The sequence below is a fragment of the Kitasatospora sp. NPDC056181 genome, assembly GCF_042266225.1.
GTDB lineage: Bacteria > Actinomycetota > Actinomycetes > Streptomycetales > Streptomycetaceae > Kitasatospora.
Map to the genome: position 1 here is coordinate 72,302 of NZ_JBHJUK010000006.1, position 56,753 is coordinate 129,054.

General features: G+C 72.3%; 47 protein-coding genes and 3 pseudogenes (1 of these 50 cut by a window edge). 24 read left to right on the plus strand and 26 right to left on the minus strand.

All coding sequences use genetic code 11. The annotated features are described in order from the left end of the window. Positions 1 to 1,766 carry the 3' portion of a flavin monoamine oxidase family protein gene (locus ACFC1F_RS04695; RefSeq protein ID WP_376155651.1) on the plus strand. Its footprint begins 343 nt before the window's first position, so 1,766 of the gene's 2,109 nt are visible here — the last part of the coding sequence; its start codon lies off the left edge, out of view; the stop codon is at positions 1,764 to 1,766. Next, positions 1,763 to 3,595 carry an alpha-keto acid decarboxylase family protein gene (locus tag ACFC1F_RS04700; protein ID WP_376155653.1) on the plus strand — a complete coding sequence of 611 codons (1,833 nt, stop codon included), beginning with the start codon at positions 1,763 to 1,765 and terminating at the stop codon, positions 3,593 to 3,595. Before ACFC1F_RS04695 ends, ACFC1F_RS04700 begins: the two co-directional genes overlap by 4 nt. An 87-nt stretch (positions 3,596 to 3,682) precedes the next feature. Here the strand turns inward: ACFC1F_RS04700 and ACFC1F_RS04705 are convergent, their stop codons facing one another. Continuing rightward, positions 3,683 to 4,864, minus strand: a complete 1,182-nt coding sequence (locus ACFC1F_RS04705) for an alpha/beta hydrolase family protein (RefSeq protein WP_376155654.1) — start codon at positions 4,862 to 4,864, stop codon at positions 3,683 to 3,685. 309 nt (positions 4,865 to 5,173) lie between these two features. Then, on the minus strand, positions 5,174 to 5,686 hold the full coding sequence (locus ACFC1F_RS04710) for a hypothetical protein (RefSeq protein WP_376155656.1): 513 nt from the start codon (positions 5,684 to 5,686) through the stop codon (positions 5,174 to 5,176). A 461-nt stretch (positions 5,687 to 6,147) separates the two neighbouring features. On the opposite strand from ACFC1F_RS04710, the gene ACFC1F_RS04715 reads away from it, so the two are divergent. Continuing rightward, complete coding sequence (locus ACFC1F_RS04715; RefSeq protein WP_209414928.1) at positions 6,148 to 7,059, plus strand: CAP domain-containing protein; 912 nt, start codon at positions 6,148 to 6,150, stop codon at positions 7,057 to 7,059. 181 nt (positions 7,060 to 7,240) lie between these two features. Here the strand turns inward: ACFC1F_RS04715 and ACFC1F_RS04720 are convergent, their stop codons facing one another. After that, positions 7,241 to 8,812: an MFS transporter gene (locus tag ACFC1F_RS04720; RefSeq protein ID WP_376155658.1), complete on the minus strand. Its 1,572-nt coding sequence runs from the start codon at positions 8,810 to 8,812 to the stop codon at positions 7,241 to 7,243. A gap of 538 nt (positions 8,813 to 9,350) precedes the next feature. On the opposite strand from ACFC1F_RS04720, the gene ACFC1F_RS04725 reads away from it, so the two are divergent. Continuing rightward, positions 9,351 to 10,085: a DUF899 domain-containing protein gene (locus ACFC1F_RS04725; protein WP_376155660.1), complete on the plus strand. Its 735-nt coding sequence runs from the start codon at positions 9,351 to 9,353 to the stop codon at positions 10,083 to 10,085. Between the two features lie 179 nt (positions 10,086 to 10,264). Here ACFC1F_RS04725 and ACFC1F_RS04730 read toward each other — a convergent pair whose 3' ends face one another. From ACFC1F_RS04730 to ACFC1F_RS04740, 3 genes and pseudogenes are all read right to left on the minus strand, one after another. After that, on the minus strand, positions 10,265 to 11,110 hold the full coding sequence (locus ACFC1F_RS04730) for an alpha/beta fold hydrolase (protein ID WP_376155662.1): 846 nt from the start codon (positions 11,108 to 11,110) through the stop codon (positions 10,265 to 10,267). Positions 11,111 to 11,359: 249 nt separating this feature from the next. Next, the gene (locus tag ACFC1F_RS04735; RefSeq protein ID WP_376155664.1) at positions 11,360 to 12,346 is read right to left on the minus strand and encodes an NAD-dependent epimerase/dehydratase family protein; all 987 of its coding nucleotides are present in this window, start codon (positions 12,344 to 12,346) and stop codon (positions 11,360 to 11,362) included. A 299-nt stretch (positions 12,347 to 12,645) separates the two neighbouring features. Beyond that, positions 12,646 to 12,753, minus strand: a pseudogene (locus ACFC1F_RS04740) (family 1 glycosylhydrolase); the annotation flags it as partial. Positions 12,754 to 13,086: 333 nt separating this feature from the next. On the opposite strand from ACFC1F_RS04740, the gene ACFC1F_RS04745 reads away from it, so the two are divergent. The 4 genes from ACFC1F_RS04745 to ACFC1F_RS04760 all read left to right on the plus strand — a co-directional run bounded on the left by ACFC1F_RS04745 (position 13,087) and on the right by ACFC1F_RS04760 (position 18,472). Further along, positions 13,087 to 14,430 carry a BTAD domain-containing putative transcriptional regulator gene (locus ACFC1F_RS04745; protein ID WP_376155665.1) on the plus strand — a complete coding sequence of 448 codons (1,344 nt, stop codon included), beginning with the start codon at positions 13,087 to 13,089 and terminating at the stop codon, positions 14,428 to 14,430. A 133-nt stretch (positions 14,431 to 14,563) separates the two neighbouring features. After that, a complete protein-coding gene (locus tag ACFC1F_RS04750; protein ID WP_376155667.1) occupies positions 14,564 to 14,839 on the plus strand; it encodes a hypothetical protein in 276 nt (91 codons plus the stop codon). 12 nt (positions 14,840 to 14,851) lie between these two features. Then, entirely contained in the window at positions 14,852 to 18,010 is a 3,159-nt protein-coding gene (locus ACFC1F_RS04755; protein ID WP_376155669.1) for a BTAD domain-containing putative transcriptional regulator, read from the plus strand. Between the two features lie 57 nt (positions 18,011 to 18,067). Beyond that, positions 18,068 to 18,472: a hypothetical protein gene (locus ACFC1F_RS04760; protein WP_376155670.1), complete on the plus strand. Its 405-nt coding sequence runs from the start codon at positions 18,068 to 18,070 to the stop codon at positions 18,470 to 18,472. A 95-nt stretch (positions 18,473 to 18,567) separates the two neighbouring features. On the opposite strand, the gene ACFC1F_RS04765 is transcribed toward ACFC1F_RS04760, so the two are convergent. From ACFC1F_RS04765 to ACFC1F_RS04780, 4 genes are all read right to left on the minus strand, one after another. After that, entirely contained in the window at positions 18,568 to 19,227 is a 660-nt protein-coding gene (locus ACFC1F_RS04765; RefSeq protein ID WP_376155672.1) for a response regulator, read from the minus strand. Further along, complete coding sequence (locus ACFC1F_RS04770; protein ID WP_376155742.1) at positions 19,224 to 20,447, minus strand: sensor histidine kinase; 1,224 nt, start codon at positions 20,445 to 20,447, stop codon at positions 19,224 to 19,226. The genes ACFC1F_RS04765 and ACFC1F_RS04770 overlap by 4 nt, the downstream gene beginning before the upstream one ends. Continuing rightward, positions 20,447 to 21,280: a lysostaphin resistance A-like protein gene (locus tag ACFC1F_RS04775; protein ID WP_376155673.1), complete on the minus strand. Its 834-nt coding sequence runs from the start codon at positions 21,278 to 21,280 to the stop codon at positions 20,447 to 20,449. The genes ACFC1F_RS04770 and ACFC1F_RS04775 overlap by 1 nt, the downstream gene beginning before the upstream one ends. A 243-nt stretch (positions 21,281 to 21,523) precedes the next feature. Continuing rightward, complete coding sequence (locus ACFC1F_RS04780; protein WP_376155675.1) at positions 21,524 to 22,504, minus strand: GlxA family transcriptional regulator; 981 nt, start codon at positions 22,502 to 22,504, stop codon at positions 21,524 to 21,526. 126 nt (positions 22,505 to 22,630) lie between these two features. Between ACFC1F_RS04780 and ACFC1F_RS04785 the strand changes: the two genes are divergently transcribed. Genes ACFC1F_RS04785 through ACFC1F_RS04795 form a run of 3 tightly spaced genes read left to right on the plus strand, consistent with a single transcriptional unit; the run spans position 22,631 to position 24,447 of the window. Next, entirely contained in the window at positions 22,631 to 23,596 is a 966-nt protein-coding gene (locus ACFC1F_RS04785; RefSeq protein ID WP_376155744.1) for an NADP-dependent oxidoreductase, read from the plus strand. A 30-nt stretch (positions 23,597 to 23,626) separates the two neighbouring features. Continuing rightward, positions 23,627 to 23,947 (plus strand): NIPSNAP family protein, encoded by a 321-nt coding sequence (locus ACFC1F_RS04790; protein WP_376155677.1) that lies wholly within the window; start codon positions 23,627 to 23,629, stop codon positions 23,945 to 23,947. Positions 23,948 to 24,000: 53 nt separating this feature from the next. After that, positions 24,001 to 24,447, plus strand: coding sequence for a heme-binding protein (locus ACFC1F_RS04795; RefSeq protein WP_376155679.1), 447 nt, complete (start codon positions 24,001 to 24,003; stop codon positions 24,445 to 24,447). Positions 24,448 to 24,579: 132 nt separating this feature from the next. On the opposite strand, the gene ACFC1F_RS04800 is transcribed toward ACFC1F_RS04795, so the two are convergent. The 3 genes from ACFC1F_RS04800 to ACFC1F_RS04810 form a co-directional block, all read right to left on the minus strand. After that, entirely contained in the window at positions 24,580 to 25,767 is a 1,188-nt protein-coding gene (locus tag ACFC1F_RS04800; RefSeq protein WP_376155681.1) for an XdhC family protein, read from the minus strand. Further along, on the minus strand, positions 25,760 to 26,479 hold the full coding sequence (locus ACFC1F_RS04805) for an SRPBCC family protein (protein WP_376155682.1): 720 nt from the start codon (positions 26,477 to 26,479) through the stop codon (positions 25,760 to 25,762). Before ACFC1F_RS04805 ends, ACFC1F_RS04800 begins: the two co-directional genes overlap by 8 nt. Before the next feature lie 109 nt (positions 26,480 to 26,588). Further along, complete coding sequence (locus ACFC1F_RS04810; RefSeq protein ID WP_376155683.1) at positions 26,589 to 27,596, minus strand: LysR family transcriptional regulator; 1,008 nt, start codon at positions 27,594 to 27,596, stop codon at positions 26,589 to 26,591. A 173-nt stretch (positions 27,597 to 27,769) separates the two neighbouring features. On the opposite strand from ACFC1F_RS04810, the gene ACFC1F_RS04815 reads away from it, so the two are divergent. From ACFC1F_RS04815 to ACFC1F_RS04850, 8 genes are all read left to right on the plus strand, one after another. After that, positions 27,770 to 28,651: a xanthine dehydrogenase family protein subunit M gene (locus ACFC1F_RS04815; protein ID WP_209414921.1), complete on the plus strand. Its 882-nt coding sequence runs from the start codon at positions 27,770 to 27,772 to the stop codon at positions 28,649 to 28,651. Positions 28,652 to 28,713: 62 nt separating this feature from the next. After that, positions 28,714 to 29,217, plus strand: coding sequence for a (2Fe-2S)-binding protein (locus tag ACFC1F_RS04820; protein ID WP_209414920.1), 504 nt, complete (start codon positions 28,714 to 28,716; stop codon positions 29,215 to 29,217). Beyond that, complete coding sequence (locus tag ACFC1F_RS04825) at positions 29,214 to 31,589, plus strand: aerobic carbon-monoxide dehydrogenase large subunit (RefSeq protein WP_376155686.1); 2,376 nt, start codon at positions 29,214 to 29,216, stop codon at positions 31,587 to 31,589. Before ACFC1F_RS04820 ends, ACFC1F_RS04825 begins: the two co-directional genes overlap by 4 nt. Before the next feature lie 73 nt (positions 31,590 to 31,662). Continuing rightward, the gene (locus tag ACFC1F_RS04830; RefSeq protein ID WP_376155688.1) at positions 31,663 to 32,601 is read left to right on the plus strand and encodes an XdhC family protein; all 939 of its coding nucleotides are present in this window, start codon (positions 31,663 to 31,665) and stop codon (positions 32,599 to 32,601) included. Further along, entirely contained in the window at positions 32,598 to 33,533 is a 936-nt protein-coding gene (locus ACFC1F_RS04835) for an AAA family ATPase (RefSeq protein ID WP_376155689.1), read from the plus strand. The genes ACFC1F_RS04830 and ACFC1F_RS04835 overlap by 4 nt, the downstream gene beginning before the upstream one ends. A 5-nt stretch (positions 33,534 to 33,538) precedes the next feature. Continuing rightward, positions 33,539 to 34,792, plus strand: a complete 1,254-nt coding sequence (locus ACFC1F_RS04840; protein WP_376155691.1) for a VWA domain-containing protein — start codon at positions 33,539 to 33,541, stop codon at positions 34,790 to 34,792. A gap of 113 nt (positions 34,793 to 34,905) precedes the next feature. Further along, complete coding sequence (locus ACFC1F_RS04845; RefSeq protein WP_376155693.1) at positions 34,906 to 35,202, plus strand: hypothetical protein; 297 nt, start codon at positions 34,906 to 34,908, stop codon at positions 35,200 to 35,202. Positions 35,203 to 35,371: 169 nt separating this feature from the next. Then, positions 35,372 to 35,767 carry a nuclear transport factor 2 family protein gene (locus tag ACFC1F_RS04850; protein WP_376155695.1) on the plus strand — a complete coding sequence of 132 codons (396 nt, stop codon included), beginning with the start codon at positions 35,372 to 35,374 and terminating at the stop codon, positions 35,765 to 35,767. Between the two features lie 138 nt (positions 35,768 to 35,905). On the opposite strand, the pseudogene ACFC1F_RS04855 reads toward ACFC1F_RS04850, so the two are convergent. Together ACFC1F_RS04855 and ACFC1F_RS04860 are read right to left on the minus strand one after the other, a co-directional pair. Then, positions 35,906 to 36,034: pseudogene (locus ACFC1F_RS04855) on the minus strand (family 1 glycosylhydrolase); the annotation flags it as partial. 194 nt (positions 36,035 to 36,228) lie between these two features. Beyond that, positions 36,229 to 36,900 carry a TetR/AcrR family transcriptional regulator gene (locus ACFC1F_RS04860; protein WP_376155696.1) on the minus strand — a complete coding sequence of 224 codons (672 nt, stop codon included), beginning with the start codon at positions 36,898 to 36,900 and terminating at the stop codon, positions 36,229 to 36,231. 141 nt (positions 36,901 to 37,041) lie between these two features. Here ACFC1F_RS04860 and ACFC1F_RS04865 point away from each other — a divergent pair, with 141 nt between their 5' ends. Continuing rightward, positions 37,042 to 39,297 (plus strand): MMPL family transporter, encoded by a 2,256-nt coding sequence (locus ACFC1F_RS04865; protein ID WP_376155698.1) that lies wholly within the window; start codon positions 37,042 to 37,044, stop codon positions 39,295 to 39,297. A gap of 343 nt (positions 39,298 to 39,640) precedes the next feature. Here the strand turns inward: ACFC1F_RS04865 and ACFC1F_RS04870 are convergent, their stop codons facing one another. The 4 genes from ACFC1F_RS04870 to ACFC1F_RS04885 all read right to left on the minus strand — a co-directional run bounded on the left by ACFC1F_RS04870 (position 39,641) and on the right by ACFC1F_RS04885 (position 44,421). Beyond that, positions 39,641 to 42,154 carry an FHA domain-containing protein gene (locus tag ACFC1F_RS04870; RefSeq protein WP_376155700.1) on the minus strand — a complete coding sequence of 838 codons (2,514 nt, stop codon included), beginning with the start codon at positions 42,152 to 42,154 and terminating at the stop codon, positions 39,641 to 39,643. A gap of 473 nt (positions 42,155 to 42,627) precedes the next feature. Further along, entirely contained in the window at positions 42,628 to 43,722 is a 1,095-nt protein-coding gene (locus tag ACFC1F_RS04875) for a winged helix DNA-binding domain-containing protein (protein ID WP_376155702.1), read from the minus strand. Next, the gene (locus ACFC1F_RS04880; RefSeq protein ID WP_376155703.1) at positions 43,719 to 43,889 is read right to left on the minus strand and encodes a hypothetical protein; all 171 of its coding nucleotides are present in this window, start codon (positions 43,887 to 43,889) and stop codon (positions 43,719 to 43,721) included. Before ACFC1F_RS04880 ends, ACFC1F_RS04875 begins: the two co-directional genes overlap by 4 nt. A 109-nt stretch (positions 43,890 to 43,998) precedes the next feature. After that, positions 43,999 to 44,421: a VOC family protein gene (locus ACFC1F_RS04885; protein ID WP_376155705.1), complete on the minus strand. Its 423-nt coding sequence runs from the start codon at positions 44,419 to 44,421 to the stop codon at positions 43,999 to 44,001. Positions 44,422 to 44,558: 137 nt separating this feature from the next. Here ACFC1F_RS04885 and ACFC1F_RS04890 point away from each other — a divergent pair, with 137 nt between their 5' ends. Beyond that, positions 44,559 to 45,554 (plus strand): helix-turn-helix transcriptional regulator, encoded by a 996-nt coding sequence (locus ACFC1F_RS04890; RefSeq protein WP_376155706.1) that lies wholly within the window; start codon positions 44,559 to 44,561, stop codon positions 45,552 to 45,554. 365 nt (positions 45,555 to 45,919) lie between these two features. On the opposite strand, the pseudogene ACFC1F_RS04895 reads toward ACFC1F_RS04890, so the two are convergent. Then, positions 45,920 to 46,048, minus strand: a pseudogene (locus ACFC1F_RS04895) (family 1 glycosylhydrolase); the annotation flags it as partial. Positions 46,049 to 46,269: 221 nt separating this feature from the next. On the opposite strand from ACFC1F_RS04895, the gene ACFC1F_RS04900 reads away from it, so the two are divergent. After that, positions 46,270 to 47,523: a threonine/serine exporter family protein gene (locus tag ACFC1F_RS04900; protein WP_376155708.1), complete on the plus strand. Its 1,254-nt coding sequence runs from the start codon at positions 46,270 to 46,272 to the stop codon at positions 47,521 to 47,523. 216 nt (positions 47,524 to 47,739) lie between these two features. Here the strand turns inward: ACFC1F_RS04900 and ACFC1F_RS04905 are convergent, their stop codons facing one another. Further along, positions 47,740 to 48,333 carry a TetR/AcrR family transcriptional regulator gene (locus ACFC1F_RS04905; protein WP_376155709.1) on the minus strand — a complete coding sequence of 198 codons (594 nt, stop codon included), beginning with the start codon at positions 48,331 to 48,333 and terminating at the stop codon, positions 47,740 to 47,742. Positions 48,334 to 48,443: 110 nt separating this feature from the next. Here ACFC1F_RS04905 and ACFC1F_RS04910 point away from each other — a divergent pair, with 110 nt between their 5' ends. After that, positions 48,444 to 49,655 carry an alpha/beta hydrolase family protein gene (locus ACFC1F_RS04910; RefSeq protein WP_376155711.1) on the plus strand — a complete coding sequence of 404 codons (1,212 nt, stop codon included), beginning with the start codon at positions 48,444 to 48,446 and terminating at the stop codon, positions 49,653 to 49,655. A gap of 163 nt (positions 49,656 to 49,818) precedes the next feature. Here the strand turns inward: ACFC1F_RS04910 and ACFC1F_RS04915 are convergent, their stop codons facing one another. Genes ACFC1F_RS04915 through ACFC1F_RS04925 form a run of 3 tightly spaced genes read right to left on the minus strand, consistent with a single transcriptional unit; the run spans position 49,819 to position 51,174 of the window. Next, the gene (locus ACFC1F_RS04915; RefSeq protein ID WP_376155713.1) at positions 49,819 to 50,295 is read right to left on the minus strand and encodes a hypothetical protein; all 477 of its coding nucleotides are present in this window, start codon (positions 50,293 to 50,295) and stop codon (positions 49,819 to 49,821) included. Continuing rightward, a complete protein-coding gene (locus ACFC1F_RS04920; RefSeq protein ID WP_376155715.1) occupies positions 50,292 to 50,705 on the minus strand; it encodes a nuclear transport factor 2 family protein in 414 nt (137 codons plus the stop codon). The genes ACFC1F_RS04915 and ACFC1F_RS04920 overlap by 4 nt, the downstream gene beginning before the upstream one ends. Beyond that, entirely contained in the window at positions 50,698 to 51,174 is a 477-nt protein-coding gene (locus ACFC1F_RS04925; RefSeq protein WP_376155716.1) for a hypothetical protein, read from the minus strand. Before ACFC1F_RS04925 ends, ACFC1F_RS04920 begins: the two co-directional genes overlap by 8 nt. 137 nt (positions 51,175 to 51,311) lie before the next feature. Here ACFC1F_RS04925 and ACFC1F_RS04930 point away from each other — a divergent pair, with 137 nt between their 5' ends. Beyond that, positions 51,312 to 54,503 carry a BTAD domain-containing putative transcriptional regulator gene (locus ACFC1F_RS04930; RefSeq protein ID WP_376155718.1) on the plus strand — a complete coding sequence of 1,064 codons (3,192 nt, stop codon included), beginning with the start codon at positions 51,312 to 51,314 and terminating at the stop codon, positions 54,501 to 54,503. Between the two features lie 32 nt (positions 54,504 to 54,535). On the opposite strand, the gene ACFC1F_RS04935 is transcribed toward ACFC1F_RS04930, so the two are convergent. Together ACFC1F_RS04935 and ACFC1F_RS04940 are read right to left on the minus strand one after the other, a co-directional pair. Beyond that, positions 54,536 to 54,988: a nitroreductase family deazaflavin-dependent oxidoreductase gene (locus tag ACFC1F_RS04935; RefSeq protein WP_376155720.1), complete on the minus strand. Its 453-nt coding sequence runs from the start codon at positions 54,986 to 54,988 to the stop codon at positions 54,536 to 54,538. A 249-nt stretch (positions 54,989 to 55,237) separates the two neighbouring features. Continuing rightward, complete coding sequence (locus ACFC1F_RS04940) at positions 55,238 to 56,599, minus strand: GH1 family beta-glucosidase (RefSeq protein ID WP_376155722.1); 1,362 nt, start codon at positions 56,597 to 56,599, stop codon at positions 55,238 to 55,240. Positions 56,600 to 56,753 lie beyond the last annotated feature (154 nt).

The following is a 56,753-nucleotide window of genomic DNA, read 5'->3' on the forward strand; positions in this document are numbered from 1 at the left end:
ACGCGGAGGCCGGGGCCATGCGGCTGCCCAGCTTCCACCCGCTCACGCTGGCACTGGTCGACAGCCTCGGCCTGGGCCGGCAGCTGTTCTTCAACGTCGACGTCGACCCGGACACCGGCAACCAGAACGCGCCCGTCCCGCCGGTGGTCTACGAGTCCTTCGAGCCCGGCAGGGTCTGGAAGTACGGCACCGACAGCCCCGACTTCCGCGAACCGGCCAAGCGCTTCAACTCCTGGATCCGCACCAACCGGATCCAGGCCCGCCGCAAGGAGTACGCCGCCGACCCGAGCTGCGTCAACGAGGGCTTCCACCTCACCGGCGACGAGGTGCGGATCACCGCGACCGACATGGTCAACCAGGCCCTGGAGCCGGTCCGCGACTACTACTCGGTGATCAGGGACGGCAAGCGGGTGAACAAGCCGTTCGCCGAGTGGCTGGACGGCTGGGCCCGGGTGATCCGCGACTTCGACGGCTACTCGATGGGCCGATTCCTCCGCGAGTACGCGGGCTTCAGCGACGAGGCCATCGAGGCGATCGGCACGATCGAGAACATGACCTCGCGGCTGCACCTGGCCTTCTTCCACACCTTCCTGGGCCGCAGCGACATCAACCCCACCGCCACCTACTGGGAGATCGCGGGCGGCAGTTCGAAGCTGCCCGAGGCGCTCGCCGAGGAGCTCCGGGAGGAGCTGCGGATGGGCCGGCGGATGATCCGGATGGAGTACTGGGACCCGCGTCGGGACGGCGGGGGCGCCCGCAACGTCGGCCCGATCGGGCCGCAGGTCGCCGTCGAGACCGTCCCCGAGGACGACCCGGAGGCCGAACCCACCGTCTGGAAGGGCGACTTCGCGATCGTCACGGTCCCGTTCTCCGCCCTGCGGTTCGTCCAGGTGACGCCGCCGTTCTCCTACAAGAAGCGCCGGGCGATCATCGAGACCCACTACGACCAGGCCACCAAGGTGCTGCTGGAGTTCTCCCGCCGGTGGTGGGAGTTCACCGAGGCGGACTGGAAGGTCGAACTCGACTCCATCGCACCCGGCCTGTACGAGTACTACCAGCGGGCGGGCGAGGACGACGCCGAGGCGGCCGTGGCCGCCGCCCACAACGGCCACCGGCCACCGCGCAACCTGCCGGAGGTGCTCCTCGGCGCGCACGCGAGCGTGGACGAGCGCCGGATCAGCCCGGCCCAGCGGGACGTCTACCAGCACACCCCGCTGCTCCGGGCGAGCGTGCGCCCCACCACCAACTGCTTCGGCGGGGGCTCGACCACCGACAACCCGAACCGCTTCATGTACTACCCCTCGCACCCGGTGCCCGGCGCCGAGGGCGGCGGCGTGGTGCTGGCCAGCTACAGCTGGTCCGACGACGCGGTGCGCTGGGACTCCATGGAGGACGACGAGCGGTACGTCTACGCGCTGCGCAACCTCCAGTCGGTGCACGGCCGGCGGATCGAGGTGTTCTACACCGGCTACGGGAAGACCCAGAGCTGGCTGCGCGACCCGTACGCCTTCGGTGAGGCGGCGGTGTACACCCCGCACCAGATGACCAGCTTCCACCTCGACGTGGTCAAGCCGGAGGGCCCGGTGCACTTCGCCGGCGAACACGTCTCGCTCAAGCACGCCTGGATCGAGGGCGCGGTGGAAACCGCCGTCCGGGCGGCCATCGCCGTGCACGAGGCCTCACCGCCGCCGCCCCCGGCGCAACCGGAGATCCGGCCCGAGGTCCAGGTCCGGCCGGAGAGCCGACAGGGGGCGATGCGCGGATGAGCGGCGCCGACGAGTGGACGGTGGCCCGCTACCTGGCCACCAGGCTGGAGCAGTTGGGCATCCGGTACCTGTTCGGGGTGCCGGGGGACTTCCTCGGCCCGTTCCTGACGATCATGCAGGCCACCACCGGCGTGCGCTGGATCGGCACCCCGACCGAGATGGGCGCCGGCTACGCCGCGGACGCCTACGCCCGGGTCCGGGTCGCCGACGCCGACCCGGACGCACGCGAACAGGGCGTCGCAGCGGTCGCGGTGACCTACGGGGTGGGTGCGTTCAGCCTGCTCAACACCGTCGGCGGCGCCTACGTCGAGGACGTGCCGCTGATCGCGATCAACGCGGCGCCGTCCTACGAGCAGTGGCTCAACCAACAGGCGGTCGGCCTGCTCACCTCGCACATGAGCCCGCGCCGCGAGAGCAACCTGGACGTCTACCGGCAGGTCACGGTGGACGCACAGGTGCTCTCGAACCCAGGACTCGCCCCCTCACAGATCGACGGCGCGATCACCGCGTGCCTGACCGAACGCAAGCCGGTCTACCTGGAGGTGATGGAGGACCTCTGGCACGCGCCGTGCGAACCCCCACGGGGCGAACTCCATGCCCACGAGCGGCCGTTCACCAAACGGAACGACGAGATGCTGGAGAAGGCCGTCACGGCGGCGGTGGAGCTGATCAGGAAGTTCGGCACACCGATCGTCTGGGCCGGCGAGGAACTGGTCCGCCGGCGGCTGGAGAACGAGCTCCTGGAGTTCGTGCAGACCACCCGGATGCAGTTCTGCACCACCGTCGGCGCGAAGTCCGTGGTCTCCGAGCGGCACCCGCTGTTCGCCGGCGTCTACAACGGCAGGGCGAGCCTGCCGGAGATCCGGACGGCCTTCAAGAACGCGGGCTGCCGGATCGGCCTGGGGACCTGGTCCACGTCCAAGAACCTCGGCGGCGACCAGTCGATCGGCGACGACTGGATCGTGGCGGCACGCGACGGCGTCAGCGTCGGCGCCGGGTACTTCCCCGATGTCCAACTCGGCCGGTTCATCACGGCGTTGCGCAAGGCCCTGGCGGGACAGACCTTCCAGGCCGACCACTTCGCCCTCGCCCACGCGGCCGGCCTGGACGTCCCGGCCAGCACGGCCGACTTCCTGGACGGGCTGAGCACCGCCCGGTACCCGGCGGAACTGACCTACGACAGCTTCTTCCAGCACGTCAACCACTTCCTGGAGCACCAGGCCACCGGCGGGGACCCCCAGGCCCCCTCGCCGTTCACGGTGGTCTCGGACGCGGCGTTCGCGCTGCTCGGCTCGATGAACCTGCGGATCACCGAGCGGGCCGGCTTCCTGGCGCAGAACAGCTGGCTGTCCATCGGCTACTCCGTCGGCGCGGCCACCGGCGTGGCCCTTGGCCGGCAGCAACCGATGAAGCGCCCGCTCGTGTTCGTCGGGGACGGCTCGTTCCAGGAGATCTGCCAGGAGCTGTCCACCCAGGTACGGCACCACCTGCGGCCGGTGGTCTTCGTCCTGGACAACGAGGGCTTCTACGGCATCGAGCAGATGCTGGTCAGCCCCTGCTACTACAAGGAGAAGCCGTCCAACGGGGCCGACTTCTACAACGTGCTGCACCCGTGGCGCTACGAGAAGCTGGCCGAGGTCTTCGGCACGGACAAGGACCGGATGCACGGCTACGAGCTCACCACCCACGCCGAGCTCGGCTCACTCCTGCTGGACATCGCCGATCCCGGCAACGACCTCAACCACGCCCCGATCCTGGCCCGCGTCCGGCTCAGCCGGCACGACTACCCGAAGGCGCTCCAGTACAAGATCGACGAGAAGTGCCCGTAGCCGCCCGACCCCACCGGCCCCCGTCCCCGACGGGGGCCGGTTCGCGCCGGGGGCCCGATACGAGCAGGCCTCGCTGCCGGCGCCTGGCTAGTACCGGAAGAGTACTTCCGGATTGTTCGGCGAGGGGCCGTCCAGCAGCGGACTGTGGATCCCCTTCAGCGTCTGGCCGAAGAACGCCGTCACGTACTCGCGGGTGATCACCACCCCGCGTTCCGGGGAGAGGGGCGGCGTCGGGAACCCGGCCTGCTCGTGAAGCAGGTCCAGGTCGCTGAAGCTGAAGTGGTCGGCGCCGGCGACCGTCAGCCACTTCTTGTAGCCGCCGAGGGCGGCCCAGGGGCGCTCCCAATCGGTGTTGGCGGTCGTACCCAGCATGAGGAACGGCCGGTTGATCTGGCCGGGCGTCGGGTCCGGGTGGAAGGAGCCGTCCATGTTCACTCCGGCCCGTACTCGCGGGTCGGCGATCATCGTGGCGGCGGCCGCCGCTCCGCCGAGGGAGTGTCCGGCCATGCCGATCTCGTGCTTGTCGATGAGGTGTGCCAGGCGCCACGCGGTATTGCCATGCGTCAACTGGTCGATCACGAAGGACACGTCCAGCGCGCGGCTGGCGGCGACGGAGTCGAAGTCGAGCGTTTCCGGGTGATCGCAGATCGCGCACGGCGGCGTCCGGCCGTTCGCCAGCGTCTCGCCGCTGTCCTCGTAGGTGTGGCCGACGAGCGCGACGACGTAGCCGTGACTGGCCAGGTCGGTCGCGAGCGCGGTGAGCGTGATGCGCGGGTCCTCGTACGCGGGCGAGAGGACCACCAGCGGATACTTGCCGCGCTGCGGCCGCGCGCCGTCGAAGGCGTGAGTGGTGACGCCGGAAAGGGTCTGCGGGGTGACGCCGGAGCTCGCCGGCACATTCTGCCGCTGGACGATTCCGGCTGCCTCGGCGAGGGTCATGTAAGGGGCCGGAGTCCCGGTCCCGGGGACGGCCGGGTAGACCATCGTGACGGCCAGTTGGCGGGGGCCGGATGACGGCACCCACGGGTCGGGGCGGCTCGCGTCGGTGAGGTGGATGACGTCCTCGCCGGCGGCGTAGGGGCCCGTCGGCGCGGGGAGCGTGCCCTGGAAGGACCGCGGGGGCGCGGCGGCAGCTGTGGCGGCGGTCGCGTGCACGGTGGACGGCGGGATCGTGGCGGCGAGTCCTGTGCCGGTCGCGACCACTGATGCGGCGAGACCCAGGATTGCGACAGCGCTGATACGGCGCTTGCGGTTCGAGGTGGTGTTCACGGGCACGATCCTGCCCAGCCCGGCCCTGACGCTCGATCATGCGGGCTTCCGTCTTGAGGGTGGTACTGGCTACACCCTGAGATCCCCGGCGGCGCGAGGTCCCATCGCCGGCATCGTCGAGCGCCACCTTCGTCTTGGCCTACGACGAACACGACGCCAAGCCCTACCCCTGGACCTACGCCCCGCGATCCCAGGCCCCCAGCTCCCGAGATCCCGGGCCGCGTGTCCCCGGCCGGGAAGTCACCGTGCCGCAGGCTCGTCGCGCCCGGGGCGGCTCCGCGGGTGCGCCAGGTCGTCCGGGGAATCCGGTCAGCCCTCGGCGTCCCGCCTCGGGTCGGCCTCGGCGTTCCGGGTCGGGTCTGCCTCGGCATCCCGGCGGTCCAGAGCCTCTGCGGTCGCGGGGTACTTGGCCCGGAGCCGGTCCCGGAGGGACTGGGCGGGACCGTCCGCCACCGATTCCGCGTCGGGTTCCACCTCCGGGTCGGCGGCCACGGCACCGGCTGCACGCAGCCGCGTCACCTCCGCTTCCAGCTCGGCGACACGGGCATCGAGTCGCTGCACGTCCCGGGCCGCGTCCTTGTACCCCTCCTTGTGGCGCTTGGCGACGTCGGTGAGGGTGTCCACCCGGTCCGCGAAGGCGTCGCGCTCGGCGGCGATCGGCTGAACGACCTGGCCGGCGATGACAGCCGCAATCCAGTCGACCCATTCGTTGATCCGACCGGTGCCCTGCTCGCCGATCAGGGCGGCGTCCTGCAGGCCGGCGAGCATGGCCGGGCGGATGGCGTCGGCGATGCGCTGCTGCGGGCCGGGCTGCTCGGTCACAGCTGCTCCTCGATCACGATTGGTACGGCTTCGACGGCCGCTCTGGTGCGGATGGTGCTGGTGAGGCGATCCTCCCATGCTCCGGCTCCGTGTCGTTGCGGGCGAGCTCGCATCGCAGGGCGGGCGCGAGGCCGGCCCGAGCATCCTTGCGCGCCCGGACGTGGGAACGGCGGCCGGCGCCGACAGCGAACCTGCCGGTGTCGGGGACGCACGTCCTGCCCGTGTCCGGCACGTCCTCGCCGCCGCCCACCGCACCAGGCCCGCTCTGACCGACACCCGGCCGACACCCGGCTGACACCCGGCGGGCGGTCGGCGGGCGGTCGGCGGATGGTCGGCGGGCGGTCGGCGGGCGGTCGAACCGAGGCCGTCTACGCGGTGCTGATCGATCGTCAACACCCGCCTGGTGTCCTGTCGGTGTCCGCAGCAGCAACCGCGCGGTCCACCGACAGTAGGAGAGCCCCGTGTCCCACCCCACAACCCGAGACCCCCGCCCCCGCCTCCGCCCCCGCGCCCGGCTGGCGGGGCTGGCGCTCGCCGTCTCCGCGATATCCGTGTGCAGCCTCCCGCTGTTCGCCGCGCCGGCGAGCGCCGCGCAGGCGGACGTGGTCGAGCAGATGATCACGATCCAGGACCACCAGAACCACCACTCGCTGGCCAGCGCCGACGGCGAGGCCTCCCGGATCATCGCCCGCAACTACCAGAACGCCTCCACCTCGTTCTGGATCTCCAACAAGCCGGGCGGCCGGGTGGACTTCGCCCGCAACGTCAACGGCACCGAGCGCGTGCTGGAGATGGACCTCAACGACGGCCGGTCCACCCAGTTCATCCACTGGTGGGCGGGCGACAACCAGCAGTGGACCCTGGAGTCCGCCGCCGAGGGCGGCACCTACATCCACAACGCCCGCGACAACCGCTGCCTGACCTACCACGGCCTCGACCGGGAGGTCACCGTCGAGAACTGTGACGGCAGCATGTCCCAGCGGTTCGACCTGAGCGGGCCGGGTACGGGCACGGGCACCTCCGTCGAGCAGCGCTTCCTCGACCGGCTCAACGCCGTGCGCGCCCAGAACGGCAAGCCGGCGGTACGCCTCAACCAGACGCTCGCCCAGGCCGCCAAGTGCAACGCCGACCAGATGGACCAGCGCCACGTCTCGGGCCACTTCTGCGACTCGGCGAACATCGCGCGGGGCCTCGGCTACACGTGGAGGGGCTTCGGTGAGATCGCGTTCTACGGACCCACCGACATCGACGCCGCCGTCGACGGCTGGATCAGGTCTTCCGGCCACCTGGCCATCATGCTCGGCGACTACACCGAGGTCGGGCTGGCCCGCACGGGCACGGCCTCCTGGAACGCCGACTTCGCCTCCCGCTGACCGCCGGGACCGCCCCGCCGGCCCCGGCGGGGCGGTCCGACGTCTCCCTGCATCTCCGTTGTGCCCGATCGGGGGACGTTCCGGCGACGGCAGCAGCCCGCTCCCCCGCGCGCCCGGCTCACGGTCGTGCAGGGCAGCGACCACTGGCCCGGCCAAGCCCACCACTGCTGCTGGGAGTTCCTCAGACCTGGCCCGGCTCGCGTCCGGAGGCCAGGGCCTCCTGTTCGTCGGCGGTGGTCTCGGCCTGTACGCCCGGACGCAGCCCGATCATCGCCACCACGGCGGCCACGGCCATGATGGCCGCCATCCAGTAGAGGACCGTCTGGGTGGCGTGGGCGAAGTCGACCCGGAAGAACTGCGGGATGGTCGCGGTGCTCCCGCTCGCGCTGCTCTGTGCCTGGACCTGGGAGAGGTGGGTGGCCTCGGCGACCGCCTGCGCATGTGGCAGGCCCTGGGCGACCAGGGAGTCGGTCAGCCGGGTCCGCAGGTCGGTGACCAGGACGGTGCCCAGCACGGCCAGTCCCAGGCTCGCGGCGTAGTTGCGGACCGTCTGGGTGATGCCGGTCGCCTCGCCGTAGGACAGCCGCGAGGCGCGGTTGACCGCGTCCGTGCTGGCGGGGCTGAGCATGAAGCCCATGCCCGCGCCGGCCAGCACGATGTCCCACTGCTGCGTGCTGAAGCTCAGCGTGGTCGCGTCGCCCGCCCACAGGTAGAACCCGACCGCGGCCAGGACGCACCCGATCACCACCGGCCGCTTCGCGCCGCCCCGGTCGAGCATCCGGCCGCCGATCTGCGAGGCGATCACGAACCCGATGAAGAAGTAGAGCAGGAAGACACCGGCACCCGAGGAGGAGTCACCCAGAGCGATCTGCGCATACTCGCTGGAGAAGAAGAACACCGGGACGAAGACCAGCATCGAGATGCCGAGCACCAGGTTCTGCACGGAGAACGCGCGGATCCGGAAGATGTCCACCTGGATCAGCGGCGAGACGGTGCGCTTCTCGACGATCACGAAGCCGACCAGCAGCAGGACACCGGCCACGATGCAGAGCCAGATCGCCGGGTTCGACCAGCCCCAGACCTGCGACTGCTGGAACCCGAAGACGCTCAGCCCGACACCGCCTGCGATCAGGGCCAGGCCCCGGTAGTCCATGGGCGCGGGCCGGCTCTCCGTCACCGGCTTGGAGATCGCGGTCAGCACCAGCGCGATCGCCGCCACCGGCAGGTTCACCCAGAAGATGGCCCGCCAGGTCCATTCGGTCAGGTAGCCGCCGAGGACCGGTCCGATCGCGGTCAGACCGCCCGCGATGCCGAAGAACAGGGCCAGCGCCCGTCCCCGCTCACGCAGCGCGAAGTTCTGCACCACGATCGCCAGCGCCGCCGGGAACATGATGGCGCCGCCGAAGCCCTGGACGGCACGGAAGGCGACCAGCCACGCCTCGGCCAGACTCCCGGTGGGTGTGAAGCCGCAGCAGGCCGAGGCGCCCGCGAAGACCAGCACCCCGAGCACCACCGTCCTGCGGTGACCGACGGTGTCGGCGAGCCGACCGCCGAAGGCGAAGAACGCCGCCAGGGTGAGCAGGTAGGCGTTGATCACCCACTGCACCCCCGTGCTGGTCAGTTTCAACTCCTGCTGGATGTTCGGTACGGCGATCGAGACGATGGTCTGGTCGATGAAGGTCATCGCAACGGCGAAGATCATCGCTGCCAGTACCAGGTAGCGCGTGGATCCGCCGGCGGGAGCAGTGCTCACGGTGGGCTCTTCCCTCCGGGGTGCGTCCGCGCGTCGGCTGCTGGCGGAATCACCTGTGGGGCGGGCCCGTTCCTGGAGAAGGGGGCCCGGTTCCTGCCGCTCGTTCGGCAGGCTCTCATGCTAGCGAGCGACCCCGGGCGACGCCTGACGGAGCACCCGACCATCACACCACCGGGCGTTGGCACGGCGGGCCGACCGTCAGGACCCACCTGCCCGCGGACGGCTGCCACCGCCCGCTGCCCTTCCACCGCACACCCGGCCGGGCCGCCGACGCGCCCGCGTTCACCCTGCCCTGCTTCACACGGCGGGGGTCGCCCGCCTCCGTCCCGCCCTGTGATCACCACGTGAGCACGACACGAGCACGACGTGAGCGCGACGCCGACCAGGCGATTCGGCGTGGCCTCGAAGGCCCGCCGCCGCGCGCGTACGGTGGATGTACGGCCGGACGGGTAGCCGGTGGCAGGCACTGCCGGCTGCCACCGCGGGTGACCGCACGCCGCCACGCGGTGCCCTGCTCCCCATACAGGAGGGATAGGCCATGCCCGAGCACAGGATCGGCACGCAGGAGGAGTTCGAGGCGGCCCGAGCGGAACTGCTGGCAGAGGAGAAGAAGCTCACCCGCCGAAGTGACGAGCTCGCGCGGAAGCGGCGGGAGCTTCCCTGGGTGCCGGTCGAGAAGGACTACGGCTTCGAGACCGAGGGCGGCACCAAGTCGCTCGCGGACCTCTTCGGCGGGCGCTCGCAGCTGCTTGTCTACCACTTCATGTTCGGCCCGCCGTACGAGGCCGGCTGCCCGGTCTGCTCCTCGATCGCGGACACCCTCAACCCCAGCGCGGTCCACCTGAAAGCCCGCGACGTGACGCTGATCTGCTCCTCGCGGGCGCCGATCGACAAGCTCCTCGCCTACCGGGAGCGGATGGGCTGGAGCTTCGACTGGGTCTCCACCGCCGGCAGCGACTTCCACCGCGACCTCGGCTTCCAGTACACCGAGGAGGAGCTGAGGCCGTTCCTCGACGGTGACATCCCTCCGACCGTCCGGCAGATGGCGGAGGCCTGCGGCACCGACGTGCCCGGGTACGTCACCGAGGGGCCCGGGCTGAGCGCCTACGCGCTCTCGGACGGCACCGTCCACCGGACGTACGTCACCACTGCGCGCGGCCTTGAGCCCGCCATGGCCTACTACGGCCTCCTCGACCGGACGCCGATGGGCCGACACGAGGAGGGCGAGGAGACCCACTGGCTGCGCCGCCACGACGAGTACGGGAAAGGCTGAGGTTCGACCGACTCGGGCAGTTCACGCGTCGTGATGGCTGCCCCTGCGTCACGCGACGCCGACACCGTGCCGAGGATCGGACGGCCCGCCCCCCCCATGCGCCGCCAGGAGGAGCCCCGGCCCCGTCCGCTGCCACCGCCACGTCGGACTGCCCGCCGAGCGGCGCCCGGTCGGGCGTATCAGCCGAGGAACCGCACGGTGGTCGACACGAACCTGTCGGCGTCGTCCAGCCACGGGTAGTGGCCCGCGCCCGGTTGGACGACGAACTCGGCACGCGGGAACAGCGCGGCGAACCGGGCCAACACGTGCGGGGGCGAGGCCAGGTCGAACTCCCCGGCGAGGACCAGGACCTGCGTGTCGAGCGCGGCGGACGCGGCCCGGGTGGCGCCCGGATCGAAGGCTCCCTCCGATCCGAAGACCTCCGCCGCCGCCGCGTTCCACTGGGTCTCCTCGCCCGCCCGGTGAGCCTGCGCCGTCTCGTCCCAACGACCGTAGAGGAACGGTGCGATGGTCACCCAGTCGGCGGCCGTGGCCTCGCCGGCGTCGATGGCGTCGAATGCCGCCGACGCCGCCGCGAACCAGGGCTCGTCCCTGCGGAGCCGCACGACCTCGCGCCGGTCGTCGCCGTTGACCTCCAGGCCGACGGCGCTGGTGCCGGGCGTGATGAGGACGAGTCGGCCGACGCGGTGCGGGTACTGCTCCGCGTACCGCACGGCGAGGTTGGCAGCGGCGGAGTGCGCGAGCAGGTCCATGCGGTCGAGGCCGAGGTGTTCGCGCAGCACCTCGACGTCGCCGACCAGGCGGTCGCAGCGGTAGGAGGCGGGGTCCTCCGGTGTCGCGGACAGACCGGCGCCCCGCTGGTCGGCCACGATCAGCCGCCGGTGCGCAGGGAGGCCGCCGAGGTCGCCGAGGTAGACGGAATCCCGCATCGGTCCGCCGGGCAGGCAGACCACGGGGGTGCCGGCGCCCTCCCCGAGGACACGGTAGGCGAGCTCGGTGCCGTCAGGCGCGATGAGAGTAGGCATGGTGTGATCCCAGCAGGTGTGCGGTGTCATCGTGGAGTTGAGGCGGTCCGGAGCGCCGGGGAGGCCGCCCGCAGGCACGCCTTCGCCGATGGGGCGGCTGCGGGCAGCGGGCCGAGCCCGTGTACTCGACCATCGGTGCAACGGCCCACGGCCGGGCTCCGTGAGCCGCTGCGCACGATGTCGCCGGGACGGCATCGGTCTCTGCGGCCTACGCCCCGGAGCCCGGAGTGGGCAGTGGGCAGCAGCCCGTCAACCGCGCAGTGCGGCGATCTCGGCTTCGGGGGCCAGCCCCAGGATCGGGCGGTCGGGACGCTGCGGCGAGACTCCGCCCAGCTCCTTCAGCCACGCCCAGGTATCGGCGACGGTCTCGGCGACCGGCCGGCAGCGCAGCCCGTCCGCGAACGCCTTGGACGTCTCGGCGCCGTAGAGGAACTCGTGCAGCTCTCCTGGCGGCGCCCAGATCGGCAGCTCCGTCCACGGTGCGATTCCGGCGGCGGCGATCCGCTCGGGGTCGGTCCAGCGCAGCTCCGCATCCGATCCGGTCGCGGCCACGCACGCCTCCAGAAGCTCACCCATGGTGGCGTGACCGCGCCGGCTCACCAGGTTGTACGGGCCGGACAGCCCGCGCACGGCGGCGTCCAGGGCCCAGATCGCAAGGTCACGCGTGTCGACGTACTGGAGTGGCAGGTCGCGCGGTCCGGGGGCGAGCACGGGGCCGCCGCGGGCGATCCGGTCCAGCCACCAGGTGAGCCTGCCGACGTCCTCGCCCGGGCCGAGGATGAGGCCGGCGCGCAGCAGCAGCGAACGGTCCTCGCCGAACGCGCCGGTGACGGCGAGCTCCCCTCCGCGCTTGGCCTGCGGATAGGGCACATCGCCGTCGTCGGGCGAGCCGTCCAGCAGGACGCCGTTCTCGGCGGCACTGTGGTCGACCGGGTCGGCGTACACGGATCCGCTGGAGACGTACACGTACCGGCCGGCGCGCTTCGCGAGCGCGTCCGCCGCGTCGCGTACGGCCGAGGGCCGCGCGGACCAGGTGTCCACGACGAGGTCCCACTCGGCGGCACCGAGCGCGGCCAGTCCGTCGGGGGCGGTCCGGTCGCCCTGGAGGACGGTGGCGCCGGACGGCGGTCGGCGGTTGCCACGATGGAGAAGGGTCACGTCCCAGTCCCGGGACAGGGCCTCGTTGACGATGGCGCGTCCGACGAAGCCGGATCCACCGAGCATGAGAAGTCGCATGCCAACCACTGTCCTCACCGATGTGCCGGTTGGTCCACCCCCATCCGCCATCAGCGGAATCGCCGTCAGCTGAATCCGAACCGGCAGTGCCTGGAAGGGCGTTCTGATGCCCGGGCTTCCGGTCGCCCCGCAGTGGGCCGGTGGGGGCCGCAGTGGGAGGAGATGCCGGATCGCGCCGTCGACCAACCCGAGCGGCCCCACCAGCCGTACGTCATCTACGCCGCCGCGGCCTCGCGTCGCTGCCGGCGATCGTCGAGGTGTGGTGATGCCTCCGCCCCACCGCCCGACTACCGCCCACGTCACGCACAGTGACTTGTCATCAGATGGTGGTACCGGGCGTACGACACCTTCGGGGTGCGGCGCTGCGTCTCGCAGTCGACGTGGACGAGGCCGAAGCGCTGGTGGTGGCCCTCAGCCCGTCGAACAGGCTGTCATTGCGACGAGACCAACAACTGCAGGACGTCACCCTTATTCAAGTCGACAGTTCGACCGCGGAGTTGAGAGGGCGACCAATCCGGCTACTTCGTGTGCCGCTTCCGATGGGTCGCCGCGTTCGGCGGTCGATGGCGTGATATCGACCGGCCCCCTTGTCGGCGCGTATCGCCTCCGTAACATGACCGGATGTCGGATTCGGTCGCGCAGGGAGGATCCCGCTGGAGCTGCACTTCAGCACGCTCGGATCGCTCAGGGCGCGGCGAGGCGATCGGGAGCTGCGGCTGAACCGGGCTCGGGACCGCGCGGTGCTCGCCGTCCTTCTCGCGAACGCCGGGCGGCCGGTGCCCGTGACGGAGATCATCGACGGCGTCTGGGGCGAGGAGGTGGACGAGGCGCCGGACCGGGCCAGGGGGCTGCCGGCCACCATGTACCGGCTGCGCAATGCCCTGGCCGGCGCGGACGGCACCGTCGAGGGCGGCAGTGTCCTGCGGCACGTCGGCAAGGCCTATCGGCTGGAGGCGGACCCGGCCAACATCGACCGCACGGTGTTCCTCGCCGAGCTCGCCGCCGCCACCGCCGCCCGCCGCAACCGGCAGCCCGAGCGGGCCCACGCCCTGCTCACAGCCGCGCTCGGCCGCTGGTCCACGCCGGTGGCCCTGGACGGCGTGCCGGGCCCGTTCGCCGAGCACGACCGCCGGATGCTGGCCGGGCGCCGGGATGAGGCCCGGCTGGCCCGGCTCGAACTCGACGTCGAACTCGGGCTACCGCTCACGGCGGAACCCGCCCCGGAGCAGGCCACCGTCGTCCCCCACGCGCTCGCGCTGGCCCGGGCCGGCCGTACCGAGCAGGCCCTCGCCCTGCTCGCCGGCTCCGCCCCCGGCGGCGAGGCGGCGGCTCTGGCGGCACGCCTCCGCGGCCGGGCCACCGACCTGGCGGACTGGACGCCCTGGGCCTCCCGGACCGCCCCCCGGCAGGTTCGCCGGCCGTTCCAACTCCCGCCCGACGTTGCCGACTTCACCGGCCGAGCGACCCTGCTGACGGAGCTCGCCGCCGCCCTGGCCGGGCCGGGACCACGGTGGGTCACCGTCACCGGGCCGCCCGGCTACGGCAAGAGCGCGCTCGCCATCCACGCCGCACACCTGCTCGCTCCCGGCCATCCCGACGGCCAGCTCCACGCCGACCTGGGCGGGAAGGCCCCCGGCGCGGATCCGGCCGCCGTCCTGGCCGCCTTCGTGCGGGCCCTGGGCGTCGAGGAGCACGCCGTCCCGCCGGGCCTCGCCGACCTGCGCGCGCTCTACCTCCGGCTGCTCGCCGGACGGCGTGTCCTGGTGCTGCTCGACGGCGCCGTCGAGGCCGAGCAGGTCCGCCCGCTGCTGCCGGCCGAGTCCGGAAGCGCGGCTCTCGTCACCGCCGGCCGACCGCTGCCCGGTGGGCACACCGTCACCGTCGGCCGGATGACGCCCGACGAGGGGATCGCGTTGTTGTCCCGCGCCCTGGGCGCCGGGCGCCTGGCCCGGGAACCGGACGCGGCGCGGGCCCTGGCCGCTGCGTGCGACCATCAGCCCCGTGCCCTGCGGCTGGCCGCGAGCCGCTTGGTGGGCCGTCCCGCCTGGCCGGTTTCCGCCCTCCTTTCGCACCCTCGCGAATAGCATCCGTCTGCGAATAAACGCAAGCGTTCATCCCTCGCCAACCGGCCCGTCACAAAATCCCGTCGGCAGCCGCGATCACCATCTGATCAAGTGAGCCGACCGAAATCTCCGGCGATGGGAAGAGGACGAACTGATGAGTGGGACCGTCATATATATCAACCGCGCGCCGGCCGGCAGCGCCGCCGAGCACGACCAGGCGCGCCTGATCATGCAGGGCGACGGCCGCCCGGTCGCCCACCACGCTCCGGACGGCAACCGGTCCGACCGGTACGCGACCCGGGCGTCCAGCACGGGCGGCTGCGACACCAAGGCGGTCAGGCGTGCCGTCGGCCGGCTCCACGGCAGGATCGCCGGCCCGGGCTCCACCGAGAGCCCCCACGTCGTCCGGCCGGTGCCGGAGAACCACTGAGTCCCACGCGCCGTGCCCCGGCGCCCGGCCCAGTCCCCAGCCCTCAGCCCCCAGCCCTCAACCCTCAGTCCCCAGTCCCCAGCCCGCTGCGAATCCCCCACGCGCCCCGCCATCCACCAGCCCCGGCGCGCCGTCCAACCCGGGGCCCGACGAGCCGCCGGGAGAACCGTCATCGCCACCGAGCCCGTACCCGCCACCGAACGCACACCCACCAGCACGCCGGACCTGCGCTTCCACCTGCTCGGCCCGCTCACCGCCCGGGTCGGCGACCGCCGCCTCGACCTTGGCCGCAGCCAACAGCAGGCCTTTCTCGCCATGCTGCTCGCCCACCCTGGCCGGCCGCTGACCGCCGCCCGCCTCGCCGAGGGCATCTTCGACGAGGACCACCCGCCGACCCGGCCCAAGTCCGTCCTGGCCACTCACGCCTACCGGCTGCGTCGCGCGCTGCGCGACCACCACGCCGCACACCTCCTGGTCACCGTCGACGGCGGCTACCGCCTCGACGTCCCCGCCGAGTCGCTGGACTCCGTCGTCTTCGACCGCCTCGTCGCGCAGGCGGAGGACCCCGCCACCGACCGGCCGCGGGCCCGCGACCTGTTGACCCGGGCGCTGACCCTGCACGAGGGCGAGCCGCTGGCCGGACTGCCCGGCGGCCATGCCGTCGAGCTGCGCCGCCACCTGGCCGAACGCCGGGTGGCGGTACTGGAGGCGAAGCTCGCCCTCGACGTCGACCTGGGGGACAACCCGTCCTGCCTGGTCGAGCTCGATCAGGCCGTGTTCGCCCACCCGTTCCGCGAGCGGTTTCGCGCCCTGCTGATGCTGGAGTACCACCTGGCGGACCGCCCGGCCGAGGCGCGGGCCGTGTACGCCGATGCCCGGCGCGACTACCGCACCGAGGGGCTGGACTGCCCGGAGCTCGATGCACTGCACACGCGGATTCAGCGCGCCGATCCCACCCTCGGCACGGCGACCCGCCCCGTGGGCCGTTCGGCCGCTGCTCCCGGCCGGCCGGTTCCCGACCGGGGGACGGACTCCAACAGCTCGCCGGTCCCGGAACAACTTCCCACTCCCCTGGTCGACTTCACCGGCCGGCAGAGCGCCGTTGCAGAGCTGACCGCCGTGCTCACCCGGCCCCACCCGGGCGCCGTGGTCATCTCGGCGGTCAACGGAATCGGTGGTTCCGGAAAGACCGGTCTGGCCGTGCACGTCGCCCACGTCCTGCGCGCGCGGTTCCCCGACGGCCGACTGCACCTGGACCTGCGCGGCACCCAGGCCGACCCGCTCGACCCGGCCGAGGCACTCGGCCTGCTGCTGGCCTCGCTCGGCGTCGCGGACCGGGAGATCCCGGCGGACCCGGCCGAGCGCGCCGCGCTCTACCGCACCACCGTGGCCGACCGCCGCCTCCTGGTGCTGCTCGACGACGCGGCCTCCGTCGAGCAGACCGTCCCGCTGCTGCCCGGTGCTCGGACCTGCGCAGTCGTGGTCACCAGCCGAGTCTGGCTGACCGGCCTCCCGGGCGCCCACCACCTCCACCTCGACGCGATGGAGCCGGCCGAGGCGCTGGACCTGCTCGCCACCGCCGCCGGCCGCGCCCGGACCGAGGCCGAGCCCGAGGCCGCCACCGCGATCGTCACGGCCTGCGGCCTGCTGCCGTTGGCCGTACGGGTGGCCGGCTCCCGGCTGGCCGCCGACCCTGCGCAGTCCCTGGCCGGCCTGGCCTCCGCCCTGGCCGACGAGCAGACCCGACTCGCCGAACTCGCCCATCACCACACGGCGGTGGAGCCCGTCCTGGCGCTCTCCTACGCCCGGCTCGACAGCGAACGGGCCCGCGCCTTGCGACTGCTCGCCCTCCCGGACACGGCCGTGCTCGGCCTGGGCCCGGCCGCAGCACTGCTCGACCGCGTCCCGGAGCGCACCCGCGAGCTCCTGGAGACCCTGGTCGACCTGAACCTGCTGAACTCGCCGGCCGCCGACCGGTACGGGCTCCACGACCTGCTGCGGGTCTTCGCCCGTCGGCGCGGCGCCGACGAGGACGACCCGGCAGAGGTCTCGGCCGCGTACGCCCGGCTGCTCGCCTCCTGTCTGGCCACCGCCCGCAACGCCGAGGCGACCGCCCACCACGTCGAGCACACCCGTCGCAGCCTGATCACGGCGGAAACCGCCGCGCCCGGGAGGACCTTCGACACGGTGGAGGACGCCACCGCCTGGCTGCGCGACCAGACCGAACTCCACCAGGCCGTGATCCGCCGGGCCTGCCAGGACCCGGCCCTGCCGCTCGCCCAGGCCGCCGACCTGACGGACAAGATGGGCTCGATCCTGTTCGGCCGCGACTACGCGACCACGGTCGGTGACCTGGCGGCCCGGGTCGCCGAAGCCGCGCCGGCCCGCGGCGAACGGGACGCCGAGGCGCTCGCCCGCTCCGTCCGTGGCAGCATGCTCTGGCACGCCGGCTCCTACGCGGCGGCGGGCGAGGAGCTCCGCCGCTGCCTGCCACTGTGCGCGGGGGCGGCGCTGCGCCGACTGCGCGCCAACGTCCTCCAACTGCTCGGGGCGAACGCGCGGGTGCTGGGCGACTTCGAGGCGGCGATCGGTCCGCTCGAAGAGGCGTCGTCGCTGTTCCACCAGCTCGACGACGAGACCGCCGAGGGCCTCGCCCTCGGCGAGCTCGGGTACAACCACGCCAGGTGCGGCCACCTCGCCCGGGCCCGCGCGGCCGGCGAGCGGTGTGCCGAGCTGACCGGTGGTGAGGTGTCCATCTCCTCGTCCGTCGGAAGCTACTACCTGGCCCGGATCCTCCACCCCTGCGGCGACCTCGCGCGGGCTCTGGAACGGGCGGAAGGCGCCCTGGCCCGATTCCGTTCCTTCGGCATGCCCGCCTTCCATGCCGCGACCGGCGGCCTGATCGCCCGGATCCACCTCTCGGCCGGGCGGCCGACGGCCGCCGTCCGGGCCGCCGAGGAGGCACTTCCGCAGGCCCACTGCGTCGGCGGGATGCTGGAGGGCACCGTGCTGCGCACTCTCGGCCAGGCCCTCGCCGACCTGGGCCACCGCAGCCGGGCGCGTGCCTGCCTCGGACAGGCACGCGAGCACTTCCGGCGGCTGGACCTCGACGCCGACGCGGCCGAGACCGAGCAGCTGCTCGGCGTGCTCATCGAATGTCCATCGCCATGACCGAGCCTCATGTCGTGCCCCGGTCAACCCGACCGGGCCAGTAGGGAGGGAATGCACATGCCCGTCAAGGGAATCCGCCGGGTCGTCCTGGGCCTGGCCACCACCGCGCTCGCCGGCGGGATCGCACTGACCGGTGCCGGGACGGCTTCGGCATCGAGCGGCGGCGGCTGCGCCGGCCCGGGGTGGAAGCAGACCTGCATCAGCGCCGGCGGCGGCCAGGTGTCGGCGCAGGTGACCACCAACTTCGCCACGAACAACTGCACCGAGCAGATCATCATCTGGGACTACACCACCGGCAGCCAGGCGATCTCCACCTCGTTCCCCTGCCGCTCCGGCCAGTACTCCTACACCTACACCCTCACCAACCCGACCCCGGGCCACGACTACAAGGCCGAGGCCCGCTTCTACTGGCAGCCCGGCAGCGGCTACGACTACCAGCTCAGCCCCGACCTCTGGTACTGAGCCACCGGGTGTGAGGTGACACGGCCCGCTACCCCCGTGGGCCCTGAGCCCGCACCGCGTCCCGCTCCCGACACCCACGGGGGCGGGACGCCCGGTCAGGTGACCAGGCCGTGGCGGTAGGCATAGATGACGGCCTGGACCCGGTCGCGGAGTTGAAGTTTGGTGAGGATGCGGGAGACGAAGGTCTTGACGGTCTCCTGGCTGATGATGAGGATTGCGGCGATCTCGCTGTTGGAGAGGCCGTCGGCGATGAGACGGAGAACCTCCAGTTCGCGAGGAGTGAGCGGGATGTCCCGGTGGGTCTTCTCGGCGGGGCGGATTCGGGCGGCGTAGCGCCCGACGAGGCGGCGTGTCACGTCGGGGTCGAGGAGGGCCGCGCCGGTGGCCACGGTCCGGATGCCGTGGAGCAGTCGGTCCGGAGGGGCGTCCTTGAGGAGGAAGCCGCCGGCGCCGGCGCGCAGTGCCTCGTAGACGTATTCGTCCAGGTTGAACGTGGTCACCACGAGGACTTTGACGGGGTGGGGCACTCCGGCGCCGGCCAGCAGGCGGGTGGCTTCGAGGCCGTCGAGGACCGGCATGCGGATGTCCATCACGACGACGTCGGGTCGTACCTTGCGGGCGAGGTCGACCCCGGTCCGTCCGTCTCCGCACTCGCCCGCCACCTCCATGTCGGGCTGGGCACCAATGATGGTGACCAGGCCGGTGCGGACCAGCATCTGGTCGTCGCAGACCAGGACCCGGATCGGTGCGCTCACGAGGTGCCGTCGGCGGGAATGCGTGCCCGGACGGTGAAGCCGCCGTCCGGGCCGCGGCCGACGCTGAAGTCGCCGCCCAGAACGTCGACGCGCTCGCGCAGGCCCGCCAGGCCCCGTCCGCTGCCGGCGGCGACGGCGGTGACGCGTGAGCCGGTTCCGTCCGTGCTGACCTCCACGGTGATCTCCCTCTCGCCGCGCTGAACGTGCACGGAAGTGCGGCTGCCGTGAGCGTACTTGAGGGCGTTGGTCAGTGCTTCCTGCACCACCCGGTAGGCGACGAGGTCGGCGCTGCCGGCGGATGCCGGAGGTGTGCCCCGCTCGGTGAAGTCCACGGGCTGTCCGGCCCGGCGGGTCTGCTCGACGAGCGTGAGGAGCCTGCCGACGGCCGGTGTCCTGGCCTGCCTGGCCTCCGCCGGGCCGACGCCGTGGTCGGTGCCGTGGTCGGTGCCGTGGTCGGTGTCGAAGCCGGTGCCGTGACCGGGGTTGAGCAGGTCCAGCAGGTGACGCAGGTCGGTGAGGGCGCGGCGGCCGGTGTCGCTGACGGCGGTGAGGGACTGCTCCAGCCGCTCGGGTGCGGCGGTCAGGTAGCGGGCGGCTTCGGCCTGGACGACCATCGCGGTCACGTGGTGGGTCACCACGTCGTGCAACTCGCGGGCGATGCGGCTGCGTTCGGCCGTACGGGTCTCGGCCGCCACACGCTCGCGGCGTGCGGACTCCGCGGCCCGTGCGGAACGCAGCCACGCCCCGGCTCCCCAGGCCAGGGCGAGCGCCAGGTAGAACGTCACGAACTCCGTCGCCGTCTCGCCGCCCGAACCGAGCCGGGCAAGCGCGATCGCCAGCGGCACGTACGCCACGGACAGAAGGACCACGGTGGTGCGCCGGCGCTGTTCCAAATGGAAGCCGGCACTGATCAGCGCGACGGGCAGGGTGGTCCCGGCGGCCGAGTGGTAGCCGCACAACTGGTCAAGGGCGAAGCCGCACGCCACCAGCGCGAGACAGACGACCGGCCACCGCCGGCGCACCACGAGGGAGAGACATTCGAGCGCGAGGGCCACGACGGCCGGCGCGTCGAAGGGGCGGGTCGGCAGGTCCCCGACCTGCGTCCCGTGGCCGCGCAGTCCCGGCAGGAACGACGCGACCAGGAACAGTGTCCCGAGAGGGAGGTCGCGGAGGGTGACGTCGAGCCGGCGCCACACCTGACCGGCCCCCTGAAGGCTCATCACCGGGCGAGTGTAGCGAGGGCGTCGACGCGCTCGGCACGCCGGCGGGGGACGACGTGGCCGCGCCGACGGGCCAGCCGCAGGAAGACGACGGTGAGCAGCGCGCCGAAGAGCATCGCGTACACGCTGGCCTCCGGGCCGAACTCACCGCCGGTGATCAGCTTGGCCCCCGACGTCGAGGCGTCCAGCAGTCCGTGCGTGTCGCCGTTGCCCGAGACCTCGGTGCCGAAGATGCCGGACTCCGCGAAGTTCCAGCCGAAGTGCAGGCCGATCGGCAGCCACAGGGAGCGGGTGGCGGCGTACGCGGCGGCGAGCATGCCGCCGGCCTCGATGGCGATGGCGACGCCGCCCAGCAGGGTGGCGTCCTTGTTGAGCAGGTGGAACGCACCGAACACGGTGCCGGACAGGGCCAGCGCGACGTACGTTCCGAGGCCGCGCTCCACGAGCCGGAAGAGCAGGCCGCGGAACATCAGTTCCTCCGTGACGGCGGCGCCCGCCATGAAGCCGACCAGCCCGATCGCGCCGGTCGGCGAGCCGAAGCCGTGGACCTGGTAGTCCCCGAGGAAGTAGATGTTCGCAAGGACGGATCCGAACATCGCGACCCCGATCACCAGGCCCCGCAGGAGCGACCCGGGCGCTCCCTCCCGGGCCAGTTCCGTGACGGGGCGCCGCTCGGTACGCCCCACGACCCATCGGTAGACGAGCACCGAGAGCACGGCCGTCAAGCTGCCCGAGAGGAGCGAGAGCCACGGGTTGTCCTGGACCGCGACGACACCTTGACCGCCGACCGCACCGGCCAGGACCACGGCCAGGATCTGCCACACCAGTTTCATGACGACTCTTTCCTCGGTTCCGTTTCCGGTTCCTTGTCCGGTCCGCGACCACGGCGCCGCGGCTGAACTGAACGCTAGGGAAACGGTGATCAGGAATCGTCACCTCACGGGGGACACCTGGACGTAGCTCTCACGGGGGACAGAACCCAGCCGCTCCTCCCGGGGTGCGAGCCTGTGCGGCTGCGGGGAGGCTCCGGTCACGGCGCAGAGCAGGCCGCGGTGCCGGCTGCAGCGGCTTGGCGGTCACTGTGCCGTCATGGGTTCCCGTGCACGGTGAGCGCGACGGTAGGCCAGTGGTGACAGGCCCACATACGTGTGGAAGTGCTTGCGCAGGGCGACGGCGTCGCCGAAGCCGCAGACAGCGGCGACCCGCGCGACGGTCAGGTCGGTGGACTCCAGCAGGAGGCGCGCGTGCGCCAGCCGCCGCTGCGCCAGCCACTTCAGCGGGCTGCAGCCCACCTCGCTGCGGAACCGCCGGGTGAAGGTGCGCACGCTCATGTGAGCGTGCCGGGCCATGTCCTCCAGTGTGACCGGCTCGGCCAGCCGCTCCACTGCCCACTGCCGCGTCGCCGACGTGGAGTAGTCGGTGTCCTGCGGGACCGGGTGCTCGATGAACTGTGCCTGCCCGCCCTCGCGCCACGGCGCCACCACGCAGCGCCGCGCGGCGGCCGAGGCCACCGCCGCCCCGTGATCCAGACGGACCAGGTGCAGGCACAGGTCGATGCCGGCCGCTCCGCCGGCGGACGTCAGGATGCGTCCGTTGTCGACGAACAGCACGTCCGGATCGACCTCGACGTCGGGGAACAGCCGTGCCAGCGCGTCACACAGCGCCCAGTGCGTGGTGGCTCGCCGACCGTCCAGCAGACCGGCCGCCGCGAGCAGGAAGGCCGAGGTGCACAGGCTGACGATGCGGGTCCGCGGCCCTATCCGGTCCAGAGCCGCGGCGAGTTCCTCGGGGAGCGTGCCGGTCGCGAGCAGGTGCTCGCCGGGCTCCTGCGTGGCGAGTACGACGGTGTCCGCGGTCTCCAGCACCGACTCGTCGTGGTCGACGACGATCCGGTAGTCCTCGTGCGTGCGGACCGGTCGGCCTCCGAGGGAGCAGGTACTGACGGAGTACAGGCGGGTCCCGTCCGGTTCACAGGCCTCGTTGAACACCCGGGCCGGGATGCCCAGGTCCAGCGGCAGGACTCCGTCGAGGGCGAGAACGGCAACACGATGCGGCATGGCCGGAATGGTACGACAGGTGGCTCCCCGGCCACTCACCCGCGTCCGCGAGCACACGCCAGTCTTTCTTCCGTCGGGACCGCGGTTCCGACGGAAGAGATCGGGACGGACATGAGCGAGGACAACATGAGCGAGCGCACCATGCGGGCTGTCACCGTCAGGGAGTTCGGCGGGCCGGAGGTGCTGACCGTCGAGGAGGTCGTGCGCCCCGAGCCGCTGCCGACCGAGGTGCTGGTACGTGTGCACGCCGCCGGCGTCAACCCGGTGGACTGGAAGACCCGCGAAGGGCAGGGCATGGCGGGACTGCAGACGTTCCCACTGACCCTGGGTTGGGACGTCTCCGGCGTCGTCGAGGAGGTCGGCTTCGGCGTCACCACGCTCGCGCCCGGCGACGAGGTGTACGGGATGCCGTGGTTCCCGCGCGCCGCGAACGCCTACGCCGAGTACGTGACCGCTCCGGCCCGCCAGTGGGCCCGCAAGCCGGCCACCATCGACCACACGCACGCGGCCGCCGTGCCGCTGGCGGCGCTGACCGCCTGGCAGACCGTGGTCGACACCGCCCGCGTGCAGGCCGGCCAGCGCGTCCTGGTCACGGCCGCCGCCGGCGGAGTGGGCCACTTCGCGGTCCAGTTCGCCCGGCACCTGGGCGCCCACGTGATCGCCGTCGCCAGCGACGCACGCCACCGCTGGCTCGAGGAACTCGGCGCCGACGAGACCATCGACTACACCACCACCCGCTTCGAGGACGTCGCCCACGACGTCGACGTCGTCATCGACCTGGTGGGCGACGCACATGACCGGACCAGCACCCGCTCGCTGAAGGTCCTGCGCCCGGGCGGCCTGCTGGTGGCCGTCCCTGCCGGTGTCTCCCCGGAGCTGGCCCAGGCCGCCGAGGCCGCCGGCGTGCGGGTCACTCCGTACCTGGTCGAGCCGGACGGCGCGGCGCTGGCCACGATCGCAGGCCTGATCGACGCCGGTGAAGTCCACGTCGAGGTGGAGGAGACGTTCCCGCTGGAGCGGGCCGGCACGGCACACACCCGCGTCGAGGCCGGCCGCACCCGCGGCAAGATCGTCCTGACCATCGCCGACTGACCGCCCCCGCGGGGAGTTTGGAGGAGCACCATGTACTACGAGATCCGCCGCTACCAGGCCCGGCCCGGACGCCGCGAGGAGTGGGTGCGCTACATGGAGGACGTGGTCATCCCGTTCCAGGCCTCACTGGGCATGGACGTGACCGCCTCCTTCGTCGACGCCCAGGACGAGGACGGCTACGTGTGGATACGCCGCTTCGAGGACGAGGCCCGGAGCGAAGCCCTGTACGCGGCCGTCTACCAGCACGACCGCTGGAGGAACGAGATCGGCCCGGTCGTCCACGACCTGCTGATCCCCGAGGAGTCCGTCGTCACCCACGCGGTCCCCACCCCGGCTTCGCCCCTGCGATGACCCGGCTGCGGCTGCTGCCCGCCACCGCCCCCACCCCAGCGAAGGAAACCTTGATGAGCTCCGACACACTGCGGAAGTCGGCCCCCGCCTCGTCGGTCACCCAGGCCGCCGCCGGGGCACTCATCGCGGCGGTTCGCACCGCCGCTGCCCGGATCGGCTTCACGCCGGCCATCGCCATCACCGACCAGGGAGGCCATCTGAAGGCATTCGACCGGGCCGACGACGCGCCCTTCCTCACCGCCGAGGTCGCGTTCGACAAGGCCTGGACTGCGGCCTCGTTCCACATCCCCACCCATACGTGGAACGACCACCTCGCCAACCCGCGGGTCGCACCACTGACCGGCCACCCTCGCCTGACGGCCGTCGGCGGCGGCTACCCGATCACCGAGAACGGCCGGTGCATCGGAGGGCTGGGCATCTCCGGCGGCAGCTACGAGCAGGACCAACAGGCCGCCGAAGAGGCCCTGGCCGCTCTCGGGTTCGAGCTGCCCGGTCCCTGACCGACCACCGGAGTGTGGGTCCACTGACGGCTGCAGCCCAATTGCGCTGAACCCCTCGGCCCGTCGAGCGGGCTGTCATTCCGCCTTCGGCGTGATGCGACAGGCGGTCGGACCCGTCCTCAGTCGGCCTCTTCAGTCGGCCTCAACCGGGGACGGCGGCTGCTCGTCGGCCGCGGTGGCGGTGTGGATCGGGCCGTCGGTCCGGGTGAGCGGCCGACCGGTGCCGCCCCAGCGGGCGGCGATGATCTCGGCGGCGACGGAGACTGCCGTCTCCTGCGGCGTGCGGGCACCGAGGTCCAGCCCGGCGGGGGCCGACATCCGAGCCAACTCCCGTTCTTCCAGACCGGCTTCGCGCAGACGGGCCAGCCGGTCGCGGTGGGTTCGGCGCGAGCCGAGCGCGCCGACGTACGCCAGTTGCGGCAACCGCAGCGCGGTAGCCAGCAGCGGCACGTCGAACTTGTGGTCATGGGTGAGGACGGCCACCACCGTACGGCCGTCGATCCGGCCCTCCGCGGCTTCCTCGGCCAGGTACTGGTGCGGCCATCGCACCACGACCTCGTCCGCGTGCGGAAAGCGGGAGGCGGTGGCGAACACCTCCCGCGCGTCGCACACCGTGACGCGGTAGCCGAGGAAGGACCCCAACTCGGCTACCGCGGCGGCGAAGTCGATCGCACCGAACACCAGCATGCGCGGCGGTGGGACGAACGACCCCACGAACACGGACAGTTCGCCGAGCTCGGCGAACTCCTCACCGTCCAGGCAGCGGCCCGCGGCGTCATAGTGGCGCAGCGCCGTCGTGCCGTGTTCGAGCAGGCCGCGGACGTCGAGCCCCACCGCGCGGTCCAGCACGGCGGAGCCGAGGGTGCCGCAGGCGCGGTCCGGCCAGACGACCAGGCGGCTCCCGAGCGCGCCCGGGCCGTCGCCCGGGCCGGTCACCACGGTGGCCACCGCGACGGGCTCGCCTGCGCTCAACGACGTCACCACGTCCGGCAGTTCGGGGAAGGTCCGACTGGACACGGGTTCGACGAAGATCTGGATCGTGCCGCCGCAGGTCAGCCCCACCTCGAAGGCGTCGCCGTCGCTCACCCCGTACGACCGCAGCACCGGGCGTCCCGAGATCCGGGCCTCCTCGGCCTCTTCGTACACCGCGCCCTCGACGCAGCCGCCCGAGACGCTGCCGACCACGGTGCCGGAGGCGGAAACCGCCATCGCCGCACCCGGCCGGCGGGGCGCGCTCCGGAAGGTGCTGACCACGGTGGCGAGCCCGAAGCTCTCGCCCGCGCGGTACCACGGGTACACCTCGTCCAGGATGTCACGCACGGTGCCCCCCTTGCGGACGCCGGCGGGCCCCACGCAGCCGACGCGCGACCCCGAGCAGGATCAACCCGGCGAGGACGATCGGCAGCAAGCGCTTGGCCACCGGTCCGCGGGCCGCAGCGAGCAGGTCCAGCGGCTCGCCCTCCGACGAGGCGGCCTGCGGCTCCCCCACGGGCGCGCCCGGCCCGGCGGCGGGTTCGGCAGCGGCAGGTTCGGCGGCGGCTTCGGCCGCCGGCTGCGTGGCCGGCGCGGCCTCGCCCCCGCTCTCGTGCTCGGCGGCCAGCCGCTCCTCCAGGCAGGCCGTGAACTGGCCCAGCAGCTTCCGGCTGATGTCCGTCATGACGCCCTTGCCGAACTGGGCCACCTTCCCGGTGATGCTGAGCCGGGTCTCGACGGTCACCCGGGTGCCGTCGCCGTCCGGGGCCAGCCGTGCGGTGATGTGCGCGTCGGCGTTGCCCTGGCCGTGTGTGTCGCGTCCGGAGGCGGTGAGCCGCACGGTGTGGTTCGCCTCGTCCAACTCGTCGAACGCGGCGGTGCCCCGGTACTGCACGGTCACCGCGCCGACCCGCACCTTGACCGTGCCGTGGAACCGGTCGCCGTCGACCCCGGTGAGCTGCGCCCCCGGCATGCACGGCGCGATCCGCTCGACGTCGGTGAAGAGCTCCCAGGCCGCTTCGATCGGCAGGCTCACGCGGAACTCGTTGGTGAACTCCATGTGGACGGGCCTCCTTGCCCGGATCTGCCCGGTTCCCCGAATTCCGGCCGTCGACGTACGTTCCAACGACGACCGGCCACCCGGCGATTCCCGCCGGAGCCGTCTCCGGTCAGCTCCACAGGCTCACCCGGACGGTCGGCCGATAGTGGTCCACCGGCACGCCGGTGGCCCGTGCCAGCAGGCTCTGCACGGCGGCGGGCGTGGTCACGAACCGGAACAGCGCGGACGCGGCCGGTGAGCGCCGGTCGCCGTGCAGGGCGGCGGCTCGCAGCACGCCGTTGACCGGGGTGCCGGGCACGGCGACCACGGTGAGGGTGCCGTGGCGCAGCTCGTCGCGGACGAGGTGGAGCACGGCGAGCGAGAGCCCGTCGCCGGCGACGGCCGCGCCCAGCGCCGCGCTGGCGCTGGGGAAGATCGACGCGTCGGCGTCGCCGACGCCGTGCCGCGTCAGGAAGGCGCCGCCGGGCGTCCCGGGGTCGAGCCCGCCCGGGCCGAGCAGCCAGTGCTCCCGGGACAGCCGGTCGATCGGCAGGTGCAGCCGGGCCGCGCCGACGCGGTCCAGCCGGGCGCCGGCGTGGTGCGGCGAGGCAACCACCACGAGCTGGATCCGGAGGAACGGGATGTGTTCGAGAGTGTCCGGCCTCGGCGGTGCGGCGACCGCTCCGGGCTCGGCGGCGGCCGGGCTGATCGCGACATCCGCGCGCCGGTCCAACAACAGCTCGCCGAGCGCGGTGGACGGCACCGCGAGGGTGGTGGTCTCGACGCCCGGGTGCCGCCGGACGAAGGCCTCCAGCAGCGGCGGAACGATCTGCTCGGCGGTCGTCTCGGTGGCGGCGACCCGCAGGGAGGAGCTGTCCGCGCCGGCCTGCCGGACCTGCCGGCGGGTCTCCTCGGCCAGGCCCACGATCTCGGCCGCGCCCGCGGCCAGCCGCCGCCCGCCGGGCGTCAGGGTGATCCCGCCCGCCGCCCGGACGAAGAGCCGGTCGCCGAGCTCGCGGCGCAGCACGGCGACCGCGCCCGAGACCGCGGGCTCGCTGACCCCGAGGGAGATCGCCGCGGCCTTGACCGAGCCGAGCCGGGCCACCGCGACGAACGCCCTGAGCTGTGTGAGGGTCATCGCCGCCTCCCGCGATAACAGGCCACCCCCGTATGTCAGCCGTGGACGGCTCTTAAGCATTCCCTTCAGTCGCCGTTGACCCGGGTGGCCGCCGGGGCGACAGTGCGCTCGTGCGGTGTCCGGTCCTTGCCGCGGGCCCGCCGTCACCAGTGGCACTGCACCAGGAGGCCGTCGTGCAGGTTCCCGCATCATTCGAGTACCGGCGGGCAGAGAGCGTGGACGACGCTCTCGCCCTGCTGGAGCGGTTCGGTGAGGAGGCCAGGGTCATCGCCGGCGGGCACAGTCTGCTGCCGATGATGAAGCTTCGCCTGGCCCGTCCGGGGCTTCTGGTCGACATCAACGACCTGCGTGAACTGGACTACGTGCGGCAGGAGGGCGCGGAGCTGTGCATCGGCGCGCTCACCCGCCACCGCGGCCTGCTGGAGTCCGAGCTGGTCGGCCGGCTCCTCCCGATCTTCCACGACGCCGAACGGGTGATCGCCGACCCGCCGGTGCGCAACCGGGGCACCATCGGCGGCTCGCTCTGCCAGGCCGACCCGGCGGAGGACCTGTCGGCGGTCTGCGCGGCAGTCCGGGCAGTGGCGGTCGTGCTCGGCCACGGCGGGCGGCGCTCGGTGCCGATGGCGGACTTCTACCAAGGGCCGTACGAGACGGACGTGGGGCTCGGCGAGATGCTGGTCGAGATCCGCGTGCCGATCCTGCCGAACGCCGGCAGCGCCTACGAGAAGGTGGAGCGCAAGACCGGGGACTGGGCCATCGCGGCAGCCGGCACCGCCCTGTCGCTGGCGGACGGGCGGATCGGGACGGCCGGCGTCGGGCTCGCGGCGGTCGGCGTGTCGGCCGTCGGCTACCGGCGCGCCGAGGAGAGCCTGGTCGGCCGCGAGCCGTCCGAGGAGGCGTTCGCCGAGGCCGGCCGGATCGCCGCCGAGGACTGCGATCCGGTCACCGACACCCGCGGCACCGCCGCCTACAAGCGGCACCTGGCCGGCGAGCTCACCGAACGCGCGCTTCGCCGGGCCGCCGAACGGGCCCGGCAGGCCGCGACCACGGCCTGAACGGACGGAATGGACCGGAAAGGATCTGAACGAACCGGAAAGGACCGGAAAGGACGCTCACGATGCAGGTCACCATCAATGTCAACGGCGAGGACCGCACGGCCGAGGTGGAGGCCCGGCACCTGCTGGTCCGCTTCCTCCGCGACGACCTGGGCCTCACCGGCACCCACTGGGGCTGCGACACCAGTAACTGCGGTACCTGCGTCGTGCTGTTCGACGGCGAGCCGGTCAAGAGCTGCACGATGCTGGCGGCCATGGCGGCCGGACACCGGGTGCGCACCGTGGAGAGCCTGGAGACCGCGGACGGCCTCGACCCGGTCCAGCAGGGGTTCATCGAGCAGCACGGGTTGCAGTGCGGATTCTGCACGCCGGGGATGATGATGACCGCCCGCGCGCTCCTGGACCGCAATCCGGACCCCACCGACCAGGAGATCCGCGAGGCGATCTCCGGCCAACTGTGCCGTTGCACCGGCTACTTGAACATCGTCCGCGCGGTCCGGTGGGCCGCGCACCACCCGGCGGAGGCCACCGTCGCCGCCGATGCGAGCGCGGGGAGCACGCCATGACCGCCGTTCAGGAAACCGGGTCGGCGCCCGCGGAGGAGCGCCCGATCGGCTACGGGCGGCTGAAGCGCAAGGAGGACCCGCGGTTCGTCCGCGGCAAGGGACACTACGTGGACGACGTGCAACTGCCCGGCATGCTGCACGGCGCCGTGCTGCGCAGCCCGCTGGCGCACGCCCGGATCGTGTCCGTCGACACCTCCGCGGCCGAGTCGCACCCGAAGGTCCGGGCGGTGATCACCGGTGCCACCCTGGAGGGGCTGGGCCTGGCCTGGATGCCCACCCTGTCGATGGACACCCAGGCGGTGCTGGCCACCGACAAGGTGCGCTTCCAGGGCCAGGAGGTGGCGTTCGTCGTCGCCGACGACCACTACGCGGCACGCGACGCCATCGAGCTGATCGACGTCGAGTACGAGCCGCTGCCCCCGGTGGTCGACGCGCGGCACGCGCTGGACGCCGACACGCCGGTGATCCGGGACGACCAGGAGGGCCGTACCGACAACCGCATCTTCGACTGGGAGGCGGGCGACAAGGCGGCCACCGACGAGGTGTTCGCGCGCGCCGAGCTGGTCGTCGCCCAGAACATGCTCTACCCGCGCGTGCACCCGGCCCCGCTGGAGACCTGCGGCTGCGTGGCCGACATGGACCCGGTCGACGGCAAACTCACCCTCTGGTCCACCACCCAGGCGCCGCACGCCCACCGCACCCTGTACGCGATGGTCGCCGGGCTGCCCGAGCACAAGATCCGGGTGATCTCCCCGGACATCGGCGGCGGCTTCGGCAACAAGGTCCCCATCTACCCCGGCTACGTGTGCGCGGTCGTGGGCTCGATCCTCACCAAGAAGCCGGTCAAGTGGGTCGAGGACCGCTCCGAGAACCTGATGAGCACCGGCTTCGCCCGCGACTACCACATGAACGGCGAGATCGCGGCGACCCGCGAGGGGCGGATCCTCGGCGTCCGGGTCACGGTGATCGCCGACCACGGCGCGTTCAACGGGACCGCCCAGCCCAGCAAGTTCCCGGCCGGCTTCTTCCACGTCTTCAGCGGCTCGTACGACATCGAGGCCGCCCACTGCGCCGTCACCGGCGTCTACACCAACAAGGCGCCCGGCGGCGTCGCCTACGCCTGCTCGTTCCGGGTCACCGAGGCGGCGTTCCTGATCGAGCGACTGGTGGACTGCCTGGCGGACGAACTGCACACCGACCCGGCCGAGTTGCGGATGAAGAACCTGATCCGGCCCGAGCAGTTCCCGTACCCGAGCAAGACCGGCTGGGAGTACGACTCGGGCGACTACCCGGCCACCCTGCGCAAAACGCTGGATCTGGCCGGCTACGACGCGCTGCGCCGCGAGCAGGTCGAGCGCCGGGCGCGCGGCGAACTGATGGGCATCGGGCTGTCGTTCTTCACCGAGACGGTCGGCGCCGGGCCCCGCAAGCACATGGACATCCTCGGCCTCGGGATGGCCGACGGCTGCGAGCTGCGGGTGCACCCGACCGGCAAGGCGGTGGTGCGGCTCAGCGTCCAGAGCCAGGGCCAGGGGCACGAGACGACGTTCGCCCAGATCGTCGCCGAGGAGCTCGGCATCCCGCCGGAGGACATCGAGGTGGTGCACGGCGACACCGACCAGACGCCCTTCGGACTCGGCACCTACGGCAGCCGCTCGACTCCGGTCTCGGGCGCCGCGGCGGCGGTGGTGGCCCGCAAGGTCCGCGACAAGGCACGGATCATCGCCGGCGCCATGATGGAGGTCTCCCCCGAAGACCTGGAGTGGGAGAAGGGCCGCTGGTTCGTCAGGGGCGACCCGACGGCCGCGAAGACGATCCAGGAGATCGCGCTCGCCGCGCACGGCGTGCTGGAACTGCCCGAGGGCGTGGAGGGCCATCTGGAGGCCACCACGGTCTACAACCCGCCCAACCTCACCTTCCCGTACGGCGCGTACCTCTGCGTGGTGGACGTCGACCCGGGCACCGGCGTGGTGAAGGTGCGCCGCTTCGTCGCGGTCGACGACTGCGGCACCCGGATCAACCCGATGATCATCGAAGGGCAGGTGCACGGCGGCCTCGCCGACGGCGTCGGCATGGCGCTGAGCGAGATCATCAGCTTCGACGAGGACGGCAACTGCCTGTCCGGCTCCTTCATGGACTACCTCGTGCCGACCGCACTGGAAGTGCCGGCCTGGGAGCTCGGCTACACCGTCACACCGTCCCCGCACCACCCGATCGGAGCCAAGGGCGTCGGCGAGTCCGCGACGGTCGGCTCGCCCGCAGCGGTCGTCAACGCGGTCATGGACGCCATCGGCGTCCGGCACGCCGACATGCCGCTGACCCCCGGGCGGGTGTGGCTGGCGATGCACGGAGGTGTGGAGGCGCCGCAGTGAGCGGGCGGAGCGGGGCCGGCGATCAGAAGGCGTCTGCGCGCGAAGCACCTGCCGGGTTCAGCGAGGCGGCCGCATGAGTGCCGGCCTGGCGGTCGAGCAGCGGATGGCCGAGCTGACCCGCAGTCGGGTGCCGTTCGTCAAGGCCACCGTGGTGCGTGCGCTGCACCCGACCAGCGCGCAGCCGGGAGACACCGCGCTGGTCCTGGAGGACGGCCGGATCGAGGGTTTCGTCGGCGGGGTCTGCGCCGAGGCGACCGTCCGCGTGCAGGCGCTGCGGCTGCTGCGCACCGGCGAGTCACTGCTGCTGCGGATCTCGCCCGGCGCTCCCGCGCAGCCGCAGGAGGAAGGCGAGGCGGGCACCCTCCTGGTCGCCAACCCGTGCCTGTCCGGAGGCGAGTTGGAGATTTTCCTGGAGCCGCTGCGTCCCGATCCGGTGGTGCTCGTGCTCGGCGACACCCCCATCGGCCGGAGCCTGGTCGCACTCGGCGCCGGTCTCGAGTACGACATCCGGACCGCCGCCGAGGAGGTCACCGCGGAGGAACTCGCCGACGTGGCGGCCGTGGTGATCGCCTCCCACGGACGACAGGAGGAGGGGCTGCTGACCCGTGCCGCGCGGGCCGACGTGCCGTACGTCGCGCTGGTCGCGAGCCGCCGTCGCGGCGCCACCGTGCTCGGCGGCCTCGACCTCAGCGCAGAGCAACGGGACCGGATCCACACGCCGGCCGGGCTGTGGATCGGCGCCCGCACGCCCGGCGAGATCGCCGTGTCGATCCTGGCCGAGCTGGTGGCCTCACGGCACGCCCTGTCGGTACACACCGAGGAGACGACCGCCGAACCGGCTCCGCCGTCCGCCGAACCGCGGACCGCGCTCGACCCGGTCTGCGGCATGACCGTCGCCGTCGTCGCCGACACCCCGTACTCGGACGCCCGCGGTCACCGCCACTGGTTCTGCTCGACCGGCTGCCGCGACCGCTTCGAGGCCGAGACCGCCCAGCCCGCGGAGGCGCTGTGACCGGGGCCGCCACACCCGCGACGACCGAGTCGGCCCGGGCGGCGGTCGCGCGGGCCGTACCGGACCCGCCGACCCTGCACGCCTCGCTGGACTCCCTCGGCTACCTCGCCGACCCGGGCCTGACCACCGCGCTCTACCTCGCGTTGCGCCTGCCCCAGCCGTTGCTGCTGGAGGGCGAACCCGGCGTCGGCAAGACCGAGGCCGCCCGTGCCCTGGCCGGCGTCCTCGGCAGCCCGCTGATCCGGCTGCAGTGCTACGACGGACTCGACGCCGCCGAGGCGCTGTACGAGTGGAACTATCCGCGCCAGCTGCTGAGCATCCGGCTCGCCGAGAGCCAGGGCGTGGCACTGGACGAGGCCGACCTCTTCACCGACGCCTTCCTGCTGCGCCGCCCGGTACTCGCCGCGCTGACCCACCCGGGCCCCCTGCCCGCGGTGCTGCTGATCGACGAGATCGACCGCGCCGACGACGACTTCGAGGCCTTCCTCCTGGAGGTGCTGGCCGAGGCCAGTGTCACCATCCCGGAACTGGGCACCGTGCGTGCCACCGTCACACCGGTCGTCGTCCTCACCTCCAATCGCACCCGCGACCTGCACGACGCCCTCAAAAGGCGTTGCCTCTACCACTGGATCGACTACCCCGACACCGAACGGGTCGTCGAGATCGTGCGCCGCCGCGTCCCCGGGACCACGCCCTCGCTCGCGGCCGACGTGGCAGCGTCGGTCCACCGGATGCGGACCCTGGAGGTCCAGAAGCCGCCCGGCATCGCCGAGAGTATCGACTGGGTCGGCGCGCTGACCCTGCTCGGCGTGGAGCGGCTCGACGACGCCGCCGCCGACCGGACCCTCGGGGTCCTCCTCAAGTACCGGGAGGACATCGACCTGGTACGCGACCGCGGGCTCGCCTGGCTGGTCGGCAGACCCGAGAACTGATCCCCGTGGCCGCACCGCCCGCCGGGCTCCCGCCCTTCGACCGGCCCGCCTTCGCCGCCCGCTTCGGCGCCGCGCTGCACCGGGCGGGTGTCCCGGTCACGCCCGAGCGATCGGGCCGCTTCCTGGACGTACTGCACCTGCTACCGCCCGTGGACCGGCCGACGCTGTACTGGGCGGCCCGGCTGGCCTTCGTCACGGCCCACGAACAGATCGAGCCGTTCAACCGCGTCTTCGCCGCGCTCTTCGGCGGGCGGGCGGACCCCGCCGACAACAGGGGATCCCCCGACGATCCGCCGCTCCCGGGCCTCGAACCCGGACCCGGCGCATCCCCGGCCGCCTTCCCGACACCGCCCCGCCCCGCGGCCGTACCCCTGCCGAGTGGAGCGCTCCACCGGGACGCCGCCGACGAAGCGCGCGAGCGGGCGACCCGCACCGGCGCGGAGCGGTTGGTCGGCAGCACCGCCGAAGCACTCGCGCAGCAGGACTTCGGCACCTTCGGACCGGGCGAACTGGCCCAGCTGGACCGCCTGTTGGACAACCTCGCGATCAGCCTCCCGCTGCGCCGCACCCGCCGCCGGGAGGCCGACCCGCAGGGGCGCCACATCGACCTCCGCCGGAGCCTGCGGCACAGCCTGCGAACCGGTGGGGAGACCGTCCGGCTGGCACGGTCGCACGGCCGGCTGCGCCGCCGACCGCTGGTGCTGCTGTGCGACGTCTCCGGCTCCATGGAGCCGTACACCCGCGTCTACGTGCGGTTCTTCTCCCGGCTGTGCGCACGGGCGGGGTCCGGGGTGACCGCAGAGATCTTCGTCTTCGCCACCCGGCTGACCCGTCTGACGCCGGTACTGCGGCACACGGCTCCGGATGCCGCGCTGCGCCGGGCGAGCCGGGCCGCCCCCGACTGGTCCGGCGGCACGCTGATCGGGCGGGCCCTCGCGGAGTTCAACGACCGCTTCGGACGGCGCGGCATGGCCCGGGGGGCAGTGGTGGTGATCTTCTCCGACGGCTGGGAGGGCGAGGACCCGTCAGCCGTCGGCCGGGAGACGGCCCGGCTCAGCCGACTCGCCCATCGCGTCGTCTGGGTCAACCCCCGTAAGGCCGCGCCCGGTTACGCCCCGCTCGCCGCCGGGATCGCGGCAGCGCTCCCGCACTGCGACGCCTTCGTGAGCGGGCACAGCCTCGCGGCGATGGCGGACGTCTTCGACGCCATCGCCGACCGCGAGCCATCAGCGGCAGAGCGAACCGGGAGAACCCGGTAGGCACTCGCGATACGCCCCCGGACACACCCGTTCGCTTCGATCGGTGTGCGGGCGGGCTGCCGGGGTGGTCGACTCGGCCTGTCGGAGTTCGACCGGTGTCCAGGGAGTGCGGCATGGCGATCATGGCGGTTTTCGAGCTGTCGGGGATGACCGAGGCTCAGTACGACAAGAGCGCGGAGATGGTTGCAGGCCGTCCGGGACCGGTCAGGAGCCCGGATGACTGGCCGGTGCCGGGGCTCGTCTCGCACACCGCCGCGCCCACCGCGGACGGGTGGCTCGTCGTGGACGTGTGGGAGTCGGAGGAGGCGTTCCGGGAGTTCGGCGCGGTCATCGTTCCGATTCTGAACGAACTGGGGGTTCAGAACCCGCAGCCGAGGATCTACCCGGTTCACGTCGTGGTGACCCGATAGCCCTCCGGATCCGCGCAGAGCTGCGACCGCGTGTGCCTCCGCTGGGCGGAGGAGGAGGAACCTGCCCGTCGGGGTCGGGGACCGCCCTGGCACCTGCGCTCCTGACTCCCGGTCCCGGGCAGGGCGAGCCTCCGGGGACGGCGGGGCGATCGGTTCTACTGTGCGCTCCATGGGAGAACCGACGCACTCGACCCGCCTTGAGCGCATCCTCGGCGTTCAGCTTTCGGAGGACGCGGTACGGCAGTGGCCGCAGAGCGGCGAACTCATCAGGGGGAGGTCACGGATCGCCGAGGTGGAGTCCCACTTCGTCGGGCTGAGGCTCGGGGTGGGGAGGCGGCACACCTGCGGCGACACCGTCGTCGTCGAGTGGAGCACCGACTACGGCGACGGCCGGGTGTACCGGAACGTCTCCATCGCCGAGCTCGAAGCCGGAAGAGCGGTCCGGGTGACCGACTACTGGGGCGAGCCGTTCACCCCACCCCCTTGGCGGGAGACGCTGGCAGAAAGCCTCGAGATGCCCGCCGACGGCACCTGGCCCACCGACGACGCCCTCACCCAGGACTGAGCCGCCGGCGCGCAGACGAGAATGCCCCGTCGCGCCTGAAGTCCCGCCACCGCCGCTCGACCTCCCGGATCCGGTCCCACGGCCGTTCGGTGCGGCCGGACTCCCCGTCTACTGTCTCGCCCGTAAACGACCCACGCTCTACCTCGCGCTCCGTGCCCGGTGAGCGGCGATCAGGTCGCGGTACCAGGCGTACGACGCCTTGGGGGTGCGCACCTGCGTCTCGAAGTCGACGTGGACGAGGCCGAAGCGTTGGTGGTAGCCCTCGGCGCGTCGAACAGGGTGTCATTCCACCCGGAAGCCCGTTCTCCCTCTTCGATCCTCTTGCTCACCAGACCAGCTGAGGACAACAGAGGTTCGTGGCTCCTCGGGGCGGGCGGCCCGCCCTCCTCAAGGAACAACGTCGAGGACGGCGCCGTCCTCGCCACCCGTGCCGTGGCCGACCGCCGTGCGGGCCCTGAGCACTACCGGTCCGTGGCCGGCGACAGGCCTGCGGTGCGCGCGGCGACGCCCGCCTGGACTGCGAAGAGGCGGTCCCGCGCGTGCTGGTCGAGCGTGTGGAAGTGGCCGTGCGCCTCAAGGGTGACGAAGCCGTGCACGGTGGCCCAGGCCAGCATCAGGGCTTCCGCCGCGTCCGGCACCAGCGGGCTGCCGAGCCGGCCGCGTTCGGCCGTGTCGGCGACGAGTTCGACCATGTGCTCCATCGCCCGCCGGCCGGCCACCACGGTCGGTCCGTCCGGTGGGGCCGCGTACCCGGGTACGGGGGCGCCGAAGATGAGGGCGAAGCGCTCCGGATTCCGCTGCGCCCAGGTGCGGTAGCCGATGCAGGTGGCCACGAAGCGTCCGTCCAGGTCGTCCGGCGGCACGGTCTCGCGGGTCGCCGTCAGCGCGTCCGACAGGCTGTCGTACGAGTCGGCGACCAGGGCGGTGAGCAGCTCGTCCCGGTCGGCGAAGTAGCGGTACAGCGCGGGCGGGGTCATCCCCATGCTGCGGGCGATGTCGGTGAAGCGGAGGTTCGCGGCGCCGCGCTCGACGATCAGGCTCAGCGCCGCGCGCTTGATCTCCTCCACCGTGTCGGCGCGAAGCCGCTCACGGCGGCTCCGCACCCCGCTCCCGTCGGTCGACCCACCCGTCATCGCATCTCCATCCGCTCGCCGCGCCAGTCACCGCGTTGACAATCCGTACCCGTCGAGGGAAACGTTACGCCTCGTAAGGCGCGTTATGAAGCGTAACGCTTTGCCTGGGGGCGGAGCCCCTGACGACGCACGGAGGACCACATGCCCCAGGGACTGCGCGGGGATCGGCGGACAGCCGCCGGGGAGAGCGGGTCACACAGGCCCGGCCCGCTCGGCCGAATAGCCGGTTGGAGCTTCCGGAACCGGGGCCGCACGGTGCTGCTCTGGCTGCTCGCCGCCGGCGCGGCCTTCGGCCTCTCGGCCGGCCTCGGCGCCAAGTACAGCGCCGACTACACCGCGCCCGGCTCGGACTCCAAGCAGGCCCAGCAGCTGCTGGCACGGGACTTCCCCGGGCTGGGCGGCGAATCGATCAGCCTGGTGCTGACCTCGGACGGCAGCGTGACCGACGCCGCCACCCGCGACCGGGTCAAGGACCTGCTCGCCCGGATGGCCGAGGTGCCGCACGTCAGCGGCATCGACGACCCGTACGGCCCGCGCGGCAAGGTGTCGGCCGACGGCCGCACCGCCCTCGGGCAGATCCACCTGGACGTCGCCGTCGCCCCCGACATGCCCAAGGCCGACACCCAGCGGCTGCTCGACCTCACCCGCCCCGCCGACGGCGGCCTACGAGTCCACCTCGGCGGCATGACGGTCCAGCAGGCCGAGCAGGGCGCGATCGGCTCGGAGGGCATCGGCATCGCGGCCGCCGCCCTGATCCTGGTGATCACCTTCGGCTCGGTCGTGGCCGCCGGCCTGCCGCTGCTCACCGCGCTCGGCGGGCTCGCGGTCAGCAGCGCCCTGCTGCCGGTCCTCGCCGCGATCATGCCGGTCCCGGACTGGTCGACCTCGCTCGCCGCGATGCTGGGCATCGGCGTCGGCATCGACTACGCGCTGCTGCTGGTCACCCGGTTCCGCGAGTGGCGCGCCGAGGGGCTCGAACCCGAGGCCGCCACGGTCGCCGCGCTGGACACCGCGGGCCGCGCGGTCGTGGTCGCCGGAATGACCGTGGTGGTCAGCATGCTCGGGCTGTTCGCGATGGGCCTGTCGTTCATGCGCGGCGCCGCGGTCTCGGCGATCCTCTCCGTGTTCGTCGTGATCGCCGCGTCCGCCACGCTCTTCCCCGCCCTGCTCGGCTACCTCGGCCGGCACGTCGAGCGCCTCCGGCTGCCCCTGCCCCAACGCCGCGCCGCCCGGGGCGAGAGCTCGGTGGGCGCCGGCTGGCTGCGCTGGAGCAGGCTCGTCGAGCGTCACCGCATCCTCGGTGCCGTCACCGGGGTCGTCGTCCTGCTGGCGCTCGCGGCGCCGTTCCTGGGTGTGCGCTTCGGCTTCCCCGACGCGGGCAACGACCCCGCCGGGCGCTCGAACCGGCTGGCGTACGACGCGGTGGCCGCCGGCTTCGGACCGGGAAGCAACGGACCGCTGGTCCTGGTCGCCGAGTTGGCGCCGGGCACCCCCGCCGAGGCGACGGCCCCGCTGCCCACCGCGCTGAAGGCGGTGCCCGGCGTCACGGCCGTGACCCCTCCGGTGCCCGGCTCCGACGGCCGCTCGCTGCTGCTCACCGTCTTCCCGGACAGCGGTCCGCAGTCCAGCGCCACCAAGACCCTGGTCCGCGACCTCCGCGATCACGTCATCCCGGCCGCGGTCGGCCCCGGCGTCCGGGTGCACGTCGGCGGGGCGACCGCCAGCGCGATCGACAGCACCGACAACATCGCCCGCCGCATCCCGCTGCTGGTCGGCGGCGTGGTCACGGTGTCGATGCTCCTGCTCCTGGTGGCCTTCCGCAGCCTCGTCGTCGCCCTCAAGGCCGCTGTGATGAACCTGCTCTCCGTCGGCGCCGCGTACGGCGTGGTCGCCCTCGTCCTCGAAGGCGGCACCGCCGGCCGGTTGATCGGCATCGACAGCCCCACCCCGCTGCCGGCCTTCGTGCCGGTGCTGACCTTCGCCGTCCTGTTCGGGCTCTCGATGGACTACGAGGTCTTCCTGGTGAGTCGGATGCGTGAGGCCTGGCTTCGCACCGACGACAACGCGGAGTCCATCGTCAGCGGACTGGCGGGCACCGCGCGGGTGATCACCGCGGCGGCGGCCATCATGGTCGCCGTGTTCGCGGCCTTCGTCCCGGCGCCCGACCTGCCGATCAAGGTCATCGGCGTCGGCATGGGGTCGGCCATCCTGATCGACGCCACGCTGGTCCGACTGCTGCTGGTACCGGCCGTGATGCACCTGCTCGGCCGCGGCAACTGGTGGCTGCCGGCCTGGCTGGACCGCCGCCTGCCCCACCTCCACGTCGAAGGACACACCGAGCTCTACCAGCCGGAGCCCGCCCCCGAGGCGCCCCGCTCCCCGGCGGTGGTCGGCTAGTGGCAGCAGCGGACCGCGGGCGCCTCACGACGCCCGGTCCGCTGGTCACGACGGAAGGCGGCGAACGGCACCAGCGTCCTTGCTCGGCACAGTGGTCGGCCTTGCCGGCGCGGCCCTGGCGCTCTGGCTGGTCCGGGAGGGCGAAATCGACCGCGAGGCACGGCTCCGTTCCGCGGCGACGCGCAGCCGGCGCTCAGCCGGGCCCGGGCCCGCGACGACCGGCAGCCCCGACCCGGACGACGACCCGGCGACGCCGACCCGCGCCGACGGAACGCGTGCCAGGCAGGTCACGGCGTCGCCGACGACGCAGTGCCCGGATCGGTCCGGCTGACGAGCCGGTCGGTCAGCCGGCCTTCCGGGCCCGGCGCATGACCGCCGGCTCGGTCCGCCGCAGGAGCCAGTAGACGACCAGGCCGTAGGCCAGGCTGAGCACCAGCAGCATTCCGGTGCTCAGCAGCCAGGTCCCCGCGCTGTGCCGGAACAGCGGATCGGCCGCCAGGTCGCTGCCGGGCGAGATGGCGTGCAGATCGACGGTGGCGGCCATCGCCGCCATCGCCCAGCGGGACGGCACCAGCCAGGAGAGCTGTTCGAGTCCCGGCACCCCGTACAGGCGCAGCTGGGTGCCGGTGAAGACGACCTGCACGATGGCCAGCAGCACCAGCAGCGGCATGGTGGCCTCTTCCTTGCCGACCAGCGCCGAAACCAGCAGTCCCAGCATCATTCCGGCGACGGCGAGCAGCGCCATCACGATGACGATCTCGGCGAGCGGCGGCAGGAAGACCCCGCTGCCACCCTCGGGTCTGAGCCGCACTCCCGCCAACGCGACCATGGTCAGCACCACGGCCTGCACCACCGTGACCGTGCCGAGCACCACCACCTTCGAGCAGAGGTACGCCGATCGGGAGAGCCCGACGGCGCGCTCCCGCCGGTAGATCACCCGCTCCTTCACCAGCTCGCGGACCGCGTTGGCGGCACCGGTGAGCACCCCGCCGACACAGAGGATCAACAGCGCACTGAACACACTGCTGTCGGTGAGCTTGCCGCCGGCCAACGCCCGGGCCAACACGCCCATCACGAACGGCAGCGCGATCATGATCACCACGAAGGTGCGGTCGGCGGCCAGTGCGGCGGTGTAGCGGCGCACCAGGGTGCCCAACTGGCGGTCCCAGCGCTGCGGCTGAGGGGGCGGCTTGGCCGGTACGGGCCGGGCACGGCGTCGCGCGGGCAGCGGGGACCTCGGGCTGCGCTGCCCGGACGGCGCAGAGGGCACACCACTCCGCTCGGCCGGCCCCGACGGCGGCACCACGTCCGACTCACCCGGCGCCGACGGCGGCACCACGTCCGACTCGCCCGGCCCCGACGGCGCGACCGGGGCTCGGGGCCGTTCCATGGGGTCGATGTACCGGCGGTACGCGGGCGAAGCCCGGTACTCGCCCATCCAGTCGCGGTCCTCCTGGGTCTCGAAGTTCTCGAACGCTTGCGGCCACTGCGAGCACCCGAAGTACTCCAGAGCGTCGCCGGGCGGTCCGTAGTACGCGGTGCGACCGCCCGGGGCGAGCATCAGCAGACGGTCACAGAGATCGAGGCTCAGCACGCTGTGCGTCACCACGACGACGGTGCGACCGTCGTCCGCCAGGTCCCGGAGCATCTGCATCACCGAGCGGTCCATCCCCGGGTCCAGGCCGGAGGTCGGCTCGTCGAGGAAGAGCAGCGACGGCTTGGTGAGCAGTTCCAGTGCCACACTGACCCGCTTGCGCTGGCCGCCGGAGAGGCTGGCGACCACCAGGTCGGCCCGCTTCTCCAGGCCCAGCTCGGCGATCACCTCGTCGACCCGGGCGTTCCGCTCGGCCGCCCCGGTGTCGCCGGGGAAGCGCAGTTCGGCGGCGTAGCCGAGCGCGCGCCGGACGGTCAGCTGGGTGTGCAGGATGTCGTCCTGCGGCACCAGGCCGATCCGGTGGCGCAGTTCGGCGTAGTCGCGGTAGAGGTCGCGACCGTCGTAACGCACCGTGCCACCGTCGGCGGGCCGCAGCCCGGTGAGCGCGTTCAGCAGGGTCGACTTGCCCGAGCCGCTCGGACCGGTGACCGCCAGCAGGCAGTCCTGGCCGACCGGGAAGCTGATCCCGTCGAGCAGCCGGTCGTCGCCGACCGTGACCACCAGGTCGGCCACGTCGAGGGTGATGTCGCCGGTGTCGACGAACTCCTGGAGTTCGCCGTCGACCAGGCAGAACTCCGAGTGGCCGATGCCCAGCAGGTCTCCCGGGCCGATCACGGCCTCCACCACCGGTTGACCGTTGAGGTAGGTGCCGTTGTGGCTGTGCAGATCGGTGATCGCGTACCGGCCGTCGGCGGTGGTGTGCAGTTCGGCGTGGTGGCGGGACACCTCGAGGTCGGCCAGGACCAGGTCGTTGTCGGGTGCGCGGCCGATCCGCAGGGTGCGGGCGATCAGCGGATGGATGCTGGTGGGCGGCCGGTACGAGCCGGTGATCGCAGTCAGCGCAGTGGGACGCGGAACGGCGGACTGCTGCGGGGGTGCCACGGTGAGCTCCACCTCCGGGCCGTCGCCGGGGCTGCCGAACCGGATGACACTGTCGGTGCCGAGGTCACCGAGGTCGAGGCGCGAGATCCGGCGGCCCCCGGACCAGGTGCCGTTGTCGCTGTCCAGATCGTCCAGCATCCAGTGTCCGTCGCCGAGGTGCAGCACCGCGTGGTGCCATGACACCCGGGGGTCACTGAGCGGGATCTCGCTGACCGGGTCGCGGCCGACGTGGTACGAGCGGCTCGGGGTGAGGACCCGCGAGTCGCCCGCAGTCGTCAGTACCAGGTCCGGCGCAATGGGTGCGACCTGTCGCTCTCCCATGTATCCGACCATAGCCCCTCCGGCCCGCGGAGGGCGTCCGCTGGTCGAGGGGCCCGTCGGGCGCCGAGCAGGCACCGCCCCGGTCGGGCCGGCACCACCGTCGCGGGTCCCGCACGGGCCGGCCGTCCGGGCACGGCACCTCCAGGCCGGGATCAGCCGTGCGCTCCGGGCCGAGGGGCACCGGGTCGTCGCGCCGGCCGGGCGGACGTTGCCGGTCGGCGGCCGCACCGGGGTACTCCCGTCGTCGCCCGGATGAACCAGTGCGGTTCGCCGGGGGTGTCGACGGCGTGGGTCGGGGTGTCCACCGGGACTCGGACGTGTCGTTGCGGGTCATCCGGCCTCTCCACGGCGTGCGGCAGGGCACAGCGAGCAGGACGAGGCCGACCACGGTGAACGTCGTCCTGGCATCCGGAACGGGCCGCCGGGGACCGGCCCTCCGCCCGCTCGGGCCGGCCCTCGTGAGCCCCGTGGGGTCAGGTGGAGTCGGCGATATGGATCGTGTCGATGCCCTGGTCCAGGAAGGTGGCCAGCGCGTGGCCCTCCTCCTTCAGGTCTCGTCCTTCGGACCGGGTGAGGTTGCGCAGGGGGCTGATGGTGAGGCGGCGGTCGCTGGTGATCCAGGTGGCGGCGACGCGGCCGTCGATGAGGACGGCGCGCTGTCCGGCGACGGAGAGGCCGAGGTGCGGATCGTCGATGATGCGACTGCGGTTCTGGTAGCCGAGGATCGCGTTGTCGAAGGCGGGCAGGAAGCGGACCGGTGCGGGGGTGTCGGGGTGCGGGCGGGGTGCGTCGGGCAGGTCGAGGAACTGGCGGCCGCTTTCGTCGCGGAAGGTGATGAGGTTGTCGCGGAGGGCTTTGACGGCGGCGGGCAGTCCGGCCAGGCCGCTCCAGGCGCGGATGTCTGCGGTGGTGGCGGGGCCGTAGGCGGCGAGGTAACGCAGGACGAGTTGCTGTCCGACCGGATCGTCCGGATCCGTGGACACAGGGGCGATGGGCTGGTGCAGCCAGGTGGCCAGGGGGAGGTTGCGGACGCCTGCGGTGCTCTTCCACAGTCCTCTGGGGGGCAGTTGGGCCATGGGGATGAGCGCGGCGACGAGGAGTTCGCCCAGCACCCGGCGGGGCGGGGTGGGCCAGCGGTCGCGGAGGGCGTCGACGAGTTCGGCCATGGTGAGTGGTTGCCCGGCGGCGGTCACAGCCCGGCCCGCTGCTCCCAGCTCGTCCAGGTCGATGCCGGCGAGTTCGCTGCGGTAGGTGGACAGGACCCGTTGGCGCAGCATGGCGTCGTGGCGAGCGCGCCAGGCAACCGCGTCGTCGGCGGTGACGAGGTGGACGGTGCGGCGCATGAGATGGGTGCGCACGACCCGGCGGCCGGTGACCAGGTCGTCCAGGTCGACGGGTGCGAACGCGCTGATGCGGGACCACAGGCCGGTGAATGGTTCCTGAGGGGCCTGAGCCTGCAGTCCGGCCAGGTGGGAGACGGCATCGAGGGGAGTGCAGTCCTCACGCTCGAGGAGGTACTGGCGGGCGAGGGTGGCCCGGTTGAGGTCACGCTGGGTCAGGACGTTCATGGTGTCGGGTCGACGAGGTTGATGCCGTTGATGCGGCCGGCCGGGAACCGGTGCACGATGCGGGCGCATGCGTCGTGATGCGGGTTTCCGTTCGGGCCGAACATCGTGGCGCCCGGGCAGCAGGCGCTGCCTTCGATGCCGGTCCGGCCGAGCTGTCGCCTGTGCATTGTCAAGATCTGCTTCCCCTGTGTGCCGACTGCCGTCGACGCGCCGATGCCGAGAATGTGCGGGGGCGGGGGCGGGCAGCCGTTGCGGGGCGCCCGCTCCCGGGGCGGGTCAGCCGTTGTAGGGGGCTGTGACGTCGAGGACCCAGGTCACGCCGAAACGGTCGGTCAGCATGCCGTAGAGCGGAGCCCACGCTGCGGGCTCCAGCGGGCGCAGCACGTTCGAGCCGTCGGCCAGACGGTGCCACAGGTCGCTGATCTCCTTGGCGTCCTCGCCGCGCACGGACACGAAGAACGGGTTGGCGCCCTGCTCGTACGGCATCGCCGAGGGCACGTCGTAGGCCATGACGTGGAAGCCGTTGTCGGCGACGACCTGGCCCCACATCACCCAGTCCGCCTCGCTCTCGTCCTGGACGTTTCCGGCGTCCTTGTAGGTCACCACGACGGTGTGCCCGCCGAAGACGGACTGGTAGAAGTTCAGCGCCTCGCAGGCCGAGCCGCGGAAGTTCAGATGCGTGGTGGTGGTGACGGACATGGTCTGCTCCTACGTTGCGTACGCCGGATGGGGCGAATGGCAGAGATCGGGCGGAATGCCCCGATCTGGAATCTGCGATCCAGCATGCCACCCGTACAGGACAGGTTGTGTCCTGTACTTGCTTCATGATGAGAGGTATGCAGAAGACGTCCTCGCGGCTCCTTGCCCTGCTCTCCCTGCTCCAGGCACGACCGGAGTGGGGCGGTGACGATCTGGCCGAGCGGCTGGAGGTGACTGTGCGCACCGTGCGCCGCGACGTCGACCGCCTTCGTGCGCTGGGCTACCCGGTCGCCACCGACAAGGGACCCGGCGGCGGATACCGCCTGCGACCGGGATCACAGCTGCCACCGTTGCTCTTCGACGACGAGCAGGTCATCGCTCTGGCCATCGCGCTGCAGAGCACCGCTCACCCGGCGATCGCGCAGGACGCCGATCGCGCGCTCGCAACGATCCGCAACGTTCTCCCCCCGCGCCTGCGGCAGCGCATCGACGCACTCCACGTCACCACTGTCCGCCCACCGGAGCCGGAGGCATCACCAACCCTGGCCCTGGATCTGCTCACCACCGTGAGCACCGCGATCCAGCGCCACGAAGAACTGCGCCTGGACTACACCCCGCAGACCGAGACCGCACCGCAGCGACGGCGGGTCGAGCCACATCACCTCGTGGCCTGGCGCAGCCACTGGTACCTGCTGGCCTGGGACCTCGACCGCGACGACTGGCGGACCTTCCGCACCGACCGCATGACCCCACGCACGCCGACCGGCCCGCGCTTCAGCCCACGCCGGGTACCGGGCGGCGACATCTCCACGTTCATCACCAGCCGATTCCGCGGCTCCGACGGAACCGACCTCGCCTGGCCCTGCCAAGGCGAGGTCACCCTGGACCTCCCCGCCGCGGAGGTCATCCCCCACATCGCCGACGGCATCGTGGAACCGCTCGGCCCCACACGATGCCGCATCATCACCGGATCCTGGTCCTGGACCGCCCTCGCCGCCGGCCTCGGCCGCTTCGACGCTGACCTGCGCGTCATCGGCCCGCCGGCCCTCCGCCAAGCCTGCGCCACACTGGCCCGCCGCTACGCCGACGCCACGACCACCGAGCCCGGCCGGCTGGACACACCCGACGGGTGAGGGGCCGGAACCTCACGACCTCAAGATCATCCCATCTCAGGCCTCGCACGAAATGCTCCAGTGGATGTCGCTTCGTCAGGGCACCGCGACCCACACCGCGTCACACCGGGAGAGTCGCTTGGCGCGGAATTCCCGTCGAGGTGAGCGCACGGTGGTGAGCGTCCCCGGAGTCCACAAGGCGGCCCGTCCCCGCGCAACCAACCGACACTTGAACCGCCGGCGATGGACTGCGGACTTGTTGAACACCCTGTCTTTCGGGCAGTTGCCGGGGCGCAGCCGCGGCGGACCACTCCATCAGGATGGCCTCAGGATGGCCTCTTGGCCGTTGCCAAGAGGCCATCCATCCTGCCGTAGCTGGAGGCCAACTACCTTGGACTGCAGGCCCGGTGGGCGGCGATCAGGTCGCGGTACCAGGCGTACGACGCCTTCGGGGTGCGCACCTGCGCCGCGAAGTCGACGTGGACGAGGCCGAAGCGTTGGTGGTAGCCCTCGGCCCGTCGAGCAGGCTGTCATCGTAGCCGCCGACCGCGCCCGGGTCGCGTGAACCGACCGCGGCGCCCGTCCGGGCTCACCTTGCGCCGAGGAACTCCCGGAGTGCCGCCTCGCTCGGCAGTGCGGACCCTGGTATCCGTACAGCAAGCACGGCCGCCGGGCCTGGACGTGTACCCGGCACCCGTATGCGGGGCAAAGCGCCCGGTATGCGACCATACGCGCCATGTTCAGCATGTCTCCACCGGACCGCGGCCCCGACGCCCCGGCCGACCCGCGCCGCCGCCTCCTGCTCGAACTGGGCTCGGCCCTGCTGAGCGGCGGCCTGCCCGTCCACGACGTGGAGGAGGAGTTGCGCGGGCTCGGACGCGCGCTGGGCGCGCCCGATGTGCGGGTCGCCGCCTTCACCACCGGCCTGTTCGTCACACTGGGCGCGGACGAGCCGACCGTCCTCGAGCCCGTCGGCCCCGCGCTGCGGTTCGAGCAGACGGCCGACATCCTCGACCTGGTCCACCGGCTGCGCGCGGGCGCTCTCGACGGACACCGGGCGCTGCGCGACCTGGACGCGATCCGCCGGGCACCGGCCCGCTGGCCCACCTGGGTCGCCGACCTCGGAATGCTGCCGGTCGGAGTGGGGCTCTGCCTCTTCCTGCAACCGGCGGCGGCGAACGTCCTCGCCGCCGCGATCGGCTCGCTGGTCGTGGTGGGCCTGACCATGACGGCCCGCCGGCTGCCGCTGCTGCGGCCGCTGCTGCCGGTCACCGCCGGTTTCCTCGTCTCCGTCCTCGTGCTGGGTGCCGCCCGGGCCTCGCTGCTGGACGGGCCGCTGCGCACGATCGTCGCCACCCTGGCGATCCTGCTCCCGGGCGCACTGCTGGTGACCGGGTTGTCGGAGATCGCCGCAGGTGCGGCCAGTGCGGGGACGGCCAGGCTGGTGTCCGGCTCCGTGCAACTGGCGCTCTTCCTCGCCGGCGTGGTGACCGCTGCCGCTGCCACCGGCGTTCCCGCCTCCGCGCTGGCCAACACCCAGGTGGCGACGCCGAGCTGGTGGGTGATCTTCCTGGGGCTGGCGCTCGCCGTGGCCGGGCTCGTCATCAACATCAACGCCCCGCCGGCGGCGATCCCGTGGATCGTCGCGGTGATCGCGGTGACGACCGCGGTCCAGGTTCCGGTGACCGTCACCAGCGGCGCGGCACTCGGCGGCCTCGCCGGCGCGGTCACCGCCGCGGCTGCGGCCACCGCCGCGCACTGGCTGCCGCGCGGTCCCCGGTGGCAGGTGCTGTACCTCCCCGCGTTCTGGGTCGTGGTGCCCGGCTCGTTCGGCCTGCTCAACACCGCGCAGATCGAGGTCGGCAACGGGGCGCAAGCCCTCCTCGCCGCGGTGGGGGCCCTGTTCGGGGTCAGCGTCGGCACTCTGATCGGCTCGGTGATCAGCCGGATCCCCCGGCCCACGACTGCCCTGTCGCGGCCGCGTACCTGACCCGCGCACGGCCGGATGCGGTCCCCTGGGCCTGCTCCGCTCTGGCGGACACCGTTGGCGTGTCGGTCAGGCCGCGAGCACGTACGACGCTGGCCGGCAGAGCCTGGTCCGCACCAGCGTGGACATCCTCCGCCCGGACTGGGCAACCGCCAAGCGGTGAACCACACCCCCCGATCGGATCTGCGCCCGCCGCCGCGCTTCGACGCGCCGGCGGGCTCAACCGGCCCGGCGCACCCCGGTGTCGCCGAGGAGTCGGTCCACCAGCATCTCCGGATAGCCGGTGGCCGGCGGTTCGATGCCGAAGATGGCCCGCACGTAGAGCGGTGCGAGCAGGTGGTCGAGGACCTGCTCCAGCGTGGGCGCTTCCTCGCCTCGGGCGGTGGCACGTTCGCAGATGCTCTCGATGGACCGCAGGCGACGCCGGAAGTGCTGGGCGCGTTCGGCCTGCGCGTCGGTACTGCCGGGCATGGAGAGGGCGACGGCACGGATGAGCAGGCGGCCCTCGGGGGTGCGGATGCTGTCGACCCCGGCCCGCACCCAGGCGAGGAGGTCGCCGCGCAGGGTGCCGGTGTCGGCCAGCGGTGAGGTGGCCTCCAGCCGGGTGGTCACCACGTCGGCCAGGAGTGCCTCCCGGCTGCCCCAACGCCGGTAGATGCTGGTGTGGTTGACCCCGGCGCGCTGGGCGATGGCGGGGATGGTGGGCTCGGCACCCTGGGGGTCGGCCAGCAGGTCGACGACCGCCTGGTGGACGGCGGCCCGCACCTGCTCGGGGCTCTTGCGCATGCGTTCGGCGGGCTGTTTCGGAGTCACCCCGCCATCCTACGCCTTAAGCACAGACGTTTGCTTAATGACATCTGACGGGTCTACAGTCATCACCGCAAGCACAGATCCGTGCTTAAGGCCCCTGGAAGGAGCCCACCATGAAGCAGCTGCTGTTCCCGAACAACATCCAGTTCTGGTACGAGACCCTGCGTTCGATGAGTCACATCGCCTACGGGGGCGCCGACTTCGGCGAGGTCGTGTCGACCGGCGAGCGCATCGTCGAGGGCGACTACGGCAGCTGGTACACCGAGTGGACGGCCACCGCCGACCGGGTGGCCGGCGAGGCCGAGAAGGCGCTGGCGGCCGGCCACCGGGTGAGCGCCCGGGACGGGTTCCTGCGGGCGTCGAACTACTACCGTTCGGCCGAGTTCTTCCTGCACGGCCGCACCTGCGACCCCCGCCACGATCACGCCTACGACCGCAGCGTGGCCTGCTTCCGGGCGGCGGCAGCGCTGTCCACCCCCGTCATCGAACCGGTCGCCATCCCGTACGAGGACACCACCCTGCCGGGCTACCTGTACCGGGTCGACGACTCCGGGACACCGCGGCCGACGCTGATCATGCACAACGGCTTCGACGGCACCGCCGAGGAGCTGCACTTCTTCGGAGCGATGGCCGGCGTCGAGCGCGGCTACACCGTCCTGGTCTTCGACGGCCCCGGCATGCCCGGTCCGCGCCACCACCAGGGCCTGGTGTTCCGCCCCGACTGGGAGAACGTCATCACCCCCGTCGTGGACTTCGCCGAGACCCTCCCGGACGTCGACAACAGCCGCATCGCGCTCCTCGGGATCAGCATGGGCGGCATCCTCGCTCCCCGCGCCGCCGCGTTCGAGCACCGCCTGGCCGCGCTGATCGCCGTCGACGGCCTCTACGACCTCGGCCAGACCTCGGTCCGCAACATCCCCGGCACCCGCGCCGAAGCCGAACGGCTCCTGCGCGCCGACAGCGCCCCCGAGCTCGACGCCGCCTTCGAACAGATCATGACCAAGGACCCGATCGCCAACTGGGCGATCAACCACGGCATGTACGTGATGGGCGTCGACACCCCCCGAGCCTTCAACGCCTCCTACCTCGACTACACCCTCGCCGACGGCATCGCCGAGAAGATCCAGTGCCCCACCCTCGTCTGCGACGCCGAGGACGACATGTTCTTCAAGGGGCAGCCCGAGCAGCTCTACGACCACCTCACCTGCCCGAAGACCCTCATGGTCTTCACCACCGAGGAGGGCGCCGGCGCCCACTGCCACCCCGGCGCCATGCGCCTGTCCCAGGCACGCATCTACGACTGGCTCGACGACACCCTTGCCTGAGGCCAACCCTCCCCTGCCCCGTCATCATCGGCAGCAGAGTGTCACCTCGGCCACGGCAAGCCCAGCGACGGGGGTGGCGCGTCCCCGTGCGACCGACCCATTGCCACCCCCAGGACCGAGGCTCCGGTCCTCAGGAAACGCCGCCGGTTCACGCGTGGCCCGGTCATGACGCGACACCGGCCGACTCGCCCGCCCCGGTCTGCCGACCGTGCCCTGTACGTGGTGGCAGTGGAGTCCGCCACGACCACCGGGCCACGCCCAGGACGCCGCTGACGATCAGCACGCCGAGGGTCACATGCACCCCCAGAACCCGCGCGAACCCCAGCCATGTCTGACCGATGACGGCTGCCGCGACCAGTGCCGGAACCCAGATCAGCCGGTTCGGGCCGTACCCACTGCCTCGGATCAGGACCCCGAGCGCGGTCTGGCCCAGGGATACGGCGGCGATCACCAGGGCATTGGTCCGATGGACCATCAGCATCTCGTAGCGCCCGCTGAGGAAGCTGCCGGCGAACGTGGCCTGCGCCAGGGTCAGGACGGCCAGGCTCGTCGTGGTCGTCCGAAGAGCGAGCAGGGCCGGACGGGGGATCGACTCCTGCGGCACTGGTCCGTTCGGCCCCGGTTCAGGCGCGCGGCTCATTGCGGCGTCCCTTCGGTCAGCGTCCGGCTGGTCGAGACGATCCGACGGAGCCGGCCGTCCGCGGCGAGCTCCCCGAACAGGAGGACCTCGGTGCTCAGGTCGTACCCCTGCCGCATCGCCGTGTGCAGCGTGTAGCGCGCGGCCACGCGGTTGCCGTCGACAAGCGCATCGTGCACGTCCACCCGGAGCCCGAGCACGTTCTTGCGCGCGGGCCGGGCATGGGCGACGAGGCTGCCCCGGTCGAGCCGGATACCGGCGTCGCGGTGCTCGACGTCAGGCGTGCAGTAGCGATCCACGATCGCTCCCGGATCCTCCGTCCCGAGCGCCATCTCCTCGGGGAAGGAGGTCAGGTAGCGGACGAAGTCCCTGCGCCGGTGCCCGGAGGCACTCGTTCCCGTTCCCTCAGCCACGGGTCCGGCCCTCCTGAATCGACACAGCGACGTTCGACACGGCGACGTTGGCGAGATAGCAGCACAGCGCGACCCCGCCGAGGACGGCCATCATCGCTGAGGCCGCTCCTGATCCGTTCTCCACGTACGCCGCTCCGCTGAGCGCGGCACCGAGCAGGGAGAGCATGCCGATGCCCGAGGTCAGCATGAACAGCGGTCGCCCGGTCACCCGGGCGGTCATCAGCGTGTGGATCGAGCCGCCCACGACGACCAGGCCGATCCAGGCGTGGATCGCCAGTACGACGGGCCAACTGCCCAGCGCCTGTCCGAGAGCCGCGAAGAGGCCGGTGTTCCGGTGCGCGACATGCTTGTGGAGGAGAACCGCCATCCCGACCCCGGACTGGACCAGGAGCGCCACCGAGATCCCCAGGCTGGCCTTGCGGAAGCCGTCCTGGGGATCGGCTACCCCTCCGACCTTCGATCCCATCATCGAAATCATCCCTTCGACATACGAGTTGTGGGCGATGTGGCAAGGCTGCCGGGCCGGTCTCACAGCCGGCACATGACCCGCTCACACGGCTTCGGGCTAGGGTGAGAGCTGTTGCAGCTCGGAACCGGGGGGTCGTCGTGCACGTCGGGATTCTCGGCCCGCTCGAAGTCTCGATCGACGGACGGATCGTCAGGATCGGCGGCGCCCGCCTCCGTACCGTGCTCGTCCGGCTTGCCCTGGACGCCGGACGCGTGGTCAGCGTCGACTCGTTGGCGACCGCCCTGTGGCCGGACGGTGGACCCACGGGGCCCGGGCACGCCCTCCATTCCCTGCTCTCACGCCTCCGCACGACCTTGCAGGGACACCCGGCGCTGCGCTACGAATCAGGCGGCTACCTGCTCGACCTGCCGCCGGAGGCCGTCGACGCCCTGCAGTTCACGCAGCTCGCGCGCGAGGGCCGACGTCTGCTCAGAGAGGGCCACCCGCAGGGCGCAGCAGGCCGACTGCGCGAGGCGCTCGGGCTGTGGCGGGGCCAGGCCCTCTCCGACGTCGCCGCGGCCCCGTTCGCAGCGGCAGCCGCCGCCGGGCTCGACGAGCTGCGGCTCTCCGCCCGGGAGGACGCCCTGCAGGCCGAACTGGAGACCTCGCCGGACCGCCTGTACATCGTCGCCGAACTCAGCCGGCTGGTCGCCGAACACCCGCTTCGGGAACGACTCCGTGTCCTGTTGGTCACAGCGCTGGGCGCGGACGGCCGGCAGGCCGAGGCGCTCACCGCCTTCGAGGAGTACCGAAAGCTGCTCGCCGAGGAACTCGGCACCGATCCGGGGCAGCAGCTGCAAGAGGCCCACCTGGCGGTGCTCCGTGGCAGCCCGGCGCCGCTGCGGCGTACCACAACACACGTCACCGGCAACCTGCGGGCCCCGATCAGCAGCTTCATCGGCCGGATCGGGGAGCGCGCCCACGTCGCTGCCCGGCTGCGGGACGGTCGGCTGGTCACGCTGGTCGGGCCGGGAGGAGTCGGAAAGACCCGGCTGGCCACCACGGTGGCGACCGAAGCGCTCCCCCGCCTACCGGGCGGCGCCTGGTTGGTCGAGCTGGCCCCCGTCACCGACCCAGCCGACCTGCTGCGATCGGTGCTCGACACCCTCGGACTCCGCGAAGGCGGCCTGCTCGACGGCCGGCCGCCGTCCCACGACCCCATCGACACCCTGGTGGAGGCTTTCAGCAGCACCGAGGCGATCATCGTCCTCGACAACTGCGAGCATCTGCTCGACGCCACTGCCCGGTTCACCGCCGAGCTGCTCGGCCGCTGTCCCCGGCTTCGGATCCTCGCCACCAGCCGCGAACCGCTCGGTCTCCCCGGCGAGATCCTCTGCCGGGTGCCCCCACTCGAACTGCCGGAGCCCCGCACCCCGGCGATCCTGGCAACGGCTTCTGCTGCGGTGCGGCTCTTCGCCGACCGGGCGGCCGCGGTACGGCCTGGCTTCACCGTCGACGACGACAACGCAGCCGCCGTGGTCGAGATCTGCCGCCGCCTCGACGGGCTGCCACTGGCGATCGAGCTGGCCGCCGCCCGACTGCGTGCCGTCCCCGTCGAACAGCTCGCGGGCCGTCTCGACGACCGCTTCGGGTTGATCATCGGCGGCAGCCGGATCGAACTGCCCCGCCACCAGACGCTTCGCGGCGTGGTTGCCTGGAGCTGGGACCTGCTCGACAGGAGCGAGCGTGCGCTCACCGAGCTCCTCGCGGTGTTCCCCGGCGAGATCGCGCTGGAGGACGCCGAGGGGATCCATGCCCGAGCCGGATCGAGCCCGGAACCGCTGCTCGACCACCTGTCGGTACTCGTGGACAAGTCCCTGCTCCAACTCGTCGACGGACCGCACGCCCGGTACCGGATGCTGGAGACCATCCGGGAGTACGGCCTGGAACAGCTCGCGGACTCGGGCCGACTCGAAAGTGCCGGACAGCACCACGCGGCGTACTTCCTCGAACTGGCCGAACACGCCGCGCCCGACCTGCGCGGGCCCGACCAACTCCGCTGGATCGCACGCCTCGGCGCCGAACGCGACAACCTGCGGGCTGCGCTCCACCACGCCGCCGACACCGGCGACGCGGACACCGCCACCCGCCTGGCCGCGGCACTCGGCCCGTTCTGGACGATCCGGGGCGACCACGCCCAGGCCGTGAAGCTGCTCGGCCTCGCGCTGGGAGCCCCTGGCGCCCACCCCACCACCGCACGGGCGGTGGCAACAGCCTTCCTCCTCTTCAACCGGGTCCTGTCCGGCGACCTCGCCCACCCCGCCCCGGCCGTGGCCGAAGCGCTGGAGCTCGCCCGCACCGTGGACGGAAGTGCGGCGTACCCGACCGCCGCGCTGATCGAGGCGTCGCTCGCCCTGACCGCCGATGACGCCGACCGAGGGCTCGCGGCGATCGACCGTGACCTCTCCCGGTGCGATCCCTGGGGCAGGGGCATGCTGCTCCTGATGCGCGCCTTCCTCCAGGGGAACCACGGAGACCTGCGTGGTACAGGCGAGACTCTGCTCGCCGCGGCTGCCGCCTTCCGCGAAGCCGGCGAACGATGGGGCCTCGCCCTGTCCTTGACGGCCTTGGCGCACACGGATTCCACCCTCGGGGCCTTCGACCGCGCCATCGCCGAACTCCAGGAAGCCATCCGGCTGTTGCGCGAGATCGACCCTGCCGACGACGCGATCATTCAGCGTGCGGCGCTCGCGGTCGCCCGGACCAGAAAGGGCGACACCGAGCGGGCCCGGGCGGAACTGCTCGACATGGTGCGGCCCAGCCACGGTTTGTCCTCGCCCCGCCACCTCCTCTCGGCACGGATCGCTCTCGGGGACCTCGCGCGCCAGGCCGACGACCTGGCCGAGGCAGCCCGTCATTACGCGGAGGCATCAACGGATCTGGCCCACCTTCCCACGGGCGGGCCACTGTTCAACGCCATGCTCCACACCTCCCTCGGCCACCTGGCCGTGGCCACGGGCGACCCGGCCACCGCCGCCCAACGCCTCAGCGAGGCCCTCGCGCTCGCTTCCGGAGTGCCCGACATGCCGGTCGCGGCCGCGGTCGGCGTCGGCGTGGCCCGGCTCCGCCTCGCCGGGGGCGACGCCGAGGCATCCGCCGAGGTCCTCGGCGCCGCCCACACACTTCGCGGCGCACCGGACCGCCACGACCCGGACGTCATACAGCTCGTCCGGGCTCTGGAGCACCAACTCGGCAATCGCGCCTACGACTCCGCGTACCGGCGCGGCCGTGAGCGCTCCCGCACCAGCGCCCTCGGGTCCATCCGGGCGGCCCTGACGACCGGCCACTGAGCGACGTCGGACTCCCGACGGCTCAGGATGGCTCAGAACGGCTCGGTCGGCACGACGCGGAAGACGGGACAGGTCGGGGCAGCCATCGCGAAGCTCTCCGGGGACGCGGAGGCGACCAGGTCGTTCCTGACGAAGGCGCCCACCCCTCTGGGGTTCTGCCGGGGGAACTCCCTCAGGACGGGGGCGCGCTCGGATTCGGGGAGCTCGACCAGGGCCACCCGCTGCTTCCGGCGTCCGCGGGTGAGCACGCCGTGCCCTGCGGCGCGGGCGTTCTTCACCCAGTCGGAGTTCGGATAGGCCTGGAGGACGAAGCGCACCCCGCCGATGGTCACCGGTGCCACCGGTGTGGTGCGCGGGACACCGGTCCTGCGGCCCGGAACGGTCAGGAGGTGCATCGGGCCGAAGGGCAGACCGACGCCATGGAAGAAGATCACCAGGCGGTTCCGCACCCTGTGCTTCGCCGTGATCCTGCGCTGAGAGGTCATGAGTTCGTCCTTGCTCGGGGAGTGACCGACACCGGCCATGCTCGGTCCCGTCACTCACACAGCACACACGAACCGCTCGCAACCGGCGGCAGCCCCGCCGGCTCCGCGCCGACACGGCGCAGCGAGCCGAACGCGGGCCGGCGGACCAACCTTCGAAAAACTGCCGCGCGCAGCTGCGAGGGTTCCTGTCCCGCGACGCCCACCAACCAGCATCGAGCCTGACTGATGACACCCCCGTGGCATCGTCAACTACCCTGCATGACGGGCGTGATGGGCGGCGATCAGGTCGCGGTACCAGGCGTACGACGCCTTGGGTGTGCGCACCTGCGTCTCGAAGTCGACGTGGATGAGGCCGAAGCGCTGGTGGTAGCCCTCGGCCCACTCGAAGTTGTCCAGCAGTGACCACGTGTAGTAGCCGCGGACATCGACGCCTTCCGCGACTGCCGCGGCGAGGGCGTCGAGGTGGCCGGCGAGGTAGTCGATGCGGGGCTGGTCGTCGAGGGTCGAGGTCGTCGAGCAGCCGTTCTCGGTGATGGTGATGGGCGGGAGGGCGGCGCCGTAGCGGTCGCGGAGGCCGGTGAGGAGTTCGCGCAGGCCGTCGGGGACGACGGGCCAGCCGAAGGCGGTGTGGGGGACGCCCTCGATCGGGGCTTCGGTGAAGGGGAGGGCGGGGTCGGTGGGGGCGGCGATGCGGGTGGGGTTGTAGTAGTTGACGCCGAGACCGTCGAGCGGCGTGGCGGTGATCAGCTTCAGGTCGCCGTCGCGGACACAGCCGCCGAGGTCGGCGCCGACCCCGTAGGCGGAGAGGTCGGGGTAGCGGCCGAGGAGCAGCGGGTCGGTGAACAGGCGGTTGTGCAGGGCGTCGTAGGCCTGTGCGGCGGCCACGTCCGCGGGGTCGGTGGACGCGGGCCGGACCGGGGTGAGGTTGTTGGCGATCAGCACCTGCAGACCGTGCTCGCGCAGCACGTCGGCGGCGAGGCCGTGGGCGAGCAGTTGGTGGTGGGCGGCGGGGAGTGCGTCGAGCATCAGCTCACGGCCGGGTGCGTGAATGCCGAGGGCGTAGCCGTAGACCATGTGCACGAAGGGCTCGTTGAGGGTGATCCACGCGGGCACGCGGTCGCCGAGGCGGTCGGCCACGACGGCGGCGTACTCGGCGAAGCGGTACGCGGTGTCGCGGTTGAGCCAGCCGCCGCCCGCGGTGGGGCCGCTGCTCGATGGAGCCTCCAGGGCCTGCGGGAGGTCCCAGTGGAAGAGCGTAGGGAGCGGCGTGATGCCGGCCTCCAGCAGGGCGTCCACGAGCCGGTCGTAGAAGGCGAGTCCGGCGGGGTTGACCGGGCCGACGCCGGTGGGCTGGATGCGGGACCAGGCGATGGAGAAGCGGTAGCCGTCCAGCCCGAGGCCCTTCATCAGGGCGATGTCCTCGGGGTACCGGTGGTAGTGGTCGCATGCGACTGCGCCGGTGTGTCCGTCGCGGACGGCGCCGGGGCGGGCGGAGAAGACGTCCCAGATGGACGGCCCGCGCCCGTCCTCGTCCACCGCCCCCTCGATCTGGTACGCGGCGGTGGCGGCACCCCAGCGGAACCCCGCCGGCAGGTCGTAGCGGTCCGGCATGACAGCCTCCTGACGAGAACGTGAGGAAGACTCATGTTACTGGCGCGATACCGAAACACCAGAGGCAATCTCGACTGCCCTCCACGGCCCACCGATCACGTCATCGCGACCGGTCGCCGCACGTAGCGCCGGCCTGCCGTCCGCGCCACCGGCG

Bases quoted from the DNA above. Each gene is read 5' to 3' on its own strand.
- ACFC1F_RS04865 (WP_376155698.1), top strand. From the start codon at position 37,042: ATGCCCCAGGGACTGCGCGGGGATCGGCGGACAGCCGCCGGGGAGAGC.
- ACFC1F_RS04750 (WP_376155667.1), top strand. From the start codon at position 14,564: ATGAGTGGGACCGTCATATATATCAACCGCGCGCCGGCCGGCAGCGCC.
- ACFC1F_RS04830 (WP_376155688.1), top strand. From the start codon at position 31,663: ATGAGTGCCGGCCTGGCGGTCGAGCAGCGGATGGCCGAGCTGACCCGC.
- ACFC1F_RS04780 (WP_376155675.1), bottom strand. From the start codon at position 22,504: ATGCCGCATCGTGTTGCCGTTCTCGCCCTCGACGGAGTCCTGCCGCTG.
- ACFC1F_RS04775 (WP_376155673.1), bottom strand. From the start codon at position 21,280: ATGAAACTGGTGTGGCAGATCCTGGCCGTGGTCCTGGCCGGTGCGGTC.
- ACFC1F_RS04770 (WP_376155742.1), bottom strand. From the start codon at position 20,447: ATGAGCCTTCAGGGGGCCGGTCAGGTGTGGCGCCGGCTCGACGTCACC.
- ACFC1F_RS04915 (WP_376155713.1), bottom strand. From the start codon at position 50,295: ATGAGCCGCGCGCCTGAACCGGGGCCGAACGGACCAGTGCCGCAGGAG.
- ACFC1F_RS04725 (WP_376155660.1), top strand. From the start codon at position 9,351: ATGCCCGAGCACAGGATCGGCACGCAGGAGGAGTTCGAGGCGGCCCGA.
- ACFC1F_RS04850 (WP_376155695.1), top strand. From the start codon at position 35,372: ATGGGAGAACCGACGCACTCGACCCGCCTTGAGCGCATCCTCGGCGTT.
- ACFC1F_RS04890 (WP_376155706.1), top strand. From the start codon at position 44,559: ATGCAGAAGACGTCCTCGCGGCTCCTTGCCCTGCTCTCCCTGCTCCAG.
- ACFC1F_RS04900 (WP_376155708.1), top strand. From the start codon at position 46,270: ATGTTCAGCATGTCTCCACCGGACCGCGGCCCCGACGCCCCGGCCGAC.
- ACFC1F_RS04735 (WP_376155664.1), bottom strand. From the start codon at position 12,346: ATGCGACTTCTCATGCTCGGTGGATCCGGCTTCGTCGGACGCGCCATC.
- ACFC1F_RS04875 (WP_376155702.1), bottom strand. From the start codon at position 43,722: ATGAACGTCCTGACCCAGCGTGACCTCAACCGGGCCACCCTCGCCCGC.
- ACFC1F_RS04925 (WP_376155716.1), bottom strand. From the start codon at position 51,174: ATGATGGGATCGAAGGTCGGAGGGGTAGCCGATCCCCAGGACGGCTTC.
- ACFC1F_RS04935 (WP_376155720.1), bottom strand. From the start codon at position 54,988: ATGACCTCTCAGCGCAGGATCACGGCGAAGCACAGGGTGCGGAACCGC.
- ACFC1F_RS04825 (WP_376155686.1), top strand. From the start codon at position 29,214: ATGACCGCCGTTCAGGAAACCGGGTCGGCGCCCGCGGAGGAGCGCCCG.
- ACFC1F_RS04785 (WP_376155744.1), top strand. From the start codon at position 22,631: ATGAGCGAGCGCACCATGCGGGCTGTCACCGTCAGGGAGTTCGGCGGG.
- ACFC1F_RS04845 (WP_376155693.1), top strand. From the start codon at position 34,906: ATGGCGATCATGGCGGTTTTCGAGCTGTCGGGGATGACCGAGGCTCAG.
- ACFC1F_RS04760 (WP_376155670.1), top strand. From the start codon at position 18,068: ATGCCCGTCAAGGGAATCCGCCGGGTCGTCCTGGGCCTGGCCACCACC.
- ACFC1F_RS04805 (WP_376155682.1), bottom strand. From the start codon at position 26,479: ATGGAGTTCACCAACGAGTTCCGCGTGAGCCTGCCGATCGAAGCGGCC.
- ACFC1F_RS04820 (WP_209414920.1), top strand. From the start codon at position 28,714: ATGCAGGTCACCATCAATGTCAACGGCGAGGACCGCACGGCCGAGGTG.
- ACFC1F_RS04790 (WP_376155677.1), top strand. From the start codon at position 23,627: ATGTACTACGAGATCCGCCGCTACCAGGCCCGGCCCGGACGCCGCGAG.
- ACFC1F_RS04810 (WP_376155683.1), bottom strand. From the start codon at position 27,596: ATGACCCTCACACAGCTCAGGGCGTTCGTCGCGGTGGCCCGGCTCGGC.
- ACFC1F_RS04940 (WP_376155722.1), bottom strand. From the start codon at position 56,599: ATGCCGGACCGCTACGACCTGCCGGCGGGGTTCCGCTGGGGTGCCGCC.
- ACFC1F_RS04700 (WP_376155653.1), top strand. From the start codon at position 1,763: ATGAGCGGCGCCGACGAGTGGACGGTGGCCCGCTACCTGGCCACCAGG.
- ACFC1F_RS04880 (WP_376155703.1), bottom strand. From the start codon at position 43,889: ATGCACAGGCGACAGCTCGGCCGGACCGGCATCGAAGGCAGCGCCTGC.
- ACFC1F_RS04860 (WP_376155696.1), bottom strand. From the start codon at position 36,900: ATGACGGGTGGGTCGACCGACGGGAGCGGGGTGCGGAGCCGCCGTGAG.
- ACFC1F_RS04730 (WP_376155662.1), bottom strand. From the start codon at position 11,110: ATGCCTACTCTCATCGCGCCTGACGGCACCGAGCTCGCCTACCGTGTC.
- ACFC1F_RS04910 (WP_376155711.1), top strand. From the start codon at position 48,444: ATGAAGCAGCTGCTGTTCCCGAACAACATCCAGTTCTGGTACGAGACC.
- ACFC1F_RS04795 (WP_376155679.1), top strand. From the start codon at position 24,001: ATGAGCTCCGACACACTGCGGAAGTCGGCCCCCGCCTCGTCGGTCACC.
- ACFC1F_RS04870 (WP_376155700.1), bottom strand. From the start codon at position 42,154: ATGGGAGAGCGACAGGTCGCACCCATTGCGCCGGACCTGGTACTGACG.
- ACFC1F_RS04885 (WP_376155705.1), bottom strand. From the start codon at position 44,421: ATGTCCGTCACCACCACCACGCATCTGAACTTCCGCGGCTCGGCCTGC.